We start from the raw sequence: 57,671 nt of genomic DNA on the forward strand, positions 1-57,671 counted from the left end.
CCCGAGCAGGCGCGCGCTGGCCGGGGCTATCTGCCCGGCCACCGTGTAGCGCTCGGGGGCCAGCCCCCAGCTTAAACCCGCCGGGCGGGTGCGGGGCCGCGCGATGCGCGCGTCCTCCGGGATCCAGGTGTCGATGCTCACCGCGGCGGTGTCCAGGGGACCGGCACCGAGCTTTCGGTAGGGCTCGCCGACCTGCACCTGTGATACCGGCACCACGGCCAGCGCGACATTGCCCGATTCGGTGGCCGGTTCGTCGCCGAGGCTGCGCCCGACGACGAACATGTAATCGGCGATCGGCGAGAGCGAAACGAACTTCTTGTGCCCGACGACCCGGTAGCCGCCGCTCTCCGGCTCGATCCGGGTCCGGGCGTTCTGCAGGTCCGAGCCGCCGGATTCCTCCGACGCCGCGATGCACAGCACTTTCTCGACCACGATCGCCTCCTCGGCGAGTTGCCGCAGGAAATCGGTGCGCCCGAATCGGCGGAGCACGGCGATCGCCGAATCGTGCAGGCTCACTCCGACGCCGATGGCCGCCGAACCGAGCGCGCCGAGCTCGCGGGCCAGCGCGAAATGGTCGCCGAGGTCGGTGACCTTGCGGTCGTTCCATTTCCGGGCGAACACGCCCTGGGCACCGAGATGGTCGAGCAGGACCCGCGGGAACTTGTTGTCCTGTTCGGCCTGTTCGGTCCACTCGACCACCTGGGCGTCGAAGGCGCGGGCGAGCAGATCGGAATACGAGCCGGCGGGCGCGGCGACGGTCATGCGGATGCGCCGGACTTGGCGCGGATCAGGTCCTCCAGATCACCGACCGACGCGGCCTCGGCCATCTCCCGCTCGGTGAGTTTGACGCCCAGGCGCTCTTCGATGGCTACGACGCCGATGGCGAAGGCGACCGAGTCGATACCGAGGTCCTCGACCAGGAGCGATTCCCGGTCGAGGTCGGTGAGCGACAGGTCGAGATCTTCTTCCAGAATGCTGTGCAGCACGTCGCGAATTCGGTCGGACATCTAGAAACTCCTCATTGAATATTCGGATCCGCCGGCGCGGGGCCGGCGTTGTCCCTCTGGTGAGACCGGAGGGACGCCACTGGTGGTGAGCGTCCGGCGAACCGGCACGGCGACCGTGCACGGCCTCGGACGCACAGGGCGAGGCATAGCTGACAAAGGGTGCCGGCCCCCTATTCGACGACCTCCTCGCCGGTGACCCCGAAGCTGGTGAACGCGGTATTCCGCGGAATGCGATAGACCTCGCGCCCGGTCACGGTGTTGAGGATCTTGGCGTTGCGCACAGCACCGATGTCCAGGTTCGGCGCGGAGACACCGTGGCTGTGTTCCTCGGCATTGGCCACGAACAACCGGCCCCGCAGCGCGTCGTCGGCGCTCACCGCATGGTTGTTCTCGACCACCAGACGGCCGCGCGAATCACGTCGCAGGTGCTCTTCCACCGGACCGAGGAAGTCGGTCCTGCGGGGCCGGTAACCGGTGGCCGCGATAACCAGGTCGGTGGTGTGTGCGATCTTCAGTCCGGTGTCCCGGTGCTCGCCCCGGACCCGGAGGCGGCCGTCGGGCAGCGTATCGAGTCCCTCGACCGCGACACCGTTACGCAGCTCCACCGGCTGCGGCTTCTCCAGCAACTGACGTCGGTAGAGCAGATCGTGCAGGCGTTCCAAGGTATCGGTGGAGACGCCCTTGTGGAACTGCCAGTGCCCGGCCCGCACTCGATCGCGGGTGGCCTCCGGCAGGCTGTGGAAGTAGTCCATGTACGCCGGCGTGGTCATTTCCAAGGACAGCTTGGTGAAATCCAATGGCGCGAACCACGGGGTGCGGGTCCACCAGCGCACAGCCGGACCGCCGCGAAGATTCTCTTCCAGCAGGTCGATGACGATTTCTGCGCCGGACTGACCGGAGCCGATCACGGTCACGGCCGCCGCGCAATGAGCGGTGTCGCGGTGGTACAGGTAGTGCGCGCTGTGTACCACCGCGGAGGATTCGGTCGAAAGCGGCTGCGGGATGGACGGTTCGGTTCCCACACCGACTACCACATGCTCTGCGTACAGCATCGAGGTGGTGCCGCGACCGGACAGCGACACCTCGAAGTGCCCGCGGTCGCCGTCCCAGCGCACTGCGTCCACGGTGGTACCGAACCGCAGCGAGTCCAGCTTCCCGGCTGCCCACAGCAGGTACGCCTCGTACTCGCGGCGGGTCGGGAACCAGTCCTCACGCACCAGGAACGGGTACAGGCGGTCGACGTCGGCCAGATAGGCCAGGAACGACAGCGGGTGCGTCGGATCGACCAGGGAGACCAGATCGGACAGGAAACTGACCTGTAGTTTCGCCTCGTCGAAGAGGAGGCCGGGATGCCAGCGGAATTCCTCGGCGGAGTCGACCACGAGGATGTCGAGGCCGTCGACCGTCGAGGCCATGGCCGCCAACGACAGGTTGAACGGCCCGCAGCCGATACCCAGTACGTCGACTTTCCGGATATCACTCATGGATCTTCACCATCTCGTCGTGATCGCGACGCAGACCTTCGGACTCCACTTCCAGCCCGATACGCAGCAGTTCGTCGAACAGGGCATCGATATCCTGCTCGGTGGTTTCCGGGTTGAGCAGGGTGAGCTTCACACAGGTCCGCGGCTCGCCCTCGCCGTGGACGGATACTCGGGTACGGCCGATGAGCGCCTTACCGGTACTGATCAGGCGACGGCGCAGTTCCCCGTTCACCTGGTCGAGGTCGAGATCCTCGCAGCGGTAGCGGAACACGACCGTGGTCATGGTGACGGGTGCGACGAGCTCGAGCTGCGGTTCGGTCACGATACGACGCTCGGCATGGCGGGCGAGATCGTGGCAGGTGTCGAGCATCGCGCCCAGTCCGCTGCGGCCGTAGGCGAGAAAGGTGGCCAGGACCTTGAGCACATCGGGGCGGCGCGTGGTCTGCAAGGTCTGGCCGAGCAGACCGCCGAAGCCGGCCTCGATATCGTCGTCCGGGTTGAGGTAGGCCACCGACCGGTTCAGCGCGGAGAATCGCTGCTGATCGGCCAGCAGCAGCACACTGGCGGCGGCCGGTTGCCAGCCGACCTTGTGCAGGTCCAGTGTCACCGAGTCGGCCCGTTCGAGGCCGGTGAGCAGCCCGGCGAGCTTATCGGAGAACAACGTGCCGAAACCGTATGCGGCATCGACGTGCAGCCAGACGTCGTGGCGCGCCGCGATACGGGCGATCTCCGGCAACGGATCGACGGAACCGAAGTCGGTGGTCCCTGCCGTGGCCACGATCGCAACCGGGGTGTGACTCTCGGCGAGCCCGGTGAGCAACTCGTCGAGGGCCTCCGGGATCATCCGGTGCGCGGAATCGACCGGAACGCCGATCGCTGCACTCTCGCCGAGACCGAGTGCCGCGCACGCGCGGTGCACGGAGAAATGCGCGATCTGCGAACACAGCACCACCGGGCGGGGCAAACCGCTCACGCCGTTGCTGCGGGTATCGATGCCGAGCCGGGCGGCGCTGTAGTCGCGAGCGATCAGCAGCGCGAGCAGGTTCGAGTAGGAGCCACCGGGGCCGAAGACGCCACCGGACCTTTCGGTGAAACCGGCCAGCTTGGCGAGTGCGCTGACGGTCCATTTCTCGATGGCCAGCGTTGCCGGTCCCGAATCGTAGGTATCCAGCGAGGCGTTGGTGGCACTGGCCAGCGCATCGGCGATCACCGCCACCCGCAGCGAGGGCGGCTGCAGGTGTGCCGCCGCATGCCGGTGGGTGAGGTCCAGGCCGTAGGCGGCGATCAGTTCGGCCACCCGGTTCAGCGCCGCGTCCTCCCCCGCCCCGTGGTGCGGAACCTGCTCCGGGCCCAGCTGCTCGGCCACGGCGTGGAGCACGGCAGCCGGATCTCCCCACGGCAGCGGTGCGCCGTGATGCCGGGATTCGACCGGACCGGCCAATTGCGCGAGGCCGTGGCCGATTGCCGTCCACCCATCTCCCGGCGTGGCGAACTTGGATCTCTGTCTTCGTGGGAATGCGATTTTCTCTGACACGGGTAGCCCATCGACTCGGATATGGATAGCGACTGCGTTCGTCTTCCGTCCGTCCCCACGCGGCGCGGCGAAGCGGTTTTCGACTGTGTGATCTAGGTGGTTGCGGCGGTGGTTTCGCGGACGGTCCGAACGAGTTCGTTCAGCGGGCGGTCCAACGCATGTGGAATAGCTGCGACGATCGCGGAGACCACAACGCCCGCACTGCGGGCGAGATCGGGGCCGACCGCATCCGGCTGGTAATCGACCTCCAGGTGGACGCGTTCGTCGGCGCCGCGTTCGAAGGCCAGCGTGAGCGGATAGTTGCCGACGCCGTGGAATACGGATTCGTAGTTCACCGGGCCGCGATCCGGCACCGGGATGCCGCGCAGTGGCGCGTTCCGCACGGACGCCATGATCTCGGCGACAGGGAAGCGCCCGCCCGCGGTGCGCAGTGCGGTGAGCACGGTGCCGTAGTCGACAGTGGCGAACTCCATCGCCCGGTACACCACCGAAACCGCCGCGCGCAGTGAATCACGCACGCTCGCTGCCGGGTCGAAGCGGAAGCGCATCGGGACGATGTTGCCGCTGTAACCGACCCGGTCGGGGCCGTCATCGGGGTCACGGTTGTCGGCGGGCACGAGCAGGACGTGGTCGGCGGCGCCGGTGAGCGCGTACACGCTCACGGCGCATACTCCGATGAGAAGTGCGTTGAGGGTGGCGCCGGCTTCGCGGGCGACACCGTCCAACGCCTCGATGCCCGCGGGCTCGATCGGTGTTCCGAGGCGGATACCGGCGGCATCGACGAGCGGTGCGAGCCAGCTCTGCTCGGCGCTGTCACCGGGCAACTCACCCGACAGCGGGTACCGGACGTCGGCGGCCGCCCAGGTGTCCTGGGCGTGCCGCAGTGCCCGGTCGATCTCGTCGGGACTCGCGACCGTCGCAGGGCGGGCCGGCCGGCCGGTGACGGCGGGCCAGGAACCGGAGACCAGCGTACCCAGCAGCAATGGCCAGGAGGTGTCGTCCACAGCGAGGTGATGGACGACCAGCGCCACCGTGACCGCACCGTCGGCATCCGCGAAGATCCGCGCCCGCAACGGCGGCTCCCTGGTCAGGTCGAACGGCGCCTGCGCCAATGCTTCGGCCGCCGCTCGGATCTGCTCGCGGCCGATCGGTGTGCCTGTAGCGGTGAGTGCGGCGTGCGGTGGCAGTGTGCCCCATTCCCAGACGGCGCCGGGCTCGGCCCAGCGGCCGGTGTGCTCGATGGCCTCCCGGCGCGGATCGCCCGCTGCCCCGGTGACGATCACCGAGCTGAGCACCGCCGCATTACGCACCATGACCTCGAACGCGGCGATCACCGAGCCGATCGTATGGGAGCCGGTGAAATCCAGGATGAGGCCGATATTGTGGGATATCGAATCCGGGTCGAGCTGGTAGATCTTCCACATCCGGCGTTCGGCGACGGCGAGACCGCCGGTGGAAACCGTCTCGGCGGTCGCGGGGCTCGCCGCCGGACCGGCGCCGGCTCCCGCGACAGCCAGGCGCCGGCGCAGGACTTCCAGTCGCGCGTCGGTCAGTAGGTTCGTCATATTTCTTCCTGCTTCGGGGACTGCTCAGCTGTTGCGGGCACTGCGTGTGCGAGCCGCAACGTCCCGGCGATCCGGGTGAATTCGTCGCGCCGCACCGCGGTTGCCCGCAGCGTCGTCCAGTCGCTGACGATGTCGATCAGCTCGCCCTGTGCCCAGAGCGGCGCCTGATCCTCGAACCAGGCGGAACGTGGATCGCCGCTCACGCCCAGCGGCACGATCCACCGGCTCGCGTCACGGTCGGCCAGGTCCCATGCATAGCGAGCGGCCGATCCGACGCCGCAGGCATGGGAGAAGCCCACCGCACTGCCATTGGCCATGACGCACTCAGCATCCCCGCCCAGCGGTTGTGGTCGCGGGCGGAGCTGCCGTGCGACCTCGGGGTGCTTCGGTGTCGCGCCGACGAGGTCCCACCCGTGGATCGGAGCGAGTACATGCACACTCCCCCACGTCGGAAGCTGCGCTTCGGCGCCGGCAGCTTCCGCGACCGTTTCGAGTGCGCCGGTGACCAGCCGGGTGATATCCACGCCCAGCACCCCGGCACCGGCGACCACCGATTCCAGTGCGGCCGCGATCCGGGTCTGCGCCACGAACCACGGGGTGAAGGTGGCGCCGAAACCGTGCGGCGCGGCGAGCCCGGACAGCGCGGGGTCCGCGGCGATCGCCCGGACCAGGTGAGCTCGCACTTCGGCGAACAGATACGCCTCGGTACTGGCGGCGTGCATCCGGCGGTCCCATTCCAGCAGCCGTCCACGCAACCGGTCGGCGCCCGCACTCAGCCCGGTCAGCGGCGGTAGCAGGCGCAACAATGCGTCGGCCGCACCGTTGTGCACATCGGCATGGACGCGTTCGCAATCGGCCACCGTCATGGCCGGTGCGTCCGCGAGGAGAGCATCGATGCGGTCGGCTCGATGTGGCGGCACGGTCTCGGTGGTGGTCGGCTGCAGCGGAATCGTCTCCGGGATGCGCTGGTTGGCGATCACCGAATAGCCGGGCACGAGGGCATCGAACTGCTCGTCGCGTACCGACTCGGTGACGTATCCACGCCACTGGTAGCGCTCGTCCCAGCCGGGCACCGGCAGCCAGTAGTTCTCCGGGGCCCGCCGTGGGAACTTTCCGGTGACGTGGTGGGTGAGCCGCCCGGCGGCGTCGGCGACGACGATCCGGTTGACGGGCTCGACCCACCGGGTGAGGGCTCGTTCCACATCGGCGGTGTTCTCGGCGAACAGCACATCCAGTGCGGCGTCGAAAGTAGTCCCGGGGTCGGTGAGCATGGGCGTGCGCAGGCTCACCGCGAACGAGGCGTCCGGACCGCCGAATACGACCGCGCCGTTCCCCGTGGTGATGATCTCGATCTCGACCGGGTCGCCGTCACGCACGAGAATCCGCTCGGTTCTGGTCTCGGCCGGGCGGCGGCCGGTGGCGGTGTCCGCGAGCACGTCGGTCTCGGCCCGGGTGAGGCGTTCGATATAGAGATCCTGGTAGTCGGCCATCCCATTGGTGATGCCCCAGGCCACGGTGCCCGCGTGGGCGAAATGCGGCGTACCGGGTACCCCGGCGAAGGCGAAGCCGACAATGTCGAATTCCGGTGCCGCCAAATGGAACTGCTGGTAGATACCGGGCAGTTCCAGGAACCTGTGCGGGTCGCCGGCGATCACCGGCGCCCCGGTCGCGGTGCGGGCACCGGCGACGCCCCAGGCATTGCTACCGGACAGGGCATCGCCGAACGACCGTGTCGCCGAGGCGCTCCGCTCGGGCCCGGCGGGGATATTCGCCAGCAGTTCGGTGAGGAACGCGTCGTCCGGATACTCGGGCACGGTGTCTCCGGCCGGATCCACGCCCTCGCAATCGAACAGGGTCAATGCGTCGCGGCCGAGTGCGCGCACCGCGTGCAATCGCCACAGCTTGGTGAGAAAACGGCCGAACAGGATGTGGTGCATGAGGAATACCGCGATCGGTGTCCACGGCTGCCAGGGCGCCGGACGATGCGCGAGTTCGGTCAGCTCCGGGGTATCGGCCGTATCGAGAGTGCTGTTGACGCCATCGGCATAGGCCGCGAGAAGGGAGCGGCTACGCGCCGAGGAGGCCTGGTAGATCCGGCGGGCGGCACGTTCCATTCCGGAGCGGCGGGCAAACGCGTCCCATTCGACGGTGTCGGCACCGAAAACCTCGGCGGTGCGTCCTTCGGCGCGCAGCCGCAGGAATTCGATCTGCCAGGCGCGGTCGATACCGCACGCATATCCCTGACCGAACAGTGCGGCCTCGGCCGAATCCGCGGTGATATGCGGGATACCCCGTGGGTCCCGGATGATTTCCAGAGGGGGTCTGCCGTTGTCTGCGGTGCTCACGCGGCATGCACCTCCGCACCGGAGGCCGCCGCGGCCGCGGAACGATGCCCGGCGATGGGATTCACCAGCGCATGCTCGTTGTCCACCAGCGTCGAGTACGAGTCGCCGAGGTTCACCATGCGTCTGTTGTTCGACAGTTGCAGGCGATTCATATGAATGGCCGGGAAGCTGGGCGCGAACAGATCCCATTTTTCGAAGCGATCGGCCAGATCCGGATGCCGGGCCTGGAATTCGGCGACGCTGTGCGCGACGGTGGCCCAGAACTCGCCGTCGGTGACCAGCCCGCTCTCGTGCAGCAGCAATGCGAGGTGGCGCAGGAAATCGTCGAACACATCCGAGAGCACACCCAGATTGCGGATTTCGTCGGCTTCCTCGGTCACCGCCCGACGGCAGGTCTCCGGAATATCGCCGGGGGCATCGAATATGCAGATCTCCTCACCGATGTCCTTGAGGATTGCGCGCACCGGTACCCCGCCGTCGAGTACGAGGATCAGGTTCTCGCCGTGCGGAGAGAACTTGAACTCGTAGCGATAGAGGAGATAGATGATCGGGTGCAGATAGGCCCGCAGATATCGGGCCAGCCACTCCTGCGCGGCAATACCCGATTTCCGGATGAACGCGCCGACCAGCGGGATACCGTCGTGGTCGATATGCAGCAGTGCTGCCATGGTGGTCAGCTGCTCGTGTTCGGCGACGCGGGCGATGGGACTTTCCCGCCACAGCGCGCTCAGCAGCTTGCGGTACTCCGAACCCGGCCGGGTGATCGCGGTGAACGTGGTGTTGCGATAGCCGATGGCGGCGACCTCGTAGATCATCTCGAAACCGATCGAGCCCAGATAAGGGTCGCCGTGTACCCGACTGCGGACCCAGTCGTTGATCAGCGGGGTGGTGCGCATGTAGTCGGCGGACATACCTCGGGTGAAACCCATATTGACGATCGACAGCGCCGTTTTCACGTAGTGGCGCGTCGGAACCGACACATTGAACACGGTCCGGATGGACTGCTGCGGCTGGTACTGATCCGGTCCCGCGCCCAGCGGCACGATCCGGCCTTCCGCGATATCGACCGCGTAGATCCGTGCGATCTTCTCCACCCACTGCCACGGATGTACCGGCATGTAGTAATAGGAGGCCGGGTCGAGCCCTTGCCCGGTGAGCACTCGATCGAATCGGGCCAGGGTGTCCGCACCGAGTTCATCGCGCACCAGGCTGTCGTAGTCGATACCCGACATCGCGGCGAAATCGGTGTTCGCCCGCAGCACCGCGACCCAGGCCAGCGCGAAACGACCGCCCGACTCCGGTGCGTACCGCTCGATATCGTCGGCGCTGAATCCGAGCCGGCCCGCATTCGCGACAAGGCACGGATGACCCTCGGTCATCGTCTTTTCGATGGTCTGGAAATCCGCGACCGCCAGGTCTGCCGCCGGGATACGCCGCGAATCGGGCCGATTCATACTGATCGACGCGGTGTTGGTGAGCTCCTCGAGGTATTCCGGGAGAGCGTCGATCGGGATGCCGAGGCTGCCGCTCAGATCGACGATCAGGTCGATCGAGTCGACAGGCAGTTGCTCGCCGTTACGGATTCGCCGCAGCGATGCCGCGTCGATACACCAGCTGTCGAGTGACAGAACCTCGGCGCGGAACCGATATTCGGTCTCGTGATCGTCGGAATGGACCACATACTCGCCCGGAGACAACTCGGCGGGCCGCACGAACCGTTCATGACAGAACTCGGCCAGTATCTTCCTGGCGAGCCGGGTGTTGTACACCTGTCGGTACGAGTAAGCAGGAGCAGGCGCCTCGACGGCACCCCGGACATCGATACTCACAACTCGACCTCTCCGGCCACCAGGGTGCGGCCGTTATCGGTCACCCGGGCGAAATCGTCTCGGGTGCAGTAGCTGAGCCGGGCGGTCTTACCGGAGACCTCGATATCGCCGGCCACCCGGAAACCGACGGCGGCATTGAGCCGCTGCACATCGGTGTTGCGCACATCCGGTTCGACCACCACACGACGGGCACCGGCCTCGAAGAAGGCGGTGCGCATGATGTGCAGCATGACCGCGCCGGTGAAACCGGGCAGGCGACGCTCGCTGCTGGAGACCAGCAGATGCATGCCGATATCGCCGGGTTCGTACACATAGCCGGTACCCGGCTGGGCCAGATCGCTGGTCAGCGGGTTGTACAACTCGAAGAGGAACTGGCGTTCACCTTCGAAATACCCGATGCGCATGCCGAAGCGCGGATCCGGATCGGCGCCGGCGTCGCGGATCAGCTTCTCCACATCGGCGAGTGAGCTGTTCAGCATGTCCCAGTAGTGGGACTTGGGGTGGTTGAGCCAGCGGTGCACGGATTCCAGATCGCGGTCCACATCGATTCTGCGGGATTGGAAGTGATAGGTCGTAGCGCCGTCACCGGCCTCGGCCCGGACCTGCTCGTCGGACAGGCGCGCCACCTCGAGGAAGATCTCGGCGACCTGCGCGGTCCGCGTGCCTTCCAGTTCGACCAGTCGTTCGGCCAGCGCCGCCAGGGTGCGACGCCGGAAGATATCGGACACCGTCAGGCGCGGCACGTCCAGCCACTGGCGAACCTGTGCAACGAACGCCGTGGCCAGCACGGAATCACCACCGAGAGCGATGAAATCGTCGGTGACCCCGATCGGGCGGGTACTCAGCAACTCGCCGAGCACGGTGACCAGCGCGGTCTCCAGCGGGGTACGGGGAGCAACCGATTCCCCCCGATCGGCGGCCGTGACCAGGGTGCCGATCGCGGCGCGATCGTATTTGCCGTTCGAGGTCAACGGCAGCTCGTCGAGCACGGTTACGGTCCGCGGAATCATATGCGCGGGCAGCACCTCGGCGAGTGCTTCGCGGATCGCCGTTCCGTCCGGGCTGCCGGCCGTCACCGCCGCGCGCAGTTCGTTTCCGTCCGACCAGGCCACCGCGGCGGTGACGGCATCCAGCGTCAGCAGTCCGGCCTCGACCTCGCCGAGTTCCACTCGATAGCCGCGGATCTTGACCATATGGTCGGCACGGCCGAGGAAGTCGAGGAAGCCGCCGGGCAGGTAGCGCACCATATCTCCGGTGCGGTACCAGCGGATGCCGTCGTATTCCACGAACCTGTCGGCGGTGCGCTCCGGGTCGCCCCGGTAACCGTCGGCCACGCCCGCACCACCGATCCACAACTCGCCGGGGACGAGATCGGGCCGGTCCCGGCCGGTCCCATCGACCGACCGGCAGCGCACACCGTCCAGCGGGACCCCGTAGGGCACGAAAGCCGCGCCCGCGGGCACATCCCGTGCCTCGCAGATGGTCGAGTGGATCGCGGTCTCGGTGGTGCCGCCGAGACCGGCGACCCGGCAGGTCGGTAGCTGCTGCGCGACCCGGTCGAGCAGGGCGACGGCGACCTTGTCGCCGCCCATGATGATCGCCCGCAGCGACGCGGGCAGGGGCGCCAGGTCCAACAGCATGCCCAGGATCGACGGCACACAGTTGAGCACGGTGACCGCGCGGTCCCGCAGCAGCCGGGACCATTCGTCGACCTTGGTGTCCTCGTCGGCCCCCGGGACCACCACGGCGCCGCCGACGGCGAGCAAACCGAAGATGTCGAAGACGGAGAGATCGAATTCCAGCGACGAGACCAGCAGGCTGCGGTCCTCGGGACCGAGACCGTATCGCCCGGTCAGGTCGGTGAGGGTGGCGACCGCGGCGCGATGAGGTACCTCGACCCCCTTGGGCTGTCCGGTCGAGCCCGAGGTGAACAGGATGTAGGCGAGTGCATCCGGCGAGACCGGCACCGGCTCGGCGGCCGTGGCGGTACGCGCGGTCGCCAGGGCGAGAACGCGGTTCGGCGAATCAGCCCAGCGCGCAGGCCGATCGGTGAGCACGGCGGCCGGAGTCGCGACCGCCGCGATCCGCTCTCGGCGCACCCGCGGCTGCGTGGGCGCCATCGGCACATAGGTGGCACCGGCGGTCAGCACACCGAGCGCCGCGAGGATCTGGTCACCGCCCTTCGGCAGGTCGACGATCACGGTGTCGCCGGCGCGCACGCCCGCGGCGTGCAGGGCGCCCGCAATGCGTCGAGCCTCGGCGGCGGCTTCTGCGTGCGTCCATGTCCGGGCGTCGGTGATGATGGCGGGTGCATCCCCGCGGTGGTCGGCCGCGGCCAGGAAGTGCCCGTGCAGAGTCCCGTCGAAGAACTCGGTCGCGGGCAGTGGTCGCTCGGCCCTTCGCCGTTGCGCCCGAACCTCGTCCGGCACCGGATCGGGCGCGGCGCCGTCCCACTCCCCCGCGATCAGCAGGTCCAGCAGGCGCACATAGTAGGCGAACATCTTCTGCGCGGTCCGCAGGTCGAGATCGGAAGCGCGCACGTCCCAGTTCAGCAGCAGTCCGCCCGAGACCTCGGTGATCTGGGCGTCCAGCAGCACTTGCGGGCCCTGGGAGACGATCCAGGAGGGCTCGCCGAGTACTTCGGTGACGGCTTGCGAGAAGAGTTCGCCGAGACCCAGCGCACTGGTGAAAACCACCGGCGACACCACCGGTTCGCCGCGTCGGCGGCTGAGTTCGCGCAATACGTCCAGGCCGCCGAAACTGCCGTGCGCGGCGGCCTCGTGCATCGCGGCACGCATCTGCCCGGCCCGCTCGGCCAGGGACGCGGGGGCGCGCAGATCGGCATCGACCACGAGCGAGGAAGTGAAGTCGCCGACCACCTTGTCGACATCGGCGTGCGCCATGTCCCGGTCGAACAGCGGGACGGTGAGCAGGAAGCGCGGGGTAGCCGAGTACGCGCCGACGGCCTCCGCGAAAACGGCCGCCACCGCGGCCGCGGGTGTCACGCCACGGCGATGCGCGTGTTCCTCCAGGCGGCGCCGGTCGTCGGCATCGATGGTGTGATGCAGCCGCACGGTGGCGGGGTCACGGTCGGTCCGGTCCGCGTTCACCGGTAGTTCCGGGGGGCCCGGCAGATCGGCGATCTTCCGCTGCCACCAGGCGATATCCTCGGCGCGGGCGGTACGGGCAGCGCGCTGCGCCGACAGCTCCGGGAAGGTCACGCCCAGCTCCGGCAGTTCCTCGCCCCGGTAGAGACGGGCCAGATCGTCGACGAGCACCCGGTAGCTCATGGCATCGGCGGCGATCATGTCCACATCCAGGTGCACCCGCGAACCGCCGTCTGGGAGCCGGGTCAGTTCGACGCGCAGCACCTCGCCGTCCTCGATCGCCAGCGCGCGGTGCGTACCCTCGCTCCGGCGGCGTTCCAGGATCCCGGCGGCGTTCTGCGGAGTTTCCGACCGCAGATCGTGTACCGCAACAACATCCGCGGACTGGCCGATGATCTGCCGCCCGTCGGGCAGCACCCGCAGCCGCAGCATGGGATGACGCGCCACCAATGCTGCCGCGGCCGTCCGGAAACGTCCGGGATCGAGCTCGCGGCCATCGAACTCCACGTAGAGGTGTGCGGCCACACCACCGTAGGCGAGGCCGTGGGAGCGACCTATCCAATACGCGTGCTGCATCGGCGCCAAGGGGAAGGGCTGCTCGATATCGATTTCGACGGCGGGATCGTGGGCAGAGCCGCGCTGATCCGGATCGTCGCCGGATCGCAAGAGCTCCGACCACGCACCGATCGTCGGCGCTGCGGCGAGCCGGGCGAAGTCGATATCCAGTCCCCGCTTACGCCACTGGCCGGCCAGGCGCATCATGCGCAGCGAGTCCAGACCCTGGGCGATCAGGTCGGTGTCCAGCTCGAGAGACTCCGGTGAAATATCCAGGATCGCTCCCACTTCTGCCCGGATATCGATATCCGCACCCGTCTCGGGACGAGCAACCACCATGGGAACGCCTCTCAAAGATCAACAACTTGCAAATTAGCTTACCCTAATAATTTAGGACAGGCTAACCTATCTTTGAAAGAGCTGGGTGTTGCGTGAAAACCGCTGCGCCGCAGCGCAACAACGGCCTCACATGCGACAAGGCAATTAGAATGAAGTGCAGCCTAACCTAATTTCTACTTCGGCGCGGTCGCTCACTGCTACCCTCGCGCCGAACAGAACGGGGCACCCGCCTACCGACGGATGCCCCGCCCGATGAAGACAGATCCTGCGGTCAGCGCGAGCCCACCGTCGCGGGGTCTGCACTGATCCGCCACCCGGCAGCCTCGTGTTGCTGCGCCCAGAACTCGGCGAAACGACCATTGGCAGCGCGCAATTCCTCGACTGTGCCGTCCTCGGCGATCCGGCCCTCATCCAGGAACAGCACCCGGTCCGCGCCCGCGATGGTGGCGAGCCGATGCGTCACCACCACACGCGTCCGCTGCTGCGGGTCGCCGGTGATGGCGGCCACCACCGCGGCCTCGTTCTCCGCGTCGAGCGCACTGGTGCCCTCGTCCACGAGCAACACCGAAGACGGCTTCAGCAGTGCCCGCGCAATCGACACCCGCTGACGTTCGCCGCCCGACAACGCGGCACCCGCCTCCCCGACCATGGTGTCCAGCCCGTCCGGCAGCCGCTTCGCGAACTCGTCGACCCGGGCCAGGCGCAACGCCTGCGCCAACCGTTCCGGATCGGTCTCCGGGACGCCCGCCAGGACGTTCTCCCGGATGGTGCCGGCGAACAGATACGGTTGCTGGAATACCATGCCGGCCACTGCCGGACGGTCCGCGGCATCGAGAGCACCGCGGTCCACACCGGCAACGGTGACGCTGCCGGACGTGGGCGCTTCCAAGCCCGATATCAGTGCGAGCAGTGTGCTCTTACCGGACCCCGACGGCCCGACCACCGCCGTCACCTTGCCGGCTTCGAATTCGATATCGAGATCATCCAGCACCGGTTCGGCGCCATACGCGAAGGACACAGTGCGCAACGCCACCGAGGCGGGCTCATCGGCGTCGTGCACCGCCGTGCGGTTTCGCTCCGGTTCGGGCACCTCTACGACGGTGCGGATATCGCGCAGTGCACCACGACTGGTTTCCAGCGCAGTCGCGAGATCACCGAACGCGGCGAACGGTTCCAGGAACCGCACGACCACCACGATCAGCGCGACGGCCTCGGGAATCCCGATGGTGCCCGACACCGCCAGCCATGCGACGGTTCCCGCCATCACCAGGAGGGCGATCTGGCCGGCCAGACCGAACAGCACCTGCCCCGGAATATTCAACAGCAGCAACCGGGTCGTCGCACCGTGCTGGGCGGACAGTGCCGCACCGGTCTCATTGCGTGCCGGCTCGACACGCCGCGCCGCACGCAACGCGGCCTGAGTGCGAGCGAACTCGAGAATGCGCTCGGTGAGCACGCTGTTGGCTTCCCTGGACACTGTGGTCGCCCGCCGGGTGAGCAGGTTGGTCAGCCAGAGCGAACCCAGCATCAACGGCAGTGCGAGTAGCGCGACCAGGCCCAGCTGCCACGCGACCGGCATCAGCGCGACGGCGATCGCGACCGGTAGCGCGACAGCTTGGAACAGCGGCGTCACCAGGTATCCCACCAGGCCCACGAGGTCCGGGCCGGTGGTGGCGATCGCGCGCCGTGTGATTGCCGAGTTGTCCTCGGTGAACCAGCGCAGCGGAATTCGCGCCACCTGCGCAGATACCGACCGCTGGGCATTGTCGAGTAGATGGAATCCCAGATCGAAACCGATCCGCGAGGTGATCGTGTCCACGATCCAGCCGGCGGCGACGACGAGGGTCGATACCCCCACCCACCGCCACGCATCGGCCGGGGTGTCCCCGAACAGTTCCGTGACCAGCGGCACCACCAGGACCACGGCGATCGCCCGCAGGATCACCGAAACGATCAGCAGACCGAGATATCCGGTGGTCCGGCTGCGCTGCTCGGCCGGCAGCAGGCTCATCATGGTGCGGATCATCGGGCGATCTCCTTCACATCGGCGCCGGCATTCCACAGCTGCCGGTAGCGGCCCTCGGCGGCGAGGAGTTCGGTGTGCGTCCCGGATTCGGCGATCCGGCCACCTTCCAGGACCACGATCCGATCGACTTCGGTGATCGTGCGCAGCCGGTGCGCGATAACCAGCACCGTCCGCCCGATGGTCAGCCGGTTGAGCGCCTGCTGAACGAGATACTCGGACTCCGGGTCGGCATACGCGGTCGCCTCGTCCAGCACCAGCACCTGGGTGTCGGCCAGCAGCGCCCGAGCAATGGTGAGCCGCTGCCGTTCACCGCCGGACATTGTGCTGTCGGCACCCAGCATCGTGTCGTATCCCCGCGGCAACCGCAGGATTCTGTCGTGGATCTGTGCGTCGCGCGCGGCACGCTCGATCGCGTCATCGGACGCATCCGGTACCGCCAGGGCGATATTCTCCCGCACCGTACCGCGTACCAGCTGGGTGTCCTGGAAAACGAAGCCGACCTGCGCGTACAGCTCATCCGGCGGCAGTGTCGCGATATCGCGGCCACCCACCCGGATCGCACCGGAACCCACGTCGTAGAAGCGGGCCAACAGTGCGGCCAGAGTGGACTTTCCGGCGCCGGAGGAACCGACGAGCGCGGTGACCGTGCCGGGTTCCAGCGTGAGCGAGATGTTCTCGACCACCGGCGCTCCCGGGCGATAGCCGAAGGTCACCTCGTCGAACACCACCCGGCCCGGCTCGTCTGCCGGACCCGCCGGCCCGGATCGCACCTCGAGCTCGTCGGTGTCCAAGACGACCTGGATCTTCTGCGCCGCCTCCCGGCCCTCCCGCAAGCCCATCATTCCGTAGCCGATGCCGAGCAGGCGCGAGCCGAATGTGGTGCCCAGGAACAGGAACGGCAACAGATCCACCGGATCCATGCCGTCCGCGACTATCAGCGCGGTTCCCGCCACCAGGATCAGCCACAGGAATGTGACCGGCCGGGTGATCAGGTCCATCGCCGACTTCTTGCCGACGAACGGCCGCTGCCAGCCGTCCAGGAACGCGATGTACTGATCCAGGCTCCGCCGGAACGGCGAAGCGGCCGAACCACCGAACACCCGGATCACCGGCTGGCCGTCCATATAGGAGGTCGCCTCGCGCTTCATCCGTTCGCTCCAGCGCTGCGCCTGCATCGTCTTCGGCCCCGATGTCGCCATCATCGTCATCATCGTGAATATGTAGGCCAGGATCGGTATCAGCAGCACCAGACCCATTCGCCAGTCCACGAAGAACAGGTAGACCAGCACTGCGAGAGGCGCCACCACCGCGGCCACCGCATCGACCACCGCATGCGTGATCAGATAGTGCAGCGACAGCGTGTCACCGTTGATCAGCTTGTCCACCTGGCCCGAACTGCGCGCGGTGAACCAGCCCAGCGGCAGCTTCGCCAGTTTGCCCAGCAACCGGCCGCGCAGATCACGACTGAACCGCGCGTCGACCGAATGCAGCCACAGTTGCAGCGCCGATTCCAGCAATGTGCCCAGACCGAACAGCCCGAGCGCCCACAGGCCGAGCCGCCACAGCGTGTCGCTTCCACTGCCCGCGAGCAGTTCCCACGCCAGTTCCACCAGCAGTACATAAGGCGCCAGTTGGATCAGCGTAACGAAGAATTGCAGGATCCCCGCCACGTACAGCTTCGGTTTGACGTCGGCGAACAAGCGGCTGCCCGCCTGGGAGCGCCATCTCCCGGTCCGGACGGATCGCGCGGGCTGCGCCGAGCCGTCCACGGCAACCTGCGCCGCCGGGACCGCACCGGGTGCCGATTCGACGCCGGCAGCCGCCGGCACCGCCTCTGCGGGCGCCTTCGACACGGCACTGTCCGAAGCATTGCCGAGGGCCGTACTCTCCGCTGTTCCGGCCGGGAGACCGGCGGCCGCCGCGGCACGTTCTTCGGCGCCGCGCTCTTTGCCCATCGCCCGGCCGTGCACCCAGTACGCCTGCGCGTACACATCGGTCTTGGGAAAACCGAATTCCTTCACCCGCGCCCGGAGGTGCTTGAGGGCCTTCGATTCCGGCCCCATCCAGGCGTACCAGTTCGACCAGTCCCGCACTTCCAGGGCTGCCGCCAGGGCCTCCTCCGAGGTCCGCGGGACCCAGTGCACCCGCGCCAGCGGGTGGTGGACCAGCGGGATCAGCAGATCGTCGTCGTGATGCTGTTCCAGGTAGACCTCGACGGCCACCTGATGCGGTACCGCCGCCAGGATCGTATTGATCGCCGGAACAGAGGCCGAGTCACCGATCAGCAGATAGCCGGCCGGTGGATCATCCGACACCGAGAATCCTCGCGACCCGAACGAGGTCACCTCGATGGTCTCACCGCCGGTGACGTTCACCGCCCACGCCGAGGCCGGCCCCGCGGGCTCGTGCAGGACGAAATCCACCGCGAACCGGCCGGGTGAATCCGGGTCGACTTCCGCGATCGTGTATCCGCGCTGGAACTCCGCGTCCGAACCCTTGTTGTCGGGAAACCACATCCGCAGCCACGCCGTCGGTTCGACATCGATATCCGCCAACAATGTCGGCGCATTCAGCCAGACCCGGCGCATCCGCGGTGTCAATTGCTCCGCACCCGAGACGGTGGCGGTGTGGTACTGAACGCCGAAGGCATTCAGTACCACACCTTGAAATCCTCTACGCGCCATTGCGGTGTGTGTCCTCCGATACCAGACTCGATGACCGTCGCGGTCACCGCCGAACAACACGGCGCACGAGTCGGGCGCACCGGCCGTACGCCGCCTTCCGTCTCCCGGCCGGGACACGTTCGACAACTTTGGTTAGCCTACACATACCCGCGGCGCCGGAACAGATCCGAAGCAGCAGCCCTTTCGTACTGCACAGCAAGGCATACTCGATTGAAGTAAGGCTATGCTAGCCTAACTTTCCGCAGTCGGGCATGAACCTTGGAGGACCGTTGTCGATCACGGATGAGCGCTCGCAGGCGGGCTATGTGACCGATCCGGTGGCGGCGGTGGCAGGGTTGGCGGGGGCCGACCTGTTCGGCGAATACGTGGTGTACGAACGCCCGGGCGAGTGGGTGTTCGCGGCCGATCCGATCGGCACTGTCGAACTGGGCGTCGAGGATCTACGCGTCGAATGGGATGGGCGCAGCAGCACCCGCCGGTGGACCGGCAGGCCCGCAAGCGCCCTCGATGTGGCGCTCCGCGCATTACCGGTGGATGGACGGAACATCTACGGCTGGATCGGGTTCGAATTCTGCGCCTGGGCGCTGGAGGCCACCGCACATGTGGCAACGCCCACGACACTGGCGCATCTGATGATTCCACGTATCGAGGTCCGGATCGCGACGTCCGGAATCCGGATCTCCGGTGCGACACCCGCCGAGACCCGGGCGATCCACGATCTCGTCGCCGCCGCGCAGGACAGTGTGCCGCCGCTGCCGCATCCGACCGATATCCGCAGCGATCGGACCGGCTACCGCGAACGAGTGGCCGAGGCGGCCGCGGAAATCCGGAAAGGCCGCTACCGGAAGGTAATACTGTCGCGGAAGGTCGAGCTACCCTTCATGGTCGACATACCGGCCACCTACCGGCTCGGCCGCGCACACAACACCCCCGCTCGATCTTTTCTGCTGCGGCTGGGTGGGCTCGCGGCGGCGGGATTCAGCCCGGAATTGGTCGTTTCGGTCGACGACGGCCGCGTGATCACCACCAAACCGGTGGCAGGCACCCGGCGCTTCGGCCGCAGCCACGCGGCCGATCTCGCCGCGCGCGCGGATCTGCTCGGCGATCCCAAAGAGATCGCCGAACACGCGATGTCGGTGAACACCTCTTTCACCGAGATCAGCGCGATCGCCGCACCCGGCACACCGGCCATCATCGATTTCATGACAGTGCGCGAACGCGGCAGTGTCCAGCACCTCACCTCCACCGTCCGCGGCCTGCTCACCGCCGACCGCACCGGCTGGGACGCCCTGGAAGCCCTGTTCCCGGCGGTCACCGCCGCGGGTATCCCGAAACGCGAAGGCGTCGATGCCATCTTCCGGCTCGACCGCGATCCGCGCGGATTGTATTCCGGTGCGGTGCTCAATATTTCACCCTCCGGCTCACTGGAGGCCACGCTGGTACTCCGTGCGGTCTACCAAACCGTCCACGGCGCCTGGCTGCGCGCCGGGGCGGGGATCATCGAACAGTCCACACCCGAGCGCGAATTCGAGGAGACCTGCGAGAAACTCGAAAGTATCGCACCATACGTCGTCGCGGCATAACCGAGCGACGGCACCGAACCGGCGCTCACCTGCCGGTCACGGAATCCCGTACCCGATCGGCTGCGCCGGCCCGATATACCTCGTTCGTCATCCCTCGGCGCGCAGGGCCTTCTTGTCGATCTTGCCGACCGCGGTCGTGGGCAGGCCGTCGGCACGACGCAGCACATCGGGAAGCTTGTACGTGGCCAGGCCCCGGTCGGTCAAGAAGGTCTTGATCTCGGACAGCGTCGGCATGTCACCACTGACAACCAGGACGGCACAGACCTTCTCACCGAGCGCGGCATCGGGCAGCCCGACGGCAGCAGCATGGCGGACCGCCGGATGAGCGAGCAGATGCTCCTCGAGCTCGTCGCAGGAGACGTTCTCACCGCCGCGATTGATGACGTCCTTGATGCGGCCGGAAACAACGAGATGACCACTGGGCAGGCGGCGCACCAGATCGCCGCTGCGGTAGTAGCCGTCCGGAGTGAAAGCGCGGGCGTTGTGCTCGGGGGCCCGGTAGTAGCCACGAATCGTGTAGGGCCCCTTGGTGAGCAGCTCACCCTCCGCTCCGGGAGCGACGTCATTGCCGTCACCGTCGACGACACGGATCTCGTCGGCCGCAGACAGCGGCCGCCCCTGCGTGGCGTGCACCAACTCGTCCGGATCGTCGAGGCGGGTGAAGTTGAGCAGCCCTTCGGCCATGCCGAACACCTGCTGCAGCCGCGCCCGGAGCGCAGGCTCGACCTCGCGAGCGTTCACCTCGGCCAGGCGGGCACCACCGACTTGCAGCAACCGCAACGAGGACAGATCGGCCTCCTCCCATTCGACTGCCGCACACCACAGTTGCGCAATCGGCGGTACGACCGCGGTAACGGTCACCCGGTTCTGTTCGATCGCAGCGAATGCGTTCTCCGGACTGGGCTCGGTGACGAAGGCTACTGCGCCACCCACCGCGACCGTGCCGAGGATGCCGGGACAGGCGAGCGGGAAGTTGTGCGCGGCGGGAAGTGCCGCCAGGTACACGTCGTCCTCGGTCAGTTCACAGACCTCTGCGCTGGCGGTCGCGTTGTAGACATAATCGTCATGGGTGCGGGCGATCAGCTTCGGGAGCCCGGTGGTACCGCCGGAAACCAGCATGAGCGCTATATCGCCCGGATCGACCGCGGGGAGCGAATCGCCCTCGCGCGGCACGGACTTCAGATCGACGAACGGGCCGGGGTCGCCGAGCACCAGCACGTGCCGCAGCGACGGCACTGCCGCTCGGACCTCGGCGGCCAACTCTCGGTAATCGAAGCCACCCATCCGGTCCGCGACAATGTAGCCGACCGCTTCGGAAAGCCGCGCCAGATGCTCGATCTCGCTACGCCGATGCGCGGGCAGCGTGAGCACCGGAATCATCCCGGCCCGCAACAGCCCGAACAACACCGGCACGAACTCGACCACATTCGGCAACTGCACCACGACCCGGTCTCCAGGCTCGATTCCGAGCGCACGTAACCCGTGTGCCATCCGATCGGCCTCCGCATCCAGCGTCGCGTAGGTGCGCGCCTCGGCGCCGAGCAGCGCGGTCCGATGCGGATACCGCCGGGCGGTCTCACGCAGCAGCTCACCGAGCGAGCGTCCCTGCCAATAACCAGCTCTGCGGTACTCCGCGGCCTGCTCGACGGGAAAGGGAACGTAGCCGTCGCGATGGGCGGTCGAGGTGATAGGGGGAATCACGTTATGCCTTTCAGGTACGAACACGGGAGCCTCTGCGGATTTCAGGATTCGATGATCAGCCCGCCCTCCGAGGTCCACCAACCCCGGCGACCCGTCCGAAACAAACGGGCACCGGGCTCGTAGGGATCGTGGCAAGCCCGACCGGAGTCGGCTGCGCCGACGAACCACGCAGCCCCGCGAACCCATCCAGCCGGCCGAACAGTTCGCCATAGGTGACCACATCACCACCGCTCCGTCCTCACTGCTCGGCACGGCCACCACCGAACCCCGACCTCCATCGCCCGCAATTTGCTTAGGCTAAGCTAACATCTAGCCCGGGGTCACGGGCAGGCAACCCGAAATCGGGCGACACCCTCCGTTGCCGAGAGGTCCGGTACCACCTCGGCGGCACAGGTGACCGGTCTCGGCACGCCGGCACCCCTACTGACGGACCGATGCTCATGCGTGCACCGACAACCGAACTCGACCCCGCTCGACGACGGGTTCGTGCAACACACAATGCGGTCCACGCTCGACACGGTGGGACTCCGCGAGCACTCGAAGCTCCACAGTTGACGCCGTAACACTCGCGGCGGTAACTTCCATTACGGCCTGGAACGTAACGGAAGGCGTGGTCGATGCGTAGTGATGTGGAATTCCGCAGTGGCGGACTCACCCTGCGCGGGTGGCTGTATCGGCCGGACGCTCGCACCGGCGCCGTCCCGCTGGTGGTGATGACCCATGGATTCGCCGGGGTCAAAGAATGGGTCGCACCGTTCGCCGAGGTACTCAGCGCCGCCGGACTCGCCTGCCTGGTCTACGACCATCCCGGATTCGGCACCTCCGACGGCCTGCCCCGCTTCGAAGTGGACCCGGCCGCACAGATCGAGGGCTACCGCGACGCGGTGACCCACGCGCAGACCCTCGACGGAATCGATACCGACCGGATCGGAATCTGGGGCACCAGCTACGCCGGCGCCCATGTCCTGGTCGTCGCGGCCACCGACCGCCGCGTCCGGGCCGTGGTCTCCCAGGTCCCACTGACCAACGGCTGGGCGACCTTCGGCCGCCTCGTACCGTCGACCATGCTGCCGGCCGTACATCAGGCCATCGCCGCGGATCGATCGGCCCGCGCCGCGGGCGAACCCCACCAGTTGATCAAGGCCGCCTCCGACGACCCCACCGAACTGGTCGCCATGCCGGGCACCGAGGTCTACGAATGGCTGATGGCCAACGGCCCCCAGGTACCCACCTGGCGCAACGAGGTCTCGCTCTCCAGCATCGACAAATTCCAAAGCTACGCACCCGAAGCATTCCTGCGCCGCATCTCCCCGACCCCACTGCTGATGGTGATCGCCGAACAAGACACCCTCACCCCCAGCGATATCGCACTCCAGAGCTACGCCGACGCCCTGGAGCCCAAACAGCTCGCACTGATCCCCGGTGGCCACTTCGCGGTGTACGAGGACCGATTCGACCAGGCCTCCTCGGCCGCCCGCGACTTCTTTCTGGCGACACTCACCGACCGGTGACGGTCCGACTCGCACGATATCCGGGTCGAGGGACCCTCCCCTCGTCCAACGCCGCGGCGCGAGCGGTGACCCCTCGATCAGGAAGGGCAGGCTGGCCGCGTGCTGCACGGTCGAGATGATGTCGTCGAACAGATCGAAGCACTCATCGACGACAGTCGAGAAGGTCGCGGCAATTCACTACTGATCACCGGCGGACCCGGCCAGGGCAAGACCACAATCCTGGAGCATGCCGCGAATTCGGCCGGTGAAGAGTGCATCATTCTGCGTTGCCGCGGAACCGAGCATGAAGCAGACTTGCGGTACGGAGGTCTGCACCAGCTGCTCGCACCGATACCCGACGCGGTAAGAGCAGTACCGGAGCCGGTCCGCGCCGCCTCGGCTACGGCGGCGGGCACCGGCCCTTTCCAGCAGGACGACAACAGCCACCAGGTAGGCCTCGGGTTACTCGCGCTCTGGTCGGGGCTCGCAACCGAACGCCCGGTACTCCTCCTGATCGACGACGCGCACTGGTGGGATCAGCCTTCGATGCACGCACTCGCCTTCGCCACACGCCGGCTCGTCGCGCACCGGGTGACGGTACTCGTGGCTTCTCGTACCCGAGGCAATACCTACGGACTGCCCGAGAAAGTGCTGATGCCACTGAGCAGAGATGACTCGAAAGTCCTGTTGCTCGAGCGGTTTCCCGGGCTGCCGGCCGACACACGTGAACGAGTTCTCGACACCGCGGCCGGCAATCCGTCAGCCCTGCTCCAACTGCCCGGCGCGAACAGCGACCTCCCTACGCTGGGACCGCTGGCACTGACCGGCCACCTGCAACGCGAGTACGAACGCGATATCGTCGCCCTCCCCGAGGACACCCGGATCGCCCTGCTGGTCGTAGCCGCCGATTGCAGTGGAAGTCTGAGCGTCGCCGTGCGCGTACTCACCGAACTCGGTTCGACCGCCGCGGCGCTCGATGCCGCGGAACGAATCGGCGTCGTCGGCATTTCGGGATACTCGATCGCTTTCCGGCATCCGCTCGAACGAGCGGCCGCCTACCGGGTGGCTCCCTACAGCATGCGACTGTTCATCCACGCCACCATTGCGGCGTGTATCGAGGACCCCGAGTTACAGGCTTGGCATCTGGCCGCCGCTGCGACCGCACCCGACGAAGCCACGGCAATCGCCCTGGACGCGGTCGCCGAGAACGCACGGAGCAAGACCGACTACCGGCGCGCGGCAATCGCCTCCGAACATGCGGGCCGCCTCTCGTCCGCCCAGGACGTTCGTCACGACCGGCTGCTGGCGGCCTTGGAAGCCAATATCGAGGCCGGGCAGGCCGACCGTGCCCTCGGCTTGGCAGATGAGATCGCTACATACGAGGGCGGTTACGCGGACAGGGCACGCCTGTCCGCGGCACGTGGCCGAATACTCTCCGCCCAGGGGGACCCGCGCGGCGCGTACGACGCATTCACTCGTGCCGCACACCTGTATCCCGCGGATCCGGATACCGCGGCACGTATGCACCTCTACGCGGCGGGAGCTGTGTGGCCGGACCCGGATCCGTCCCGGATGCTCACCACCAGGGCCGAAGTGCAAACCCTTGCCCTCGGTGCCGGACGCCACGGATACCTGACCGTCCTGGACGGCCAGATCGCTCTCCACAATGGCAGTGGAGACCCGGCGCAAACGGTTCGTACCGTCCGCAGCGCCCTCCGCCTCGGCCGGTCCCGGTTTGCCGAGGACCATTCGATCCGGTTCGTCCTCGCCGTACAAGCCATGAGCGCGGGTGAGATCGACGATGCTCGCGCCGACTTGATCGAACTGAACACCCTGTGCCGCGAGCGCGGGATGGCGGGGCGTCTCCCAATCGTCGGTATCGCACTCGGCGCTGTCGAAACACTGCTCGGCCACTTCCGGAAGGCGGAAACCGCACTCTCCGACAGTCTTCGGACGGCCCGCGAGATCGGCCAACCCGACCGCGCCGGTCGCGCCGGTGCCGGACTGGCGGTACTCGCTGCCGTGCGTGGTGAACACGACCTCTGCCGAAGACTTGCCGAGGAGAATCTTCCCGGGGCACCTTCTCGCTTCGATACGACCAGCTCGGTGAACGCCCGGTGGGCCTTGGGCCTCCTCGACTTGGGTTACGGACGGCATGAGGCGGCGATGGCCCACTTCGAAACGGCGTCCGACCATCGAGACCGGGCAATCGGCTGCTGGATTCCGCTGATCAGCGATCACATCGAAGCGGCGGCCCGGTGCGATCCGGCGCAGGCTGCCGAACAGATGTCGCTGCTGGAACGGTGGTATGCCGCCAACTCCGCATCCTGGATCGAAGCGCAGTTCCTCCGTTGCCGCGGAGTACTCGAGCAGGACGGGGCCGCATTCGCACAGGCACTGACCCTGCACGCCGAGGCGCACCGCTGGTTCGACCATGCCCGTACCGGCCTCCTCTACGGCGAATGGCTGCGCCGTGAGCGCCTCACGTTGAAGGCACGTGCAGTACTCCAAGCGGCGATGACTACTTTCCTCCGTCTCGGCGCCCTACCGTGGGCCGACAGGGCGCGTACGGAACTGCGCGCGGCAGGCGAAGGAACAGACAGCCACGCGGACGCCGTATCCGCACGGTTGACTCCGCAAGAGTTACAGGTCGTACGGCTCGCTGCCGGCGGGGCAACCAACCGGCAGATCGCCGCTCGGTTGCAGATCAGTCCCAAGACCGTCTCTCATCACCTCTACCGCGCCTTTCCCAAACTCGGTATCAGCAATCGACGTGCGTTGGCTCGGCTTCCACTCGGCCTCGACGATCCATCGAACGTCTGAGGGCAGGCCCGGTCAACAGTCCGATACGACCGATCCGACGAATGGGCGAACGACCGATACCGCCGGCGGAAGTACCGCCGTAGCGTTGCCGATGGGCGCTACATCGCAGACGCTCGGACACCACAACATTCCCGGCCGCAGATGGGCCCCAACCGATTCGGGCAAGCTTCCCACTTCCGTGCCGCTCAGTAGACAGCTGTGCGATGTACGAACCAGCGCGGGGGCCGTCCGGCAACACTCAAAGAAAGGCATATCATGCCCCTTCCTACCCTTCCGGGCGCCGCCGCCGGCGCCGGCCTCGCCGAGCTCAGCGCACAGTGGAGCGGATCGGCGTCCGTACCGGATGTCCTGCGTGCGCATCTGGTCTCCTCGGACGCACGTAACCGTGGAAACTTCAATTCCTTCATCGAGAACAAGGGCAACTTCAACTCGTTCATCGAACCGGGCGTCTGAACCCTGTACATCCCGTCCCGGCGCGCACCCGCGCCGGGACACCGGACGCCGGAAACTGCGAGGAAGTCGGTATGAACGCGAGCGTGGAATTCACCCAGGGCACACCGGCGGAGGAGTGGCCGGCCGGCGAGCGGCATGCCCGGGAAATCCGCGAAGCCCGGCCGCACAGTCTGCCGTTCACTCAGTTCGTCGTGAAGATCCACAGCCGGTGCAATCTCGCCTGTGACTACTGCTACGTCTACGAGATGTCGGATCAGAGCTGGAAAGACCAGCCCAGAACCATGTCGGATCAGATCTTCGACTACGCCTGCACGATGATCCGCGACCACGCCGCGCACTTCGCGCTGCCCGAGGTGAGCGTGGTTTTCCACGGCGGCGAGCCGCTGCTCGTCGGGCGCGCGTCGTTGGAACGTTTCGCGCGACGTGCCCGCGAGATCGTGGAACCGGCAACGCGAATCCGGCTCGGGATGCAGACCAACGGCGTTCTCCTCGACACCGAATTCCTCGATATCTGTTCTCGGCACAACGTGCAGATCGGCGTAAGCCTGGACGGTGACGAGCGCGGCCACGACCGGCACCGGAAATACCGCCGGGGTGCCGGTAGCTACGCCGATGTCAGCGCCGGACTCCAGCTCCTGACCCAGCCTGCATATCGGCACCTGTACTCGGGCCTGCTCTGCACGATCGATATCGACAACGATCCACTCGACACCTACGAGGCGCTGCTGGACTTCGGACCGCCCGCCCTGGATCTGCTCCTACCCCACGGCAACTGGTCCACCCCGCCCCCGGGACGCACCACCGACCGGACCCGGGCGCCGTACGCCGATTGGCTCATCGCGATCTTCGATCGTTGGTATGGCGCCCCTGTCGCCGAGACCCGCATCAGGCTCTTCGACGAAGTGATCGAGTTGCTGTTCGGCGGCACCGGCGCCTCGGAGTCGGTGGGCCTCGCGCCGGTCCAGCTCGCCGTGATCGAAACCGACGGCAGCCTGGAACAGGTCGATGCCTTGAAATCGGCCTTTGCGGGCGCCGCCCGAATCGAGGGCGGAACCGGCGGGAACGCGCTCGACCGGGCGATTCACGAACCCGCGGTGATCGCTCGGCAGATCGGTGTCGAGGCGCTGGGTGCCGAGTGCCGCGCCTGTCCGATCCACCGTGTCTGCGGTGCGGGGCATTACGCTCATCGTTACCGGGCCGGAAGCGGGTTCCGGAACCCATCGGTGTACTGCGCCGATCTCGAAAAGCTGATCCGGCATATCGAGTCCCGGATCCGGGCCGATCTGCAGGCCGCGACGGGCCGATGAGCCGTTCCGGCGTCCTCGGGAACCGGAATTTCGTACTGCTGTGGTCCGGGAACGCGATCTCGCTCATCGGATTCCACGGAGTCCGCATCGCCTATCCACTACTGGCACTTGCGATAACCGGGTCGGCGGCGCTGGCCGGATGGGTCGGATTCGCGATCTCACTACCTGCCCTGCTGTTCCAGGTCCCGGCCGGAATCGCCGCCGACCGGTGGGATCGCCGGACCATCATGATCGTCTGCCAGACAGCTGGGCTCATCGCGGCCGGCTCGGCTTGGCTGGTCGTCGCACTCGATCTGCCCGAGCCGGGCCTGCTTCTTATAGCCGCCGCCTTCGTGGAAGGCACCGCCTTCGTATTCTTCGGAATGAGCGAGCTGGCCATGATCCGGGATATCGTGGATATCTCGCAACGGCCGACGGCATTCTCGCTCTTCGAGGCCGAACAACCTATTGCCCTGGTCCTCGGCCGGGCCGTCGGCGCGGCCGCGTACGGTATCGCCCGATGGGTGCCGTTCGCCGCCGACGCCGTCACCTATCTCGTCTGCCTGTGCACCCTGTCCTCGATCGAGGTTGCCCCGGCACGGCGGCGCCGTGATCCCGAGGTACCGGAACCCGCCCCGGCGACGCTGCGAACCGGGACTCAGCTGGTCCTCAGCGATCCTTTTCTCCGCAGTTCCACCGTGATCAGCGGATTGTCGAATATCGTCATCCAGGTCGTCATCCTCCTGATCATCGTCGATATCGAACGATCGGAGCGGCCCGTCTGGGTGGCCGGCGTCGTGCTGGGCGCCGCCGGCACAGGCGGCATCATCGGCTCCGCCGTTGCGGCCGGACTGGCGAACCGATTCGGCGCGCAGCAGCTGTATCGCTGGTCGCTGTGGTGCTGGGCGGGATTGATGATCCCCATCGCGCTGAGTGCACACCCGCTGGTGGTCGGTGCGGCTTGGTTCGGTATCGGCGCGGTCGGCGTCGTGGTGAATGTGGCACTGACCTTGTTTCGGGTGGAACGAATTCCCGAGGAAGTCCTGGGCCGAGCGGTCGGCGTGGTGTCGATGCTGACCGACGGTGCGGTTGCATTCGGTGCCATGATCGCGGGCTTTCTGCTCAGCGTTTTCGACACGACGGCCACCGGATGGATGATGGTCGCCGCCATGTTCACGCTCGCAGTGGCCGGCAGACGGGAGTCTCCCACCCTACGGCGGGAGTGACCGGGTCTGTCTGTGTTCGGCACGGTGAAGACGCAGCGAGAGACAAACATGCCGTTGCCGGGCAACTATAATCCGGGCCGGAGTCCATGACTGGTCGGGAGAGCCCGTCCGAGCCCGGAGGGGTGACGCTGATGACTGGTTCTCCGCACGGATCCGGTGACCGGCCGAGTGTGGGAGATACTGATTTCCCTGTGTGGCAAACGGGACAAGGGCATCGGCCACAGCAGCAGCCTCTGCCGCCGGCGTATCCGCCGCCACCGACCGGGCGCGGAACATCGGGGCCGATCGTCGTCGGTGCTGTCGGGTCGGCGGTGGTGGTGCTGGTGGTCGGCGTGGTGGCCGGTGTGATCCTGGGCAGCCGAAACAGCGAAAGCGTCCCCACCGCGACCCCGGAACCTGCGACCTACTCTATGAAGGCGATCACCGATGCGTGCGATCTGGTCGACCCCACGCCGTTGACCAGGTGGGCGTCCACGCCGCGCGCCGATCCTGTACATGAGGAAACCTCGGCTTCCGGCAACTTCGGCAACCTGCAGTGCAGTGTCTACTACGACAATTCGACCGGCGACGAATTTCCCATGAACACCGCCATGATGCGGGTGCGGGCCGACGTCACAAACGGTTCCGCCGCGCGAAAGTACGACCATTGCACACGCACGACCGCCGAACTCACCGATGACGGATCGGAGGTCACGTCCGGTTCGTTCACCGGAATCGGCACCCGGGGCTACTGGCAGTTCGAAGCCGACAATTTCGGTGGCATCGTCGACGCCGAATACGGGGTGTGCATCTTGGACGGTGGTGCTGCGGTGCAGGTGCAGATCGAACTCTCCTGGGAGAAGGATTCCCCCGTGGTGGGTCGCGACGAACTCGATACGGTCGCCAGGGCCCAGGCCCGTAAGGTGCTCGACGGCCTGCGACAGAACTAGGAAGATCGGCCTGGTGAAGACTTTTCAGCGGCTACTCGGCCAACGCCGCAGTAGGATCGGCGCGGCACGGAAGGTCGGCGGGGAGCACGTCGAGGAATCGAGGGGCGGCAAGAGATGACGGACCCTCGACACGAACCGGGCCGGCCGCTCCCAGCCACCGCCGACCCCACCGAACAGCAACCGCATTTCTCGAAAGGCGACGAGACAGACCACGTCACAGAGCACGTCCGGCCCGGACAGGGATACCAGCCGCCGCCACCGCGGTTCATGCCCTCACCGCCCGGCCCAGGCAAAGCGGGCCTGATCGCCGCCGGTGTCGTCGGGCTGGTGCTGGTGCTGGCCGCGGGTGTGGTGATCGGTGTCCTCATCGCCGGCGGCGGCAGTGAACCCCGGTCCGCCGCTGCCGCGGCATCCTCCAGTGCCCCGGCCGGGCCGCCCAGTGCCGCCACCACCACAACGCCCGCGGCTGCGGGAACGTATTCGATGAACGGGATCACCGATGCGTGCGACCTGGTCGATCCCACCCCGTTGCACAAGTGGTCGTCCACACCGGACCGAGCGCCCTACCATCACGAAACTCCGCCCAGCGATGACGATCCCGGCAGTCTGTCATGCCAGTTCAGCTACAAAAGCCAATCGGGTGACGGCGTCCACTGGAATCAAGCGGCCATCGATCTCCAGGTCGAGTTCACCGCCGCCGGAGCCTCACCCGCCTATGACGAGTGGAAACACGAGGACACCACCGCGCCCGGTGTGCATTCCGGCGAAGTCACCGGGATCGGCTCCCAGGGTTACTGGCACACCGCGACCGGGAACACCACTCATACCACCGGACTGGACTACGTCGTATGCGTGCAGGACGACAATGTCTCGCTGCGCGTACGAATCCCCATCCTGCGCCAGCACGGCGAGTCCCTGCCCAGCCCGGACGAGCTCGGCGTGATCGCCCGAAACCAAGCCCGGCAGGCTCTGGACGGACTGAAGCGCGAGTAACCACGGCCGATCGGCAAGTCCGTGGCGTCCCGCAAGGTGCCGATCAGCACGGGATCGGACGGGCTGCCGATCAACGGGTCTGGTGGCAAGACCTACCACGCGCGTTTCCTACCCCCGGAGGTCAGTGAGTTCTGGTCGTTCACCGTCTACGGCAGCGATGACCGGCTCATGGGCGCACAACGCGGTCGACCGGCACAGCCGCGGCGACCGCACCCCGGTCCCCGATATCGACGGCTATTACACACTCGAACTCGGCGCCGACGCCGCAACCCATGCAGACAACCCGAACTTCCTGCCGATTCCGGAGAAGGACGCTTACCTGATCTTGCGGATGTACGGACCGAGCACAGCGGTGCAGAACGGCGAGTACGCGATGCCGACCTTCGCGGTGGAGCCAGCGTGCGCAATCGGTGATGTCTGATGCCGCCTATAGGTGGATATCGGCGGCGGTGCAGATCGGGAAGTGGTCGTATCCGCAGGTTTTGGTGTCGTGACATCGATTGTGTTACGGGAAGGCGGGTGCCGCAGCAACGCCGGTCGATGCTCTACGGGAAATTCATCAGAGGTCGGGCACCGGGGCAACGAATCGTTGGACCATGCGCCGTTCGGCCGCTGAATCGGGAAGCGGCCAGGCCAGTAGTGCGAGCACGATCCGCACGATCCATTGCGCCGCCTCGGCGTCCGGCGTCATCCGGGCAAGAGTGGATGCGATATTGCTCAGTTCCGGTGCGGTGGAAAGTATTTCGTCGGTAGCGGCGGATCGGTGCCGGGTGAGCCACTGTTTCAGCGTGGGGTCAGCACGGATGGCGGCCACGGCGGCGAGAACGGCTTCCACCATCCGTCGAGATCCCTGGAAAGGTTCGATGGCCACGGTGACCCGCTCGGCCACCGTCGCGGCGGCCTTCGCGAGCACCGCATGGACGAGCTCGGTCTTCCCCCCGGCATGCCGGTACAGCGTCGCACGGGAACACCCCGCCGCGGTAGCTATATCGTCGATGGTGACGTTGTCGATGCCCCGTTCGAGGAACAGGGCCGCGGCGGTCCTTTCGATCCGGTCCGCAGCGATCGCGCGACGGTCACCTCCAGCGAGCCAATCCACACCACTTCTCACCTACTCGACCCTTCCATCCTAGTTTGGCCGCACCGTCTCATCATGAGACGTAAATACGATACTGTCCAACCTTGATCTCAGAACTTCGCAGGTCATATCGGTGTGATTTTCAGAAGCGCCGGCAAGTTGTATCCGCGGGGGATACATCATGTCTCAGTTCGAGATGGTGATTGTTCCGAGTGCCACTCACCATCGACGCTGGTGACCACATTCGGCCACCGACCCCCGGAGTGAACAATGACCTCGGCACAGGCGATCGATGTATTCGATCCCGACCACCTCGACAACCCGTACCCGCTGTATCGGCTGCTCCGCGAGCAGGCACCGGTGTATCAGGTACCGGGCACCGATTTCTTCCTGGTCTCCACCGGGGAACTGCTCATCGAAGCCGCGGCGCGGACCACGGATTTCTCCTCCAACCTGACCGCTGTGCTGGTCCGGGAACCGGACGGGTCGGCCGCGACGTTCGATATCGACGCCGGCGGGCAGGCCGTGCATGTGTTGGCGACGGCCGACGATCCGGTCCATGCGGCGCACCGCAAACTGGTCGCGCCCGTTCTCGCCAAACGAATCCGCACCCTGGGCGGAACGGTCGATGCGCTGGTCGACCGGTTATGGCGGCGGGAAGTCCGCGCCGGGCACATCGACTGGGCCACCGGCATGGCCGATCGCCTTCCGCTCGCGGTCGTCGCCGACCTCATCGGCCTTCCCGAATCCGACCGGCCCCAACTGCTGAGCTGGGCCTACGACTCCACGGAGATGCTGGGCGGAGTCGTTCCCGCCGAACGTCTACCGCAACTGATGACCTCCGCCGCCGAACTCGCCGGCTACCTGCACACCGCCTTCGCCGCGGCCAAGGCACAGCCCGGCGCACACGACGACAACCTGCTCGGTGTGCTTGCCGCCGGGGCCCGCGCCGGCCAGGTCGAAGACCACGTCGCCGTCCTGATCCTCATACAGCTCGTCGGGGCAGGCGGCGAATCCACCGCCGGGCTCATCGCCAACGCAGCCCGCATACTCGCCTCCGACCCCGAACTTCAACAGCAGGTACGCGAACAACCAGCCCTGATCCCCGCCTTACTCGACGAGACACTGCGGCTGGAGTCACCGTTCCGCGGCCACCACCGGCACGTCACCGCCGACACCCGCCTCGGCGACCTCGACCTACCGGCGGGCAGTCACCTGCTGCTGCTCTGGGGCGCCGCCAACCGCGACCCCGCCACCTTCCCCGACCCCGACACCCTCGATCTGCACCGGCCGAACCAACGCACCCACCTGGCCTTCGGCAAAGGCGCCCATTACTGCATCGGTTCAGCACTGGCCAAGCTCGAAGCCAGTGCCGCGCTCACTACCTTGCTCGACAACACCCGCCGGTTCACCCTGGACGAAGACGCTCGGCCGCGATGGCTACCCAGCCTCTTCGTCCGCCGCCACCTCACCCTGCCTCTCCGGATCGACTGACACCCACCTATCGACCACCGGCAGGCCGGCGACGTCCCGATGGACTCGCCGGGCGGTGGCCCTCGAACTCACCGAGTCCGGACGGCCCGGCCTGTGTGCATCAATCGCTGAAGAGATACCTGGTCGTCATTCCGAAGGCGCCGGAACGAACCCTTCCGGCCACCTCGTGCTGCTGTCGTAGCTGATTCCGGTGAGGTCCGCACCGTTCAGGGAGGCGCCGCTGAGGTCCGCACCGGAGAGATCCGCACCCTCGAGTAATGCGTTGGTGAGGTTCGCTCCGGTTAGGTCGGCATCGGTGAGGTCCGCTTCGGAGAGGCTCGCGCGGGTGAGGTTCGCGTTTTCCAGGTCCGCACCGGAGATGTTCGCACGGGTGAGGTCGGCTCGGGTGAGATTCGCACCCGTGAGGAACGCGTCGGAGAGGTCGGACCAGGAGAGGTCGGCCTCGGTGAGGTTCGCTTGGATGAGGCTCGCGGACAACAGCTCCGCGCCGACGAGGTTCGCACGGGTGAGCTCCGCGGAGCCGAGGGCGGCGACGGTGAGGAACGCGTTGGAGAGATTCGCTTCGGTGAGGCGCGCATTGTCGAGGTATGCGCCGACAAGGACGGCGTTCGTCAGGTTGGCGCCGGCAAGCTGCGGCGCGGCACTGCCGGGACCTGACTTCCTGGAGTCCCAGGCCTCGGGCAAGCAGGCCCGGCCGAGATTCAGTGCGTTCACCGGGTCATCGTGTGTGATATCGCGGCGCGAGATAACCGTCAGTGCCGTTTCGACATCGGCAGGTAAGGCCTTTCGGGGGGCGGCGGGATCGAAGCCCGGCGGCTCTACCCCCGGAACATCGGTGAAGTACCTGGCACATGCCGCGTTGTGCGCGTGGGTCTGAAGAAACGAGCTCAGCAGAGCGAAAACGGTGGGGTGATCGCCCGGTGAGTCTTTCGCGAGCTGTTCGAGCAGATAGATCCCCGAGAGACGGACGTTGATCTTGTCGGAAGCCAGTTGTTCCGCAGCGAGCCGGAAACGGTCGGTGGTCGCGGTTCGCTGAGCCAGGGATTGCTGGTCGTTGGACACCTTCAGCGACTCACCCGAGAACCACAGCGCGGCGACCGCCGCCACCGACGCACCGAGCGTCGCGAATATGGTCGCCATCGCCCCCAGCTTCGCCCAGCCCGGCCAGTGAAAAAACCTGCTCAACCGAGAGGGCTCAGCAACCGGTTCGGGCGAGGGCGGTGGTCTCAGAGATCGGCCCTGGCCTGCGACGACAGGACGGTTACGAGCGAGTCGAAGATCCCCCGTGGTCATCAGAATCCTTCCGAAACTGTTCTCCTCCAACGTATCCGAACCGAGAACCGAGGGCCACGTCATCGCGCAGTTCGCACATTCTCTCGGGCATCAGGAGTAGGACGGGGGTCAGCAAGCCGCCGTCATGACCGATCGCACCGCAGAGCTCGGCACACCTTGCCCACAGGCGCAGCCACTACCCAGACTTCTCTGGTGAACACGCCGCAGCGAGCCGAATGGCCGAGCACAACACATAACTGGGCCACCGAGGTGGATACCGCGCATGTGCAGCGCATCCGCCGCGACCCGGAGACCATGGCACCCGGTGGCCTACCACATCTGATCCTCGAGGTCGTCGCCTACGCGGCCGACGAAGCCGAAGCCACCGGCAGCGGTCGGTGCCTCATCGTCCTGCATCCGGACGGTTCGGTGTCGGTCTCCGACGAAGGCCGAGGCACCGACACCCGGACCGATGACCGAGGGCGCCCGATCAAAAAACCGATCATGTCAACGAAAGACCTGCGATTCTTCGACCACCCCGAAACGCAAACCCTCCCGGACCGGCACCCCCGCCGCGGTATCTCCGTCGTCTCAGCCCTGAGCACGTGGCTCGTCCACACCAACCGCCGCCGCACCGGCGCCTGGACCCAGCGCTACGAACACGGCATCCCGGTGAGTGACCTCCTGCCCGTCGACACCACCGGCCCGACCGGAACAACAGTCCACTTCCTTCCGGACCCGGACCTACCGATCGGCAATGCCCTGAACACCCCGGACCTGCTGGAGATGGCGAACTCCTGGCCTCACCTTTCGACCGCGATCGACGACGCCCGAGCATCGCGGCAACTTCAGGGCCCGAAGGACCAGGGAGGCACGCCGACCTAACGCCCGTGGTTGCCGATTCCGGCGTCACCACAGCCGGGCGGTGGCTACGTCCATGGATAGAGACGGCGGTTGTCCATCGATTCCGACGGCTGTCGGGGCTGGTTTCGAGATCGAGCGTCCGTGAACTTCGACGGCACTATGGGGGTGGGAATCGAATGCGCCCCGAATGGGGCCGCGTCGGGGCCTGAACCATCTATAGCGGAAGTTCGAATGTCAGGCCGAACTGGGCGCCCAGTCTACCGAGAGCCTGCGGGTCCCCGAAAACGATTACCTCGCTGAGGTATTCGTCGTAGGAGTCCAAGTCCACGGAACAGAATTGTTCTACGAGGTCGGTGGTCAGGCCGGAGAGGTAGGTGGCGAAGACGAGCGAAGCCTCGATGTTCTCCTGCTCGTGGCCGGGGTACACCGGCCACCACTCGGTGGCGCCGTTGCAGTCGAACCGCAGCTCCCATGTCGTGTCACCCTCGACCAGCCGGACGTTGCCGATGGTCACCATGCCGCGACTGCAGGCGGCGAGTGACTGCAGTTCGGACTCGTACTGTTGTCGCCGCTCTTCGTCGGTGTACGTGTTGATGTGGCGAAACGCCTTGTGGTCGAAGATGTAGCCGATCCCCAGGTCCAAGAGCAGGCTGAGCACGGCGGCCTGTTCAGTGTCTTCGTAGTAGCTCAGCGGCTCGTCCCGCGAGTTCACCAGGCAGGTCGGAAGGGTGTCGGGGTCGACAAGACCGAGTTCGACGATCAGGTCCACGACCTCACCCACGGTGCGTTCGGAATTCATCGAGTCCTTCTCTGGGCCTTCGCGGTCGGGCAATACCGCCATACGATCTCACCCAGCTCCGACAGATTTCGGATCCTCCGGTTGGGGCCGGAGAAACATGCGCGTGCGTTGGCGCGGCGAGCCGAAGACCTCACCGCAGCAGTAAGCAGAGCCGAAGACATGCTCTACGGCGAGGGGCCCGTCGAATAACCACCCATTCATGGACACCGTGGTGTTGTGCATCGCCGGCGCGGTCGATCCGCGCCGTGCCTCACTTCGAGGGGCTGCTTGCCGACGTCGAGTGAATCGCACCAGGGGCTTCGGGTTGCCAGTCCTGCCACCGCGGAATCCACCAGCGGTCCCCGTGGTTCAGTGCGGAAGCGACGCGCTCTGCCTCGCGCCACACCTCGTCGGCTTCCTCTGTGGTGAGCCGGCCCTCGGCAACCTGCTTCGCGACGTCGTCCCGGTCTTTCCACTGCCATTCGCTGTCCCCGACAACGATATCGAGGCCGTGATCGTCGGTGTCGAAGTAGCCGGCGCCGCGGTGGAAGGGCTTCTCGAAGTTGATGTACCAGTGGTCGAACCGGCCATGGCGGAAGAACGCCCACACCGAGTAGGCGTCGCCGGGCCGGTACAGCTGCAACACATTGCTGCCGGCCCAGCGGTCCTGGCCTGACCACGGATGCGGACCGAAGGGATGCGGCGGAAACGTGAACGGGGTGCCGTCCTCGATCCAGACGGCGAGGACATCATCATCGGCGATCACTCGTACCGGCATCGTCATCCACATACGGTCGTGCAAGACTTCGCGTCGCTGCACCGTGGACCCGACCGCGAACCTGGGCATGGTAGCCACGTTAGCCTGCCCGCATCGATGGTCCGCACCCGTAGGCGCGCGCTGCAGCCCGTCCCGGGATTCGTTGTTCGGGTCAGAGGCCTGGCCCGGCCGCGTAAACGGTTGAGCCGCCGAACTCGAGCCGGTAGACCGCAGGCATCGGCATCGTCTGCTGGAACGCCCAGCTGACGCCAGAGCAACCGAGCCCGATCAGCGCTCGCGCGATGAACGTGCCGTGACTGCCGATGATGGCAGGTCGCCCCTGAAGGCCGTCGACGATATCGGTCAGTGTGTGGACCGCACGCTCGGTGAGTTCCTGCAGGCTTTCGGTACCCGGGCGCGACCACTGCGGGTGAGCCCAGCTCTGCGCGTAATGGCGCGCATAGTCGGGAGTTGGTTCGACTCCTGAATGCCACTCTCGTAGCCGCGGGTCGGTGTGGATCCGTAGGTTCCATTGCCGGGCCGCAGGTTCGAGGGTTTGGACCGAGCGCAGGTAAGGGCTCGATATGACCGCGCTGGGGTCGAGTTCGGCGAGGGAACCAGCGAGCTGGTTCGCCTGGGCCCTGCCTATGTCGGTCAACGGCCGCTGGTACTCGTTGGGCCCGTTCGGTGTGGGAGAGACAGACTGAGCGTGCCGCACCAGGAAGATCGTGGACCTCACGGGTGAAGTGTTTCAGCATTCTGTTTGCGGCGCCGCGTGCCCGCTTGTTTCCCGATACGACAAGGGCTGACCCGCGCGTCCTGGGAGGCTCGGGCGTTCATCACACGGGCGCGCTGCGCTGTAAACGCCTCCAAGGGTGCGACCGTCACCTCGGCCCCGACCATCGTGTACGGCTCCAACACACCGACAGCGGGCCGTCCATGTGTTTCACATGCACCTCGACGCCGCCCGAACCGGTCTCCGGCAACATATCCGCTGCCAGGGCAGCTACACGGATCGTGCCGCGCATACCTGGCAGCGCCCGAAGATCCATTTCCCTCACCCGCTGGGGTGCGGCGACCCAACAGCTCCAAGTGGCTACCACATCGAACGATAGTGATCTGGATCACTGTTGAGGCTGACCGTAGGTCAGGGTGGAAGCTCGGCGCAGCGGCGCGACGCCGACTCGGACGTAACCGGCACGAAGGAGCAACCACCATGTCCAACACCCTTTCCGATCAGGACAAGAGCGCCCTGCGGGCTGCCCCGGTAGTGGCAGCTGCTACCGGGCCGGATCGCCCGGAGCTGCAGCAGGCGATCGAGAAGATCGTCGATTCCGGAGTAGCCGGTATCACGCTGCGCGTGCACGACGAGCGCGGCGAATGGGTCGGCAGTGCCGGGGTAGCCGAGCTGGGCGGGACCGCGAAGCCGCCGATCGACGGGCATGTCCGGATCGGCAGCAACACCAAGACCTTCACCGCGACGCTGGTGTTGCAGTTGGCGGCTGAGGGAAAGATCGGACTGGATGTCCCGGCGGTGGAGTACCTGCCCGAGTTCCCGCTCGATACGCGGATCACGGTGCGGATGCTGTTGCAGCACACCAGCGGGGTGTTCAACTTCACCGGCGAGGTGTACGCCGACGGGACGGTCGTGCACGGGGTCCCTGTCCCCTTCGGCGCCACGGGCAAAGAGTGGGTGGACAACCGGTTCCGGACCTACCGGCCGCAGGAGCTGGTGGAGTTGGCGTTGTCCAGGCCGGCGCGGTTCGAGCCGGGCGCGGGCTGGAGTTATTCCAACACCAATTATGTGCTGGCCCGGTTGCTGATCGAGAAGGTCACCGGCCGCTCGCTCGCCGAGGAGATGCAGCGGCGGATTCTGGGGCCACTCGGACTGGCGGGCACCGTGGTGCCGGACGCCTCACCGGAGATCCCCGAGCCGCACGCGCACACCTACTACCGGTACGAGGACGCCGGCCGGCAGAAGACGATCGACATCACCCGATACAACCCCTCCTGGGTCTCCACCGGCGGAGACATGATCTCGACCACCCAGGACCTGCACACCTTCATCGCCGCGCTGAACGGTGGCACGCTCCTGCCGGCCGAAGTGCTGGCCGAAATGCGCACACCGCAACCGACGGGTATCCCGAACATGGATTACGGCCTGGGCGTATTCGTGGTGACCACGGAGGACGGCGGCACCCTCATCTCCCACAACGGCGGCAACGTGGGCGCCGCGGCACTGATGTACAGCACGCCCGACGGCGGCAAGACCCTGACCGCGGCCCTGAACTACGTGGACGACGCCGACATGTCCCTCGCAGCCGCATTCCGGAACTCCCAGCAAATACTCGTCGACGCGGTGTTCTGCGCCGGACACACCGAACCGGCGCAACCGGCGGACTGAATGCACGACTCGTCCACATACTCGTGCTCGGCGACGGTGTGCGTAGTCGCCGAGCACGAGCACACGACAGGATGAACAGATGAGGCACGGAGTCACGATCGGGCAGGCGGCAGCGTTCGTCGGCGTCACGGTGAAGACGGTCCGGCATTACCACAAGCTCGGACTGGTCGAGGAGCCGGAACGCGACAGCTCCGGTTACCGGCGGTACGGATCGGCAGAGTTGTTGCAGCTGGTCCAGGTCCGGACACTGGCCACCGCCGGCGTACCGCTGGCCGAGATCGGACCTGTGCTCGACGCCGACGCCGAACAGTTCGCCGCCGCTCTTGCCGCCGCCGAGCGGCGCCTGACCGATCAGATCGCGGACCTGTCCGCCCGGCGCGACACGCTGCACCGGCTCGCCGACAGCAACCGAGCCCTGCTACCCGACCGGGCCTGCGCGATCCTGGACCGCATGTCCGGTCTCGGCTTCGGTCCCGACTACGTGACAGCCCAACGCGAGGCCCTGGTACTGACCCGGGCGCTGGTCCCGGAGGGCTTCGACGGTTTCCTGACCCAGCTCGAACACCGGCTCGACGACCCCGGGTACATCGACCTGACCAAACGCGCTGCGGAGGCCGAGAGCTGGGAGCCGGACGACCCCAGGATCGAAGAACTTGCGGCCGCCATGGCAGACCACTACCTGGCCAACCCCGCACTGCTGGACAATCCCACCGGCCCGCATATCTGGGCCAACGCCGCCACCCAGTACCGGCTGATCAACAACCACCGCGAAGACCAGGCACCGATCTCGGCCCGGCTGACCGCGCTCACCGAGACGAAACTCCGCGCCGCCGGCATCTACATCCCCAGGCCGAACTCCTCCTGACCACGCCGTGCGGGGACGGCGGCGGCGATGAGCGTGTCGAGGGCCTGCCGAGATACCTGGAGCCGGGTGATGGCGTGCTCGATCCGAGCGTGTTCCCGGCGCAGTTGGGCGATCATTCCCGGGCACGGTGACGGTGCGAGTTCTTCGGCCTCGCCGTGTACGCAATGCAGAATCCCGGCGATGACGGTGGTGGTCAGGCCCGCGGCGAGTAGCGATCGGATATGCGCCACCGTGGTGATATCGGACTCGGTGTAGTCGCGGTAGCCGTTGGAGCGACGCGCCGGTCGGAGCAAACCCCTGGTCCTCGTAGTACCTACGGCAGGTGATCAGGTTGGGCGAGGAAACGCTCAGCGCTTTCGCAGAGGCAGAATTCACCTCGCCCACAGACGAGCCTCGCCGGCTTTGCTTGTCCCTGGTCATTCAGTATGCCGAGCACAACTGGCGAATCCGCCATTACCACGCGGCACCAGCCCCAGCGCAGCTTTCGCTATGACCCGTAATGTATTGCGACGCCATAACACATCGGCCGGCCTGGCTCTTCAGAGATCCGGTTCTCGCAAACCCCAGGAAATCCCGGCGACGGTCCCGATCGAGCAGCGATCGGCGCGTTCGGGGTTCCATTGTTCGTGACCACCGCCGCGAGCGCGGATGTGTGGCAGCCGGTGTTTCCCTCCCTTTGCCCGACGGCTGGTTCAGGGGCCGGCCTTGGCGATCTCGTCCCAGCCGTGGGTGGAGGCCCGGTGGCGAGGACGGCCGTGGCAGCGCCACCCGAACCGTACGTCTGATGGCGCGGCTTTCGACGGCCTCGCCGTCGCGCGACCGGAGCTGACCTCAGCCGCTACTACCGCCCCGGCGAGCCCGGTCGCCTTTTCTTGACTGACAATCAAGAAGTCCATATCGTGGCCGGAACAAGTTTCTTGGGTGTCGTCCAAGAAACCGTCCGGGCAGATAGGCGGAGGGAAATATCGTGAACCATGGCGAATCGAGCGCTCGGATGGGAGAGGGACTGCAGTTCGGTCGGCATGATGTTTCCTTCATCTCAGGGGGACAGCGATGTGCGGCCTGGCTGTACAGCCCGTCGGGTTCGGTGTCGCGGCGTCCGCTGGTGATCATGGGGCACGGGCTGGGTGCGGTGCGGCAGATGCGGTTGGACGCCTTCGCCGAGCGCTTCGCCGCTGCGGGTTGGTCGGTGCTGGTGTTCGACTACCGTCATCTCGGTGCCAGCGAAGGTGCACCGCGCCAACTGCTCGATATCGGCAGACAGCTCGCCGACTGGCATGCCGCCCTGGCATATGCGCGGTCGCTGCCGGAGGTCGATACCGACAGGATTGCGTTGTGGGGCAGTTCTTTCGGCGGTGGTCACGTGCTGCAGGTTGCTTCTCGGGATCCGCGGGTGGCGGCGGTGGTGGCCCAGTGTCCGTTCACCGACGGACCGGCCTCGTTGCGGTCGCGGCTACGGGCCGGACCGCTGAGTGCGGTGGCTCTGACCGCACTGGGCGTAGTCGACACCGTCGGCTCGTGGATCGGCGCGAAGCCACTACTGGTGCCGATGGCGGGCGCGTCGTGGATGCCGGCGTTCGTGGCCTCACCCGATGCGGTCGCCGGAGCTTCGGAATTGCTACCTGCCGGGACCCGGTTGTCCCGGCGCACCAGCACGCTACTGGCACGGTTGCCCTCGTTTCGGGCGCAGGTGTCGAAGAACATCGTCATGACCGCCGTCGAGGACGGCGCCGAGCACCCGACGATGGTGGGCCGTGACAGCATGTGGGGAGTCCTGCGGGGCGCCGACGGCGATTTCGACGCCGCCAACGCAATCGCCGCCCGCCTGGTCCTACGATTGCCGCTGTATCGGCCCGGGCGCGCCATGGCCCGCACCACCACACCGACACTGCTGTGCGTATGCGACCACGATGCCGCGGCCCCCGCGAAAACCACACTGCGCCGCGCCGGAGGCTTGGCCCATGTCGACGTCCGGACCTATCCCTGTGACCACTTCGACATCTATGTAGGCCCGGTCTTCGAACGGGCGGTCAGCGACCAGATCCATTTCCTGGCCACACAATTCGGTGACGCCGCGGCCACCGCGCCGTAGCAGGCGCGATCGTCGAGACCGGATCGGAAACGGTCAGCCGGCCGTAACGGCGATGCCACGCGCACTGTGCAGGAGCGTCTCGATCACCGCACGTTTGCGGGAGTCCTCCCCCGGGTGCATCAGCAATCCCTCGACGACGAAAACCCCGATCTCGACCATCGCCGCCAGCTCGTCCTCGGCAACCCCGATCTCGGCCAGATCGACCATGAACAACGCCTCGGCCACCGTGTGGAACTGTTCGTGCCAATCCCGGACGGACTGCGATTCCTTGGCTCGGGCGTGCACTGTGGTCACCAACCGGCTCGCCTGTTCCAACTCGCCGACCACCCACAGCAAACGATCGACCACATCGCGGGCGCCCATAGCACCGTAGCGATCCATCGCCTCGGCCAGCACCTCATCGAGCACCGCGATCAACACAGCGTCCTTGTCACGGAAATACCAGTACAGCGTGTTGGACACCACGCCCGCGTCCTGGGCGATCCGTGTCATCGACGTCGCGTCGTAGCCCTGCTCGGTGAACAACCGCCGAGCAGCGGCCACGATCTCGGCCCGCTTCTCCTCGCGATCTCGAGGACGTCTGTTTCGAGGCATCTCCGGTCCCGACTCGTCGCTGTTACACCGCGGCCCGAGCCTATCCCGGACATTCCTCGAGTATGCGGCGGGTGCCCACCCCATAGCCGGCAGTTGCGTTGGAAGAAGCTGCTGCGCGGGCGAGCGGCTGCACCCGTTCGCGGACCCCATCCACGAACGAGTGCGCCGATGCCGCCGGGTGAGCGCGCCGGCAGTCCGTATCGATATGAGTGGCGAGTCGAAGGCGAGGTCGCTGTCGATCTCACCGGCCGGCAAGGTGTCATGGCACGCGCGATCGCGTTTGGCCGGGACATGCCGGGGTAGGACGGCGCCATGCTGGTTCGAAACCTCGCCGGCGGGCCATACGACCTCGGACGCACCCCGGCCGACGTCGGCGCCGTGGTGCTCACCAGTGCGCATTTCGACCACGTCGGTTCCGACCGGCATGTGCACCGGACGTGGGACGTGCCCGACTACACCCACGAAGGCGGTCGATCTCCGGCTGTCCACCCGTACCCGCTACAAGCGGGAACGCAACCCGCTGTCGATCCGATACGCATGCCGCGCCGCACCGCTGAGGCGCTCAGACCGCAGGGTCACCGGTCGATCACTCGAAAGGAGCAGGCGAGGTGCATTATCTCGACAAGGCGAAACAAGAGCTGACAACACTCGTCGGCAGAGCCGCGGGGTCGGTGAGCCGTGGCAGCAGCAGCCAAACCCTGACGATGCAATGTTCACGCGCAGCTGCGGAACAGTTGTGGCGTACCCCTGAGGACCTGTCTCAGGTCTTCCGTGGAACGGCCGAGGTCCGCTCGACCGCCGCCGACCGCTACGCGTGGACAGTCGAGCGACCGGGCGAAGCGCCCCTCAGCTGGGAAAGCACACTCGTCACGACAGACAGCGGCCTGCGATTCGTCGATGCGAGCGATACCGACCTCGTGCAGATCGAGCTCGAGTTCGCGGCCGCGCCACACGAATCGGGCACCGAGGTCCGGATATCCGGCCGAGCGCCGCTACCGGAGCAGCTCACCGGCGCGGCGCTGTTCACGGTTCTCTATCGAGCGCGTGCGTTGTTGCAAACAGGCGAAGTCCCCACGCTCGAGCGCAACCCGAGCGCTCGCCACCGATCTGCCGAGGAGAAGTGATGCGCGCGCTGTGCTGGAACGGTGTCGACGACCTCGCGATCGAATCCGTACCCGACCCGGTGTTGGTGAATCCGCACGATGTGATCGTGCAGGTGGGTTTGACGACCACGTGCGGTTCGGACCTGCACTTCATCGACGGATATCTGCCGGGCATGCGGGCGGGCGACGTCTTCGGGCACGAGTTCATGGGTGAGGTCGTCGAGGCCGGCCGGGAGGTCACCGCGACGAAGGTGGGTGCCCGAGTGGTCGTGCCCTCGTTCATCGGCTGCGGATCCTGCCGGTATTGCGAACGCGACCTGTATTCGGTGTGCGACACGACCAACCCCAACGCCGCCCTGCAACAGCCCGTCCTCGGATATCCGACCGGCGGTATCTACGGCTACACCCACCCCTTCGGGGGATATCAGGGATCGCACGCACAGTACATCCGCGTGCCGTTCGGCGATGTCAACTGCTTCACCGTCCCCGACGGCGTCACCGATGAACAGGCCCTGTTCTGCTCCGATGCCGTACCCACCGGTCTCATGGGCGCCGACTTCTGCGATATCGCCCCCGGCGACACAGTCGCGGTATGGGGCAGCGGCGGGGTGGGTTTGATGGCCGCGCATTCCGCCCGGCTGCTCGGCGCGGACCGCGTCGTCGTCATCGATCGGTTTCCCGAGCGACTCGCCCTGGCACAGGAGCGGTTCGACGCGGTCACGATCGACTACACACAGACCGACAGCGTCCAGGAGACACTGCGGGAGCTCACCGGCGGCCGCGGCCCGGACGCGTGTATCGACGCGGTCGGGATGGAGGCACACGGCACCGGCCTGCAACAGGCCTACGACCGTGTCAAACAATTACTGCGTCTGGAAACCGACCGCGCCACACCGCTGCGCGAGGCAATTCTTGCCTGCGGTAAGGGCGGCGTGGTCTCTGTACTGGGCATCTACGGGCTCACCGACAAATTTCCGATGGGTGTGCTCACCAACAAGAGCCTCACGATCCGCACCGCCCAGCAACACGGACAGCGATACATGCCGCGGATGTTCGACTACATCCAGCAGGGCGACCTCGACCCGTCCTACCTGATCACCCATGACATGCCGCTGGAGGACGCTGTGCGAGGCTACGAGCTGTTCAAGACAAAAGAACAAGGATGTATCCGGGCGGTTTTCCGGCCGTGAGCGCCTCTCCTTCGCTGGGCGGCCGGGCCCTGATGATCGCCGGCTACGCGATGGTTGTCGCGGCGGTAACGCTGCTGGGCGGTCTCACCGGCCGGCGACTCCCCCACGGTATGAGTGCCGGCGACCTGGTCCGCACGGCTTTCGCGGCACACAAACTGTCCCGCCTGGTGACCAAGGGCGCCGTCACCGCGCCGGTGCGGGCCCCGTTCACGAGTCCGAGCGGTGACGGCGGACCGGGCGAGGTGATGGAGCAGCCGAAACGCGGAAACGGTGCGGTGGGTAGCATCGGAGAGCTTCTCAGCTGCCCGTTCTGCTTCGACGTCTGGATCATCACCGCGTTGACCATCGGCCAGGTCTTCGCTCCCCGGGCGACCCGCACCGTGATCGACGGGGCAGCAGCCCTGGCCGGCGCGGACTTCCTGCATCTGGTCTACGCCAGTGCCCAGCAGATCGCCGAAGGCGAACTGCCGATGGCCTCCCACTCTTGATTCCCGCGACCCATGATGCAGCGGGTGTTGTCGGCAGGTGAGCCCGACCGTCAGCGGCGGGAATCCTGCCCCACATGGAAACGCTCGTTGTAGATGCGCAGCGCTTCCTCGACCACGCCCATAGAGACCGGCGCGAGCGCAATAGGGTCGGCGATCAACGGCTCATGGTCAGGACCGAAGCCGGCGACCCGACCGGTCAACAGCCACGGGAAACGGTCCCGCTCCTCACCGAGTTCGGCATATTTGCACAATCTGCGCGCGATCCAATCACGCGCCGGGCGCGGCCACCAGGGCTCCGGGGTCACGACGGTGACAGATAGCCCCGGCAGATCCACATCGGCCTCGAAATCGTGACTGGGACCTTCCGCATCACGTGCCGGTCCGTGTGAATACCGCAGGTAGATCACCTCGTCACGATCCGCGACCAACGCACACAGTTCATCGAAATGCCCAATGCTCTGCTCCAGCTCCCAGAGATCGTCCGCCGCCATAGCCCGACGATAACCAGCGGTCGACCGAGACCCTCCACGGTGCCTCGCCCGAGCCGCTGAGCAGGCCAATGACCCCCGCAGCCGATATCGCCGCTGTGCAGATGATGATGGAGGTGGCCCGCGGACTGCCCGACAGGGATATCAGTGGCGAAGCGCGCACAGCATCGCGGTCGCGAGCTCGACGACGTACCGTGCGCCCGAGCCGTCGGGATCCTGGTCGGGATCGTAGATCGCGATGCTCGCGCCCACGCAGCCCGGTTCGGCGACGGCCGAGGTCACGAGTTCGGTGAGCTGTGTGCGCGAGAGCCCGCCCGGTTCGTCGGGGAAGCCCGCGATCCCTTGCGCCGGGAACTCCGCGGGGTCGAGGACATCAACGTCGATGTGCAGCCACCACCCCGGGGTCGATTTCCGCACATGCGCGACGGCCGCTCGGCTCGACGCCGAGGGAGCGGCGGCCGTCTCGGCAGCGTTGCGCTTCCACACCCCGAGATCGGCGAGAGTCCCGATGTTCAGCTCCCGCCGCCACTCGTCGTCGCGCTGTCCGAGCAGCGCGAGCAATTCACGGCCCAGCGCGGGAAGGCCGGTGGTCACGGGCCCGTTCAAACCGCGCGCGGTCAGACCGACCAGCATCCCGATCTCGGAGTTCGCCACCTCCCCGTCTTCCGAGGCGTCCAGCGGCGTGGTGTCTTCGTGTCCGTCGACATGGAGGAGGCCGACGGTCCCGAGCACGTCGCGGGCACCGCGGACCGCGCCGACGAGCGCGGAGCAGTCACCTCCGACCACGAGTGGAAACCGCCTGTCCCGGAGCGCGGCGGATACCGCCGAAGCCAGCCGGCCTTGGATGTCGACGACGGCGACTTCGTTGAGGAGGCCGTTGGGTCCACGTTCGGCGGACTGCTCGGCCGGTGTGAGGTCTCCGAGGTCGTCGAGCGGGAGCGGGGAATCGATATCGGCGAGGCCGGCGCGCCGCAGCGCCGCTGCGGCGACGGTCTGGTTGCCCTTGCGGGCGTACCCGTCGAACGCGACTCCTATGAGTGCTACGCGGCGAGGCGGGTCGATCCGGGTGGCGGAGGGAGCGGTCATCGCAGCCTTCCGAGCGTTCGTCGGCGTCCGGTGTCGTGGCAGAACCAAGTGTAGAACCGATCAGCGTCCGGGCCGCACCTCGGGCGGAAGGATCCGAGGTTGCACCTCGGGCAGCACGCGAGACCGCGGATGCGCCAGCGGCATGAGCACCCCGGTCATTGCCGTTGTCACCAGCGCCATAACCACCATCACTGAATACAGCGCGGTATCGAGGAGACCCAGTCGAAGTCCTACGGACAGCGCGATGAGCTCGGTGAGCCCCCTGGTGTTGAGCAGGATCGCGAGAGTAGCCGAAGACCGCACGCGGATACCGCTCATACGGGCACCGGCGTAGGTGCCGAGACCCTTGCCGCCGATGGCAACCAACAGCACGAGGGCCAGTTCGCCCAGTACGGAGCCATCGATCTCGGAAAGGTCTACGGCCAACCCCGCGACAGCAAAGAACACCGGCAGCAGCAGCGAAGCAGCGCGTCGAACCCACGGCAGCGCCCATTCGTGCACGCTGTCCCAGTTTCGGCGCGGCACAGCCACACCGAAGAGAAAGGCCCCGAAGACCAGGTGCAGCCCCATCCACTCGGTGGCCCCGGCGGACAAGGCCAACCCGGCCGCGACCACAGCCAGTACACCGGCACCCCACCGCGGCGTGATCGTGGACCGGCCTCGATTCCAGCGCTCCCCCAGCCGAGTCAGTGCAGGTCGCACCACCATGATGAGCAGCGCGGCGAACGGCACTACGAAAAGAATCTGCCACAGCGCGACCGCCCCGCCGGCCATCGCGGCTACGACTGCGAGCAGTGTCCACGCCAGAACGTCACCCACTGCCGCACAAGCCAGTGCGAGCGCACCGATCCGGGTTTCCATCAGCCCGCGGTCGCCCAGGATGCGGGCCAGCACGGGAAATGCAGTGACCGACATCGCGGTTCCCATGAACAGCGCGAAGGTCAGGCGATGCTCACCGGGGTGGTTGTCGACCAGATACAGCGCCAGCGCGGCCCCCAGCACAAAAGGCGCCGCCATGGAACCCAGGGCAACCCGGGCCACCGCTTTCCCCTGCCCCCGCAACAACTTCTCGTTCAATTCCGCGCCGACGAGAAACATGAAAAGCACAACGCCCGCGTCCGCGAGGATCCGCAGGGAAGGGCGCACCTCGGCCGGGAACAGCAGCCGAGTCAGCTCACCACCGAACAACGTCGGGCCGAGCAGAATTCCTGCACAGATCTCACCGACCACGGCCGGTTGGCCGGCCCGCTCGGCGAGCCACCCGGCAAGTCGAGCCACCGCGAGGATCAGCGCGAACACCACCAGCAGACGCAACAGCACATCCGGAGTCACCGAGCCCACCCGTTCACCGGGCAAACCGTTGCACCGACGCCGTTGTGCTGTCGGCCCACTCCGTCACCGCGACAATTCCGTCGATCACGACCCGAGGCGATATGACCTGTGCTGGACCCACACGGCCGGGCGAACCCTCTCGAAAGCCGGAGCTCTACCGAAGGTCCGGCTGCCGACGCGCGCCGAACCGCGCCCTCCACCATCATATTGAAAATGATAATGCTTTCCAATAGACGGTTGTCGAGTGGTACCGATCCCCGGCGAGCCCCCCTGCGACCACAGCCCTGAATCACCGGAACGGCGACATCGCAAACCCTTTCACCGACATCGAATCACCCGCATAATGATAATCTTTTTCATTAAGCAGTCGCGTGGCTGCGGTCCCGAAGCAGGAGAGATGTGCATGGACGACTTCTACTCGCCGGTCGCCGAGTTCTACGACCTGGTCCCCCGCGCTCACGCCGAAGGCGAAGCCGCCCTGCGGAAGATACTGGCCGAGGTCGATCCGAGCGCGGGTTCGGTGGTCGATATCGGGGCGGGCACCGGGCGTACCTGCCGCATCGTCGCCGAGGTGCTGCCGACGGCGAAAATCCTTGCCTGCGAACCCGCACCCGCAATGCGGGCGGTCCTGACCCACGATGTCGTCGCCGACGACGACCTGCGACGGCGCGTCACCATCGTGGCCGAACCGGCGGAATCGGTCGTCCTGCCCGACTCGATCTCGGCATTGATCGTCTTCGGAGTTCTCGGGCATATCGGAGCCGAACAGCGCCGCGCACTGTGGGATCGAGTACTCCCCCGGCTCGCACCCGGAGCGCCGGTACTGGTGGAACTGCTGCCCGTCACCCGCCCTACGACGTTGCCCAGAATGGAACTGGCCCGGGAGCAGATCGGCGACCTCGTCTACGAAGGGTCACTCGAGGCCGAACCGGCCGGCGGTGACCTGATCCGAATGACCTCCACGTGGCAGATCAGCGGCGATGCGGCGCCTACCCGGGTGGTCCGGAATGTCAGCGAATGGCATACGTTCGGCATCGAGGATCTGGCTGCGGAGACCGGGCTGGCCGGGGAACAGCTCACCGCACAGGCCGGGGTCCTGCGCGCTCCACGCAGCTGAGCCGGGTGGATGTACCCGCAGTCCTGCCGCGGGTACATCCGCCCCGTACGTCAGCGTTTCTCGTCGATTCGCACCGTGATGCCACCGCTCGGGTGCATCCCGATCAAGCCCACGGGCCGCGCATCGGTCGTGATCAGTTCACCGTCGACTCCGCGCGCAATGGCGACGAACGCGGCTTTGATCGCCATGGTGGCGAAGTTGGCACCGATACAGCGATGCGGGCCTACCCCGAACGGCAGGAACTCGTGCGGCGCCGGGCGGTGATAATGCTCGGAACCGGGGTCCCAGCGGAGCGGGTCGAACCGTTCCGGTTCCCGCCATACCGAGTCCAGCCGATGAGTGTGAAACGGACTGAAGAGCAACAGATCCCCGGGGACGAATACCTGCCCGGCCAGGGTGAATTCCTCCGCAACCCGCCGGGAAATGACCGCCGTGGCGGGGTAGAGCCGCATGGTCTCGGATACGAGGTGGTCCACTCCGGGTGGCCCGGGCCCGGTCACGGGGCGATCGGCGACAGCGGCGGCGATCGCCGTCCAGAGCGGACGATCGCGCAGCGTGCAGAACAGCATCCACGACAGCTGCGCCGCCGTGGTTTCGGCTCCGGCCTCGAGCAGGCTGACCAATTGGTCGGTGATCTCGTCGCCGGTGAGCCGGTCGTCGTCGACCCCGCGCAGCAACACACCGAGGACGTCGTCACCCGATTCCTCCTGTTCGCCGCGCCGCTCGATCTCGGCGATCACCCAGCGGTGGACCGAGGAACGGGCCAGCAGGGCCCGGCGCCAGACGGGTGACCCCGAACCGCGCTCGATACTGCCGCCGACCACATCGGTGTCGATGGCGCGGTGGATATCCTGCAGCCAATCGACCAAGCCTTCGGACCTTTCCACGGCGGCGCTGCCGAAAAGGCTCTCCAGGGTGGCCAGTCGCATGGCCCGGCGTAGCGCGGGGTACACGTCGATGACCGTGCCCGGTACCCATTCCGCCATGGCATTCTCGATATGCCGGGTCACCGTATCGAGATGCTCGGAGACCCGGCGCGCGGTGAATGCCGGGGTGACCAGCCGGCGCAGCCGCCGGTGCCGGTCACCGTCGTTGACCAGTAGCGCGGACCGACCGGTCAGCGGGGCCAGCCCGGCGAATGCCGCTTCCCAGCTGAAGAGGTGACTGCTCGCGAGGATGAATGCACTGGCTTCGGTGCCGAGAGCGAGCCGGAAGCGCATCGGTCCGGCGCCGAGTGTGGAGATTGCTCCGTTCTCTCGGTACAGCCGCTGCATCGTGGTGTACGGGTCGGCCGAGAACGCCTGCAGGTCGGCCAGTTCACGTGGCGAATCGGTGGTGGTCATCGGGCATCACCGGTCCGCGGCGGACCCGCAGCGAGCAGTTCCGGCAGCGGCACCGGCGTGGGGGTGTCCGGCCGGATCAGCTCCGGCTGCCCGAGAACCGTCGTGAGTCGTTGCCATAGGGCAGTTACGGTCATCGCCCATTGGCCGGCGCCGGGAGACCGGCGCGGATCCGCGATATCGGCGCGCAACCGGCCGAGAGCTACCCGGATACCGCCCGGCCAGAGTTCATCGAAAACCGCCTGGAACGTCGGCCCGGCCGCCGGGCCGATGATCCGAGTGCTCGGCACATCCAACCGTTCGGTGCCGGGTCCGGACATGACAAGGCGTCCGGTCGCGTCGCGATCGGTGTGCAGCCGCGGGCTCCACAGCACCGGACCGTGGGTATCGGCCAGGGACAGCACGCCGCCTTCGAACGCGATCGCGACCCGGTGCAACAGGAGTGCGTGATTGTCCGGGTCGGCGGGGTGGATCTGGTTCTGCACCCGCAACGACACCGGAACACCCCCGATCACCGCGGCCAGCTGGGTGTAGGGCATCGGCGGATCGGCCAGTGCGGCCACCTCCGGGGCGACGGGTGCGGGGTCGCCGATCGCCCACGGCCGGAGCCGGCCGACGGCCCGGCCGATGATATCGAGCAGCGAATACACCACCTGACCACCGGCCGCGGCATCCACATGCAACGGCCGCTGCCGCTCACGCAGGATCTCGGCGGCCCGCAGAAACTGCTCGACCGGCTCCAGATACGGATAGAAGGAGTTCAGCCGGTAGCAGACGCCGTTCTCCCGGGCGGTCCGCAGGCAGTCGGTGAGCTCATCGGGGTGCAGCAGATGCTCCTGCAATACATGGATACCGCGGCTCATCAGGCTCTGCGCCAGTTTCGCGCCGTCACCGCCGGCGGCGCCGGCCCGCACCGCGACACAGGCGATATCGATATCGCCGGGCACCTGTTCGACACCCAGGTAATGCGGTACCCCATAGGATTCCGCGTACGCCAGCGACGCAGCGCTACCGCGCGAGACGATACCCGCGAGCTCGACCTCCGGGTCTTCGCGCACCGCGTGCAGATACACCCGGCCGAAGGACGTACCGCATACGACCACTTTCGGTGGTCCGGGCTGCGCGCCGCTGCGCCCGCTCGATACTTGCGGCGATTCGTTCACAGGCTACCGATCTCCATGGGTTCATCGTGGGCGTGCTGATGGGTCCGGAATACGGGCAATGCCCCGAGGGCGGCCACGGCATCGAGTAGTCCGCGGGGGTCGAGGACCTCGTCGGCGTAGTGCAGACCCGCCGCGATCTTCCCGGCCAGCACCGCCTCGACCGCGTATGCGGCCGTGGCGGCGGTGAGTTCGAAACTGCTCGGCGTGCGCAACACCGCGGTGTCGGTACGGCCCGGCCGGTGCACCGTGAACGCCATCAGATAGAAGGGGGCGAGACCGGCCAGATCGAGCCCGGCCGCCGCGCCGATCTCGGCGGCGACGGCGGCCAGCGTGGCCGGGTCGCTTCCCACGCGGCCGCGGAGCCGGGTCAGCGTGAGCCGCAGCGCACTGCCCACGAACACGTTGTACCAGTGGAGATCGTCGAGTCCGGTCGTCCGGGCGAGCCGTTCGGCATCGGCGGTCAGGAACGGCATCGTGGTCACCCGGCCGGGGAACCCGGCGACCTCCACATCCTCGCGTACCGGCAGCGCATTGCGCCGGCGGCAGCCACCCGACCACGCGGCAAGCGTTTCGCCGTACCAGTGGCCGGCGGCCGCGCCGTCGGAACTGTCCAGCGACAGGGCGAGATCGCCCGCGGAGGCCGCCGCGAACGGCTCGATACCGCCCGCGTAGACGACCAGCCGAGCGCCGGTGAGATCGTCGGCCAGCAGCCGGGGGACGATATTGGCCAGGCCGGGCAACATACCGGCGGACAACACCGCGGTCCGCTCGCCGGTCACCAGCGGCGACCCGTCCAGCAGCCGATAGGCCGGCCCGTCCCCGGAAACATCGACATAGTCGCTCCCGGCCGTCAACGCGGCCCGCGCCACCCGGTCCACCAACAGATACGACGGGCCCGCGCAGTTGAGGACCAGCCGCGCTCCCGCGCAGAACCGGGCAAGCGATGCCGGATCGTCGGCGTCCACGCGCCGTACCTCGGCCCCGGGCGGTACGGGCCCGGACGCGACCCCGCCGATAGTGCGCGCGCCGAGCCGCACTTCGCCGATACCGAGCCGGGTGAGCATCCGCACCGCCGCCCGCCCGACCACTCCGGTGGCGCCGAGCACGGCCACCGGGCCCGTCGCAGCGGTCACGGTCGCGGCTCGCTGCCGGTCTCGGGAAGTGGTGCGAGGATCCGGGCCGCCACGTCGGCGGCATGGGTCGCGGACATACTGGTGAGGTGGTCGCCGGGGATTTCCGCGATGACCAGTGCACCGAGTGCGATCCGCGACCAGAAGCGGTCCACCTCCGCCCGCGTACCCATCAGCGTCGCGGTACCGCTGTTGCTCAGCACCCGCACCGGACCGAAGTAGGGCTCGGCGTGGTGCGCGCCCATGGCCCGCAGGTTGTGCGCAAAAATATCGAACTGCGTGCGGAATTCCGCCGCCGGAAGTTCCTTCGACCGGTACGGTCCGGTTCCCGAGGTGGCCGCGGTGCGCAGTGCGGTGAGGCGATCGGTGCGCGGTACGGAGGCCAGCTCCCGGAATTTCGCCGCCAGCGGCGCCGAGTCGCCGTTCAGCGCGGTGAGTGCCCCGGCGGGAACTCGGTCCGGGGTGCTATCCAGGATTGTGCGCAGTGCGGTATCGATCGCCGCGGTGTGGGCGGGGAATCCGACCGTGGCCGGGTCGACGCCGATGGATTGGGCGAAAACGTATTCGGTCAGCAGCTCGTCGTGCACCGCGGGCGGTTGATAGGAGCCGATCACGGTGAGCTCGTCCACCGTCGCTCCCGACTCGGTCAGCGTGCGCGCGATCTCGGCGGCGAGCAGACCGCCGACCGAGTATCCGATGATCCGGAACCGGTTGTCGTGTTCGAGCAGTTCGGTCGCGTAATCGGCAGCCTGCCGAGCGATCACGGTGTCCGCCGGAAGATTCAGGTATTTCGCCGGATCGGTGACTTCGAGCCCGAGCAGGGCGCCGGGATGCGCTGCCCGCAGATGCGGAAGCAGCGCATCGTACGGCGACAGTGTGCCGGTGCCACCGTGGACGAGCACCCAGGTGCCGGCGTCGTGGCCGGGCCGGCCGCCCAGGGACCGCACCGCGCTCTGCGCGGGCGCCGTCTCGGCGGGTGCCTGCGCACTGTGGCGGCGGGCGGCGAGGGCGGCGACGGTGGGATTGCGCAGCACATCGCGCAGCAGTTCCTGCCATTCGATATCGGCGACCTCGGGGACCCGGTCCCGCAGTTTCCCGACCATCTGCGACAGCAACAGCGAATCGCCGCCCAGGGTATAGAAATTCTGGTCGCGACCGACCTTCGGAACGCCGAGCATCTCCTGCCACAGTTGCGCGATCCGTTCCTCGATCTCGTCCGCGGGCGCGACGAACTCGGAATCGGCGCCGGCGGCCGGAGCCGCGGCGGCGCGCGCGGCCAGTGCCGCCCGGTCAAGTTTGCCGTTGGCCGAACGCGGTAGCGCATCCAGCAGATTCAGCTCGTCCGGCACCATATGATCGGGCAGCAGCGCCGCGACATGCTCGGTGAGCTGCTGTTCGGTCACGGTGCTGCGCTCACCTTTGAACCGGGCGACGAATACGCCCTGCCCGGAGGCCGCCAGCGGTGCGTCCTCGGCGGGCAGCACCCGGATATGGTCGGCACCGGCGGTGTCGAGCTGGCGCAACCATTGATCGCGGGTGAAGAATGCCTGGCCGGTGCCCGCGCGGACGTCGGTGAATGCGGTGAGTTCGCTGAAGAATTCGAACTCCATCGACACCAGCAGGGCATAGTTGTGCTGGCGGGTGGGTTCGAGGAATATCAGCCAGCCGCCCGGCGCGAGCACGCCGCGCAGTCGCGCCAGCACTTCGCCGGCGTTCACCGAATTGTGCAGCACATTCGCGCACAGGATGACATCGGCCGAGTTGGGCCGCAGGCCCTGGCCGGACGCGTCGGTGTTGATATCGAAGCGTCCGTAGCGCACCCACGGATAGTCCGCGAACTTCGTGCGGGCCTCGCCGAGGAAATACTCCGAGATATCGGTGAACAGGTAGTCCGGTTCGAACTCGGCCAGCGCGGGAATCAGATCGGTACTGGTACCGGCGATACCCGCACCGACCTCCAGCATCCGCAGCGTATGCGGTGACTGCCGGGCGATCTCGCGCACAGTGTCGATCACGATGCGATGGGAACTGCGTGCCACCAGGTTCGTGCGGTAGACAGCGTGCGCCGCACCGGGCTTGCCTGCGGGGAACAGCAATTCGCGCACATCGAGCGCGCCGCGCAGCAGATCGTCCAGCCGGCTGCTGCAGGCACGGATATAGGACAGGGTCTCGCTGCCGTAACCGACGATCTCTTCCAGCTCGTCGATACGCTTCCACGCCGCCTCCACCGCATGCGGGCCCGCGGCGATCAGATCGTGGTAGCGGCCGGTGCCCGGATCGTGCACCACCGCACCCCCGTCCGCGAGGGCGGTCAGCCAGCGCTTCAGCAGGCCGTGCTGTCGCTCGGAAACACCGGTGGCCGCGGCGATCTCGGTGAGGTCGTGCGAACGCTCACGATCATCGAACAGGCCGCATCCGCGCAGCTGGGCGGCGATGGACAGCATGGCCATCTCGTCGACTGCCTGCATCAGCGCGACGAATGCATCCCCGTCGACCTCCCGCTGCGCGGCGGCAGCGGCATTCTCGGCGGTGGCCAGCACCTCGGCGGCGGGCGCACCGGGCACCTGCGCGCCGGAGGCGTCGGTCGCGATCTCGGCGTAACCGAGCAGCCGAGCGCCCGGGCTCTGGCCATCGACCAGCACCGCGGCATCCGCCACCGCGGGATGGCGCCGCAGCGCGGACTCGACCTCGCCCAGCTCGACCCGGTGGCCGCGGATCTTTACCTGGGTGTCTTCGCGGCCGAGGAATTCGAGCCGGCCGTCCGGGTGGAAGCGGCCGAGGTCGCCGGTGCGGTACAGGCGAGCACCGGTGCGCGGATGCCGGATGAACCGCCGCGCGGTCAGCTCGTCGTCACCCAGGTAGCCCTCGGCCAATCCGAGACCACCGAGGTAGATCTCACCGGTGACGAGATCGGGACATTCCTGCAGTGCACCGTCGAGCACCTGCACGGTCTGATTGCGCAGCGGGATGCCGTAGGGAATGCTGCGCCACTGCGGGTCGATATCGCCCACCGGGTGGTGGATGGACCAGATGGCGGCCTCGGTGGCGCCCCCCAAACCGATCACGCTCAGGTCCGGGTGGTTCACGCGCAACCGGTCGGGCAGATCCAAGGGGATCCAGTCACCGGACAGCAGCACCAGCCGCAACGATTCGGCGCGGGCCCCGGGAGTGGATTCCAGGACGTCCAGCAGCATCTGGAGCTGTCCCGGCACGCTGTTCCACAGGGTTACCGAATGCTGTTGCACGAGTTCGAGCCAGTGCGACGGGTCGGCCGCACGGTCCTGGTCGGGCAGCACCACGGCACCGCCGGCCGCGAGCACGCCGAAGATATCCCAGACCGACAGGTCGAATGCCAGGCTCGCGACACCGAGTACCCGGTCGCCTGAGGTCAGCGCGAATCGCTCGTCGATATCGTCGATCGTGTTGGCCGCGGCCCGGTGGGTGACGACCACGCCCTTCGGTTCGCCGGTGGAGCCGGAGGTGTAGATGACATAGGCCGGAGCGCCGGGATCACCGGCGACGTCGGGCAGGGTGTCGCTATCCGGAGTCAGGTCGACGGCCACCGGTCGCGCGGCTGCGGGGATTTCGCCGGAGTCACGCAGCCACGATTGGGTGAGCACCACCTCGGCCCCGGCGCGGTCGATGATCCGTTCCCGGCGCGCCATCGGCTGGGTTACCGCGATCGGCACGTAGGCGGCACCGAGCACCGACGTCGCGAGCACGGCCACGACCTGTTCGGGCCCCGTCTCCATCAGGACGGCCACCCGGTCACCGGGCTGTACACCGGCTTCGCGGAGGGCGGCAGCGGCCCCGGCGACGCGGCGGCGCAGCTCCGCGAAGCCGAGCACGGTGTCCCGGTGGATCACCGCGGGCGCTGCCGGATCCGTCTCGGCCCGCGCCAGAATCCGCTGATGCAGCACACGTGGCGCTACATCGGCGGCGGTGTCGTTGTAGTTGTCGCGATGCCGACGCTGCGTGAACGGGAGGGCGACCGGATGCTGCTCCGTCCACGCCTCGGGTGTTTCGGCCAATCGGGTGACAAGGTCCACGAACGCCGCGAATGCCTCGGCGGCGGTA

The 57,671-nt window shown here is 67.0% G+C and carries 44 protein-coding genes and 1 pseudogene (1 of these 45 running past the window's edge); 19 read left to right on the forward strand and 26 right to left on the reverse strand.

Annotation, left to right across the window (positions count from 1 at the left end):
* From QH195_RS10555 to QH195_RS10600, 11 genes and pseudogenes are all read right to left on the reverse strand, one after another.
* On the reverse strand, positions 1 to 762 hold a 762-nt coding region (locus QH195_RS10555), incomplete at its 3' end, for an acyl-CoA dehydrogenase family protein (RefSeq protein ID WP_280435202.1).
* Positions 759 to 1,007, reverse strand: coding sequence for an acyl carrier protein (locus QH195_RS10560; protein WP_280425180.1), 249 nt, complete (start codon positions 1,005 to 1,007; stop codon positions 759 to 761). The genes QH195_RS10555 and QH195_RS10560, both read right to left, overlap by 4 nt.
* 170 nt (positions 1,008 to 1,177) lie before the next feature.
* Positions 1,178 to 2,491 carry a lysine N(6)-hydroxylase/L-ornithine N(5)-oxygenase family protein gene (locus tag QH195_RS10565; RefSeq protein WP_280425179.1) on the reverse strand — a complete coding sequence of 438 codons (1,314 nt, stop codon included), beginning with the start codon at positions 2,489 to 2,491 and terminating at the stop codon, positions 1,178 to 1,180.
* On the reverse strand, positions 2,484 to 4,025 hold the full coding sequence (locus QH195_RS10570; RefSeq protein ID WP_280435203.1) for a pyridoxal phosphate-dependent decarboxylase family protein: 1,542 nt from the start codon (positions 4,023 to 4,025) through the stop codon (positions 2,484 to 2,486). The genes QH195_RS10565 and QH195_RS10570 overlap by 8 nt, the downstream gene beginning before the upstream one ends.
* 92 nt (positions 4,026 to 4,117) lie before the next feature.
* The gene (locus QH195_RS10575) at positions 4,118 to 5,590 is read right to left on the reverse strand and encodes a condensation domain-containing protein (RefSeq protein WP_280435204.1); all 1,473 of its coding nucleotides are present in this window, start codon (positions 5,588 to 5,590) and stop codon (positions 4,118 to 4,120) included.
* Entirely contained in the window at positions 5,587 to 7,935 is a 2,349-nt protein-coding gene (locus QH195_RS10580) for a penicillin acylase family protein (RefSeq protein WP_280435205.1), read from the reverse strand. Before QH195_RS10580 ends, QH195_RS10575 begins: the two co-directional genes overlap by 4 nt.
* Complete coding sequence (locus QH195_RS10585) at positions 7,932 to 9,764, reverse strand: IucA/IucC family protein (protein WP_280435206.1); 1,833 nt, start codon at positions 9,762 to 9,764, stop codon at positions 7,932 to 7,934. Before QH195_RS10585 ends, QH195_RS10580 begins: the two co-directional genes overlap by 4 nt.
* A complete protein-coding gene (locus tag QH195_RS35205; RefSeq protein WP_432278469.1) occupies positions 9,761 to 10,306 on the reverse strand; it encodes a GNAT family N-acetyltransferase in 546 nt (181 codons plus the stop codon). The genes QH195_RS10585 and QH195_RS35205 overlap by 4 nt, the downstream gene beginning before the upstream one ends.
* Before the next feature lie 51 nt (positions 10,307 to 10,357).
* Positions 10,358 to 13,765, reverse strand: a pseudogene (locus QH195_RS10590) (amino acid adenylation domain-containing protein); the annotation flags it as partial.
* 271 nt (positions 13,766 to 14,036) lie between these two features.
* Positions 14,037 to 15,791: an ABC transporter ATP-binding protein gene (locus QH195_RS10595; protein ID WP_280435208.1), complete on the reverse strand. Its 1,755-nt coding sequence runs from the start codon at positions 15,789 to 15,791 to the stop codon at positions 14,037 to 14,039.
* Positions 15,788 to 18,475, reverse strand: coding sequence for an ABC transporter ATP-binding protein/permease (locus QH195_RS10600; RefSeq protein ID WP_280435209.1), 2,688 nt, complete (start codon positions 18,473 to 18,475; stop codon positions 15,788 to 15,790). The genes QH195_RS10595 and QH195_RS10600 overlap by 4 nt, the downstream gene beginning before the upstream one ends.
* Before the next feature lie 269 nt (positions 18,476 to 18,744).
* Here QH195_RS10600 and QH195_RS10605 point away from each other — a divergent pair, with 269 nt between their 5' ends.
* Positions 18,745 to 20,058, forward strand: a complete 1,314-nt coding sequence (locus tag QH195_RS10605; protein WP_280435210.1) for a salicylate synthase — start codon at positions 18,745 to 18,747, stop codon at positions 20,056 to 20,058.
* 87 nt (positions 20,059 to 20,145) lie between these two features.
* Here QH195_RS10605 and QH195_RS10610 read toward each other — a convergent pair whose 3' ends face one another.
* Positions 20,146 to 21,756: a (2,3-dihydroxybenzoyl)adenylate synthase gene (locus QH195_RS10610; RefSeq protein WP_432278470.1), complete on the reverse strand. Its 1,611-nt coding sequence runs from the start codon at positions 21,754 to 21,756 to the stop codon at positions 20,146 to 20,148.
* Between the two features lie 620 nt (positions 21,757 to 22,376).
* Between QH195_RS10610 and QH195_RS10615 the strand changes: the two genes are divergently transcribed.
* The 8 genes from QH195_RS10615 (at position 22,377) to QH195_RS10650 (ending at position 31,380) form a co-directional block, all read left to right on the forward strand.
* Positions 22,377 to 23,270 carry an alpha/beta hydrolase gene (locus QH195_RS10615; protein WP_280435212.1) on the forward strand — a complete coding sequence of 298 codons (894 nt, stop codon included), beginning with the start codon at positions 22,377 to 22,379 and terminating at the stop codon, positions 23,268 to 23,270.
* A gap of 99 nt (positions 23,271 to 23,369) precedes the next feature.
* The gene (locus QH195_RS10620) at positions 23,370 to 26,072 is read left to right on the forward strand and encodes an AAA family ATPase (RefSeq protein ID WP_280435213.1); all 2,703 of its coding nucleotides are present in this window, start codon (positions 23,370 to 23,372) and stop codon (positions 26,070 to 26,072) included.
* A 255-nt stretch (positions 26,073 to 26,327) separates the two neighbouring features.
* Positions 26,328 to 26,525 (forward strand): hypothetical protein, encoded by a 198-nt coding sequence (locus QH195_RS10625; RefSeq protein WP_280425151.1) that lies wholly within the window; start codon positions 26,328 to 26,330, stop codon positions 26,523 to 26,525.
* Between the two features lie 71 nt (positions 26,526 to 26,596).
* On the forward strand, positions 26,597 to 27,832 hold the full coding sequence (locus tag QH195_RS10630) for an FxsB family cyclophane-forming radical SAM/SPASM peptide maturase (protein WP_280435214.1): 1,236 nt from the start codon (positions 26,597 to 26,599) through the stop codon (positions 27,830 to 27,832).
* On the forward strand, positions 27,829 to 29,037 hold the full coding sequence (locus QH195_RS10635) for an MFS transporter (RefSeq protein ID WP_280435215.1): 1,209 nt from the start codon (positions 27,829 to 27,831) through the stop codon (positions 29,035 to 29,037). Before QH195_RS10630 ends, QH195_RS10635 begins: the two co-directional genes overlap by 4 nt.
* 191 nt (positions 29,038 to 29,228) lie before the next feature.
* Positions 29,229 to 29,966, forward strand: coding sequence for a hypothetical protein (locus QH195_RS10640; RefSeq protein ID WP_280435216.1), 738 nt, complete (start codon positions 29,229 to 29,231; stop codon positions 29,964 to 29,966).
* A gap of 114 nt (positions 29,967 to 30,080) precedes the next feature.
* Positions 30,081 to 30,959, forward strand: a complete 879-nt coding sequence (locus QH195_RS10645) for a hypothetical protein (protein ID WP_280435217.1) — start codon at positions 30,081 to 30,083, stop codon at positions 30,957 to 30,959.
* Between the two features lie 157 nt (positions 30,960 to 31,116).
* A complete protein-coding gene (locus QH195_RS10650; RefSeq protein ID WP_280435218.1) occupies positions 31,117 to 31,380 on the forward strand; it encodes a DUF1214 domain-containing protein in 264 nt (87 codons plus the stop codon).
* Positions 31,381 to 31,518: 138 nt separating this feature from the next.
* On the opposite strand, the gene QH195_RS10655 is transcribed toward QH195_RS10650, so the two are convergent.
* Complete coding sequence (locus tag QH195_RS10655) at positions 31,519 to 32,058, reverse strand: TetR/AcrR family transcriptional regulator (protein ID WP_280435219.1); 540 nt, start codon at positions 32,056 to 32,058, stop codon at positions 31,519 to 31,521.
* Between the two features lie 249 nt (positions 32,059 to 32,307).
* Between QH195_RS10655 and QH195_RS10660 the strand changes: the two genes are divergently transcribed.
* A complete protein-coding gene (locus QH195_RS10660; protein ID WP_280435220.1) occupies positions 32,308 to 33,531 on the forward strand; it encodes a cytochrome P450 in 1,224 nt (407 codons plus the stop codon).
* A gap of 126 nt (positions 33,532 to 33,657) precedes the next feature.
* Here QH195_RS10660 and QH195_RS10665 read toward each other — a convergent pair whose 3' ends face one another.
* Positions 33,658 to 34,671, reverse strand: a complete 1,014-nt coding sequence (locus QH195_RS10665) for a pentapeptide repeat-containing protein (protein WP_280435221.1) — start codon at positions 34,669 to 34,671, stop codon at positions 33,658 to 33,660.
* Positions 34,672 to 35,016: 345 nt separating this feature from the next.
* Between QH195_RS10665 and QH195_RS10670 the strand changes: the two genes are divergently transcribed.
* Entirely contained in the window at positions 35,017 to 35,688 is a 672-nt protein-coding gene (locus tag QH195_RS10670; protein ID WP_280435222.1) for a hypothetical protein, read from the forward strand.
* Positions 35,689 to 35,881: 193 nt separating this feature from the next.
* On the opposite strand, the gene QH195_RS10675 is transcribed toward QH195_RS10670, so the two are convergent.
* The 3 genes from QH195_RS10675 to QH195_RS10685 all read right to left on the reverse strand — a co-directional run bounded on the left by QH195_RS10675 (position 35,882) and on the right by QH195_RS10685 (position 37,941).
* Entirely contained in the window at positions 35,882 to 36,466 is a 585-nt protein-coding gene (locus QH195_RS10675; RefSeq protein ID WP_280435223.1) for a hypothetical protein, read from the reverse strand.
* 250 nt (positions 36,467 to 36,716) lie between these two features.
* Positions 36,717 to 37,292 (reverse strand): DUF402 domain-containing protein, encoded by a 576-nt coding sequence (locus tag QH195_RS10680; RefSeq protein WP_280435224.1) that lies wholly within the window; start codon positions 37,290 to 37,292, stop codon positions 36,717 to 36,719.
* An 82-nt stretch (positions 37,293 to 37,374) separates the two neighbouring features.
* Positions 37,375 to 37,941 carry a histidine phosphatase family protein gene (locus QH195_RS10685; protein WP_280435225.1) on the reverse strand — a complete coding sequence of 189 codons (567 nt, stop codon included), beginning with the start codon at positions 37,939 to 37,941 and terminating at the stop codon, positions 37,375 to 37,377.
* Between the two features lie 477 nt (positions 37,942 to 38,418).
* Between QH195_RS10685 and QH195_RS10690 the strand changes: the two genes are divergently transcribed.
* Together QH195_RS10690 and QH195_RS10695 are read left to right on the forward strand one after the other, a co-directional pair.
* Positions 38,419 to 39,606, forward strand: coding sequence for a serine hydrolase domain-containing protein (locus QH195_RS10690; RefSeq protein WP_280435226.1), 1,188 nt, complete (start codon positions 38,419 to 38,421; stop codon positions 39,604 to 39,606).
* 79 nt (positions 39,607 to 39,685) lie between these two features.
* Positions 39,686 to 40,471, forward strand: a complete 786-nt coding sequence (locus QH195_RS10695) for a MerR family transcriptional regulator (RefSeq protein WP_280435227.1) — start codon at positions 39,686 to 39,688, stop codon at positions 40,469 to 40,471.
* Here the strand turns inward: QH195_RS10695 and QH195_RS10700 are convergent.
* Positions 40,444 to 40,764, reverse strand: a complete 321-nt coding sequence (locus tag QH195_RS10700; protein ID WP_280435228.1) for a MerR family transcriptional regulator — start codon at positions 40,762 to 40,764, stop codon at positions 40,444 to 40,446. The genes QH195_RS10695 and QH195_RS10700 overlap by 28 nt on opposite strands.
* Positions 40,765 to 41,465: 701 nt before the next feature.
* Here QH195_RS10700 and QH195_RS10705 point away from each other — a divergent pair.
* Complete coding sequence (locus QH195_RS10705; protein ID WP_280435229.1) at positions 41,466 to 42,563, forward strand: alpha/beta hydrolase; 1,098 nt, start codon at positions 41,466 to 41,468, stop codon at positions 42,561 to 42,563.
* 33 nt (positions 42,564 to 42,596) lie between these two features.
* On the opposite strand, the gene QH195_RS10710 is transcribed toward QH195_RS10705, so the two are convergent.
* Positions 42,597 to 43,157 (reverse strand): TetR/AcrR family transcriptional regulator, encoded by a 561-nt coding sequence (locus tag QH195_RS10710; protein ID WP_280435230.1) that lies wholly within the window; start codon positions 43,155 to 43,157, stop codon positions 42,597 to 42,599.
* A 312-nt stretch (positions 43,158 to 43,469) separates the two neighbouring features.
* Here QH195_RS10710 and QH195_RS10715 point away from each other — a divergent pair, with 312 nt between their 5' ends.
* From QH195_RS10715 to QH195_RS10730, 4 genes are read left to right on the forward strand one after another with little or no spacing between them, the layout of a single operon-like run.
* A complete protein-coding gene (locus QH195_RS10715; RefSeq protein ID WP_280435231.1) occupies positions 43,470 to 43,799 on the forward strand; it encodes an MBL fold metallo-hydrolase in 330 nt (109 codons plus the stop codon).
* Complete coding sequence (locus QH195_RS10720) at positions 43,766 to 44,281, forward strand: hypothetical protein (RefSeq protein ID WP_280435232.1); 516 nt, start codon at positions 43,766 to 43,768, stop codon at positions 44,279 to 44,281. Before QH195_RS10715 ends, QH195_RS10720 begins: the two co-directional genes overlap by 34 nt.
* Entirely contained in the window at positions 44,281 to 45,450 is a 1,170-nt protein-coding gene (locus QH195_RS10725) for a zinc-dependent alcohol dehydrogenase (RefSeq protein ID WP_280425168.1), read from the forward strand. Before QH195_RS10720 ends, QH195_RS10725 begins: the two co-directional genes overlap by 1 nt.
* Positions 45,447 to 45,938, forward strand: a complete 492-nt coding sequence (locus tag QH195_RS10730) for a DUF1360 domain-containing protein (protein WP_280435233.1) — start codon at positions 45,447 to 45,449, stop codon at positions 45,936 to 45,938. The genes QH195_RS10725 and QH195_RS10730 overlap by 4 nt, the downstream gene beginning before the upstream one ends.
* 50 nt (positions 45,939 to 45,988) lie before the next feature.
* On the opposite strand, the gene QH195_RS10735 is transcribed toward QH195_RS10730, so the two are convergent.
* From QH195_RS10735 to QH195_RS10745, 3 genes are all read right to left on the reverse strand, one after another.
* Positions 45,989 to 46,429 (reverse strand): DUF6098 family protein, encoded by a 441-nt coding sequence (locus QH195_RS10735; RefSeq protein WP_280425170.1) that lies wholly within the window; start codon positions 46,427 to 46,429, stop codon positions 45,989 to 45,991.
* Between the two features lie 141 nt (positions 46,430 to 46,570).
* Entirely contained in the window at positions 46,571 to 47,512 is a 942-nt protein-coding gene (locus QH195_RS10740) for an arginase family protein (protein WP_280435234.1), read from the reverse strand.
* A gap of 60 nt (positions 47,513 to 47,572) precedes the next feature.
* Positions 47,573 to 48,868, reverse strand: coding sequence for a cation:proton antiporter (locus QH195_RS10745; protein WP_280435235.1), 1,296 nt, complete (start codon positions 48,866 to 48,868; stop codon positions 47,573 to 47,575).
* A 379-nt stretch (positions 48,869 to 49,247) separates the two neighbouring features.
* Between QH195_RS10745 and QH195_RS10750 the strand changes: the two genes are divergently transcribed.
* Complete coding sequence (locus QH195_RS10750) at positions 49,248 to 49,961, forward strand: class I SAM-dependent methyltransferase (protein WP_280435236.1); 714 nt, start codon at positions 49,248 to 49,250, stop codon at positions 49,959 to 49,961.
* A 50-nt stretch (positions 49,962 to 50,011) separates the two neighbouring features.
* On the opposite strand, the gene QH195_RS10755 is transcribed toward QH195_RS10750, so the two are convergent.
* The 4 genes in view from QH195_RS10755 to QH195_RS10770 are tightly spaced (each overlapping or abutting the next) and all read right to left on the reverse strand, a layout consistent with a single transcriptional unit that may run on beyond the window.
* Positions 50,012 to 51,304 carry a cytochrome P450 gene (locus tag QH195_RS10755; RefSeq protein ID WP_280435237.1) on the reverse strand — a complete coding sequence of 431 codons (1,293 nt, stop codon included), beginning with the start codon at positions 51,302 to 51,304 and terminating at the stop codon, positions 50,012 to 50,014.
* Complete coding sequence (locus QH195_RS10760) at positions 51,301 to 52,464, reverse strand: Gfo/Idh/MocA family oxidoreductase (RefSeq protein WP_280435238.1); 1,164 nt, start codon at positions 52,462 to 52,464, stop codon at positions 51,301 to 51,303. The genes QH195_RS10755 and QH195_RS10760 overlap by 4 nt, the downstream gene beginning before the upstream one ends.
* Positions 52,461 to 53,597 (reverse strand): saccharopine dehydrogenase NADP-binding domain-containing protein, encoded by a 1,137-nt coding sequence (locus QH195_RS10765; protein ID WP_280435239.1) that lies wholly within the window; start codon positions 53,595 to 53,597, stop codon positions 52,461 to 52,463. Before QH195_RS10765 ends, QH195_RS10760 begins: the two co-directional genes overlap by 4 nt.
* Positions 53,594 to 57,671, reverse strand: partial view of a non-ribosomal peptide synthetase gene (locus QH195_RS10770; protein ID WP_280435240.1) — the 3' portion only. Its footprint extends 1,427 nt past the window's final position; only the last 4,078 of its 5,505 coding nucleotides appear in the window; its start codon lies off the right edge, out of view; the stop codon is at positions 53,594 to 53,596. Before QH195_RS10770 ends, QH195_RS10765 begins: the two co-directional genes overlap by 4 nt.

Origin of the sequence: Nocardia carnea, from assembly GCF_029868855.1 — a bacterium.
Lineage (GTDB): Bacteria > Actinomycetota > Actinomycetes > Mycobacteriales > Mycobacteriaceae > Nocardia > Nocardia carnea_A.

Coding starts and splice junctions, on each gene's coding strand:
- QH195_RS10560 (WP_280425180.1), bottom strand. CDS start 1,007: ATGTCCGACCGAATTCGCGACGTGCTGCACAGCATTCTGGAAGAAGAT.
- QH195_RS10565 (WP_280425179.1), bottom strand. CDS start 2,491: ATGAGTGATATCCGGAAAGTCGACGTACTGGGTATCGGCTGCGGGCCG.
- QH195_RS10575 (WP_280435204.1), bottom strand. CDS start 5,590: ATGACGAACCTACTGACCGACGCGCGACTGGAAGTCCTGCGCCGGCGC.
- QH195_RS10595 (WP_280435208.1), bottom strand. CDS start 15,791: ATGATCCGCACCATGATGAGCCTGCTGCCGGCCGAGCAGCGCAGCCGG.
- QH195_RS10600 (WP_280435209.1), bottom strand. CDS start 18,475: ATGGCGCGTAGAGGATTTCAAGGTGTGGTACTGAATGCCTTCGGCGTT.
- QH195_RS10615 (WP_280435212.1), top strand. CDS start 22,377: ATGCGTAGTGATGTGGAATTCCGCAGTGGCGGACTCACCCTGCGCGGG.
- QH195_RS10625 (WP_280425151.1), top strand. CDS start 26,328: ATGCCCCTTCCTACCCTTCCGGGCGCCGCCGCCGGCGCCGGCCTCGCC.
- QH195_RS10630 (WP_280435214.1), top strand. CDS start 26,597: ATGAACGCGAGCGTGGAATTCACCCAGGGCACACCGGCGGAGGAGTGG.
- QH195_RS10635 (WP_280435215.1), top strand. CDS start 27,829: ATGAGCCGTTCCGGCGTCCTCGGGAACCGGAATTTCGTACTGCTGTGG.
- QH195_RS10645 (WP_280435217.1), top strand. CDS start 30,081: ATGACGGACCCTCGACACGAACCGGGCCGGCCGCTCCCAGCCACCGCC.
- QH195_RS10650 (WP_280435218.1), top strand. CDS start 31,117: ATGACCGGCTCATGGGCGCACAACGCGGTCGACCGGCACAGCCGCGGC.
- QH195_RS10660 (WP_280435220.1), top strand. CDS start 32,308: ATGACCTCGGCACAGGCGATCGATGTATTCGATCCCGACCACCTCGAC.
- QH195_RS10665 (WP_280435221.1), bottom strand. CDS start 34,671: ATGGCGACCATATTCGCGACGCTCGGTGCGTCGGTGGCGGCGGTCGCC.
- QH195_RS10675 (WP_280435223.1), bottom strand. CDS start 36,466: ATGAATTCCGAACGCACCGTGGGTGAGGTCGTGGACCTGATCGTCGAA.
- QH195_RS10680 (WP_280435224.1), bottom strand. CDS start 37,292: ATGCCCAGGTTCGCGGTCGGGTCCACGGTGCAGCGACGCGAAGTCTTG.
- QH195_RS10690 (WP_280435226.1), top strand. CDS start 38,419: ATGTCCAACACCCTTTCCGATCAGGACAAGAGCGCCCTGCGGGCTGCC.
- QH195_RS10695 (WP_280435227.1), top strand. CDS start 39,686: ATGAGGCACGGAGTCACGATCGGGCAGGCGGCAGCGTTCGTCGGCGTC.
- QH195_RS10705 (WP_280435229.1), top strand. CDS start 41,466: ATGGGAGAGGGACTGCAGTTCGGTCGGCATGATGTTTCCTTCATCTCA.
- QH195_RS10710 (WP_280435230.1), bottom strand. CDS start 43,157: ATGCCTCGAAACAGACGTCCTCGAGATCGCGAGGAGAAGCGGGCCGAG.
- QH195_RS10715 (WP_280435231.1), top strand. CDS start 43,470: ATGCTGGTTCGAAACCTCGCCGGCGGGCCATACGACCTCGGACGCACC.
- QH195_RS10725 (WP_280425168.1), top strand. CDS start 44,281: ATGCGCGCGCTGTGCTGGAACGGTGTCGACGACCTCGCGATCGAATCC.
- QH195_RS10735 (WP_280425170.1), bottom strand. CDS start 46,429: ATGGCGGCGGACGATCTCTGGGAGCTGGAGCAGAGCATTGGGCATTTC.
- QH195_RS10740 (WP_280435234.1), bottom strand. CDS start 47,512: ATGACCGCTCCCTCCGCCACCCGGATCGACCCGCCTCGCCGCGTAGCA.
- QH195_RS10750 (WP_280435236.1), top strand. CDS start 49,248: ATGGACGACTTCTACTCGCCGGTCGCCGAGTTCTACGACCTGGTCCCC.
- QH195_RS10755 (WP_280435237.1), bottom strand. CDS start 51,304: ATGACCACCACCGATTCGCCACGTGAACTGGCCGACCTGCAGGCGTTC.